The organism is Pseudarthrobacter sp. MDT1-56, from assembly GCF_059383555.1.
The window spans coordinates 1-54,487 of record NZ_JBWZCK010000011.1 but is presented as its reverse complement, the minus strand read 5'-3'; the positions used below and the strand labels follow the sequence as shown (position 1 = coordinate 54,487).

The window sequence follows — 54,487 nt, the reverse complement described above, 5'->3', positions numbered from 1 at the left end:
GGAATGCTCGGCTCCTACGGGGGCGAGGATTCCCCGTGCGATATCTCCCGTGGCCTGTTCAGCGGCGAGGTCGGCGGCCCCCGTCTTATCCGTCTCTTTGAGAAGTACGGCCTGCCCGCCACGTGGTTCGTGCCCGGCCACTCGATCGAGACTTTCCCGGACCTGACCCGGATGATCGTGGACGCGGGGCACGAAATCGGAGTGCACGGATACTCGCATGAAAACCCCATCGCCATGACCCGCGAGCAGGAGACGGCCATCCTGGACCGGTCGATCGAACTCATCGAAAAGGTTTCCGGCCGTCGCCCCACCGGCTATGTCGCTCCGTGGTGGGAATTTTCCCCGGTCACCAACGAGATCCTCCTCGAACGCGGGATCAAGTACGACCACTCCCTGATGCATCGCGATTTCGAGCCCTACTACGTGCGCGTCGGTGACAGCTGGAAGAAGATCGACTACACCAAGGCCGCCGAGACCTGGATGGAGCCGCTCGTCCGCGGCAAGGAAACCGACCTCGTCGAGATCCCCGCCAACTGGTACCTGGACGACCTTCCTCCCATGATGTTCATCAAGGCGGCCCCGAACTCCCACGGCTTCGTCAGCCCCCGGGACATCGAACAAATGTGGCGTGACCAGTTCGACTGGGTATACCGCGAAATGGACCAGGCCGTCTTCACCATGACGATCCACCCGGATGTCTCGGGCCGCCCCCAGGTCCTGCTCATGCTCGAACGCCTCATCGAACACATCAACTCCCACGAGGGCGTCAGTTGGCTCACATTCGACCAAATCGCGGACTCCTTCCTCGCCCGCAGCCCCCGAAAGGAAAACCAGTAATGACCATCCAGCAGCCCGCCATCGACCTTACGAAACCCGCCACCAACGAGAAACGCCGCTTCCCGGTATTCTCCAAGCGCCACACGACCACCGCCACCGTGCTGGCCCTGCTGGCCTGGACCGTAGCTGTGTTCGACTACGGACTTTTCGGAACCCTCCTGCCGGCCATGCAGGAAGAGTTTGGCTGGACCGAAACCGAAGCCTACGCAATCAACACCTGGATCGCCGTCGGCACCGCGATCGTCTGCTTCGGCGTCGGCCCCGTCATCGACCGGCTCGGCCGACGCAAAGGCATGATGGTCACCGTCGGCGGCACCGCGGTTGTCTCCGGTCTGACGGCCCTGATCCCGACCGGAATCCCGTTCCTCAGCAACGGCCTGGTCGTGCTGGTGCGTTCCTTCGGCGGGCTCGGATTCTCGGAGCAGGCCGTCAATGCGACCTACATGAACGAGGTCTACCAGGTCACCGAAGTCGCCGATAAGCGCAAGCGCCCCGGATTCCACTACTCCTTCATCCAGGGCGGCTGGCCGCTGGGCTTCCTGCTCGCCAGTGCCCTTGCCCTCGCCTTCCTCCCGTCCCTCGGATGGCGCGCCCTCTATCTCATGGCAACTATTCCGGCCGTGATCATCGTGTGGGCCATTGCCAAGAAGCTCAAGGAGACGCCGCAGTTCGAGTTGCACCACAAGCTGACCGAACTTGAGAAGAGCGGCAAGACCGAAGAAGCCCACGCACTGGCCCGCGCCTACGGCGTCGAACACTCTTCGGCGGCCCCGCTCAAGCGCATCTGGGAACCGCACCTGCGCCGGAACACGATCGTCTTCTCGCTGGCCTGGATCTTCAACTTCTTCGGCATCATGATCTTCAGCATCCTCGGCAGCTCCGTCCTGAAGAACGCCAAGGGCGTGGAACTCTCCGACGCCTTCTGGATGCTGATCGTCATCAACCTGCTGGCGTACTTCGGCTACGTCTTCCACGGATGGCTCGGTGACAAGATCGGCCGCAAACGAACCATCATCGGCGGCTGGATTCTCTCCGGCATTTCGTTCAGCATCATGCTCAGCCCCATCGCCACCAGCCCCTTCATGATCATCCTCACCTACGGAGCCGGACTGTTCTTCCTGGTCGGACCCTACGCCGCAATCCAGTACTTCATGGCCGAGTGCTACCCCGTCAGCTGCCGGGCCACGGGCACCGCCTTCATCGGCGCGATGAGCCAGCCCGGCATCATTCTCGGCGGTGCACTGTTCACAGCTGCCGCAGCCAGCGCAGGAACCGGCGCTGCAGCCCTGTGGGTCGGCGCCGCAGGGACGCTGTTCTCCGGCCTCCTGATGATCGCCGCTAAGCCCCCGGTCGAGGCCCTGCTCGAGGATCACCCGCACGAGGTGGAAGCATGACACCGGAAACCAGGGTGGCCGTGATCACCGGAGCGGCCAGTGGCATTGGACGGTCCGTCGCCGTCCATTACGCCCACCGGGGCGTGCATTCGGTGATCGGCACCTTTCCCGGTGACCCGCACGACCCGGAAGAAACCCTCCGCCTGGTGACGGACGCAGGCGGCCAGGGAGTCGTCCACGAAGTCGATGTCCGCAGCACACCGTCCGTTGATGCGTTCGCCGAACGCGCCCTGGCGGAGTACGGCCGGCTGGACTACGCGGTGGCCAACGCAGGAATTCTGCGCAACTCGCCCCTGGGCGAGATGACCGATGAGCGCTGGGACGACATGCTCGACGTCGACCTTACCGGCGTACTGCGGACCCTGCGGGCCGGGTCCGCGCGGATGACCGGTGGCGGAGCGATGGTTGCCGTGTCCTCCATTGCCGGAGGAGTCTACGGGTGGGAGGAGCATGCCCATTACGCGGCCGCCAAGGCCGGGGTACTGGGGCTGATCCGCAGCGTCGCCGCGGAACTGGGACCGCGCGGCATCCGCGCCAACGCCGTGATTCCCGGACTCATCGAGACGCCGCAGTCCCTGGACCCGGTGAACTCGCTCGGTCCTGAGGGGCTGCAACGCGCCGGGCGGGAAATCCCGTGGGGCCGGGTCGGACGGCCCGAGGAGGTCGCCAGCGTGATCGGCTTCCTGACCTCCGATGACGCCTCCTACGTCACCGGCCAGTCCCTGATAGTCGACGGCGGTCTCACCATCAAGATGCGTGCCTAAAAGCCGTGGAAGGACAAGAATGAACAACCCAGAAGCCGCGCGTCCCACAGAGGGCCGGGGCGTAGTGGTCACAGGCGGAGCCAGCGGCATCGGCAGGGCCATCGCCGAAGCCTTCACCGCCAACGGCGACAGGGTGGCTGTCCTCGACCGGTCGGGCGGGGCGGGAACCATCGCCGTCGACGTCTCAGACGAAGCGAGTGTGAGGGCAGCCTTCGCCGCCGCACGCGCCCAGCTTGGGGGCATCGATATTCTCGTGAACAGCGCGGGCCTGCTGACCGAATCGCGGCTGGAAGACATGACCCTGGCCATGTGGAACGAAACGATTGCCGTTGACCTGACAGGCGTTTTCCTCTGCTGCCGGGAGGTGGTGGGGGAAATGCGGCGGCAGAAGTGGGGCCGCATCATCAACATCGCCTCCCAGTTGGCCATCAAAGGCGGAACCGGACTCAGCCACTACAGCGCCGCCAAAGCCGGTGTCGTAGGACTGACGAAATCGCTGGCCCTGGAAACCGCCGCAGACAACGTGCTGGTCAACAGCATCGCCCCGGGCCCTATTGAGACGCCGCTGGTGGAGGGAATTTCCGAGGACTGGAAAACGGCGAAGCGTGCGGGACTTCCGCTGCTGCGCTTCGGCATCCCGGCTGAGGTCGCGCCGACGGCCCTGCTTCTCGCCAGTGACCCGGGAGGCAACCTGTACGTCGGCCAGACGCTGGGACCAAATTCCGGCGACGTCATGCCTTAGGACAGGAAACCTCGCATGTGTGGTGCGTGTGGACGAAGTGTTACGAGCGACCCCGTACTGGGGTCGATCCGAACGATGCGGCAGCACCTCATTGTCGCCCAAACGATCAACAGAGTGTGCCAATCCTGGCCCGGGGCCCCGAAAGTGGCCGCCACCAGCGACGGCTGGATGGTTGCGGGACCAACCGGAGCCACAGCAGCCGTTGCGACAGTGGAGGCGCTGTGGTCCGCTGTGCTCCCGAGCAGGCCGGGAGCGCGGTCCTGGCATCTGCATCATTTCGCGGCAGCGGACTTGAATACGGAGGACCTGTCTCTCCGGGTTCTGGCTCTCGGCTACCAGATGGCGCGCACTGCGGACACGGGCAGCTAGTAGACGACGGTACCGGTGGAATGCACCACGGTTCCGGTGCTTTGGGTTCGTCCGCTGATATCGATCTGCAGCCGGCTGCGCTGCAAGGGGGCCTCCAGGGCGTTGGAGAGCTCCGGCAGGGTGGATGTTTGGATGCGGTGGATGACGTCCCGGACGTCGGCCCTGTCGTTGACCGTCACCTTGAGGGTCAGGTCGGCGGCCCTGGCTGTTCCCCGCAGCAGGGCCGCGGAAGTGACGACACCGGGCAGGGTGTTGATCTGCTTTTCGACGGCGGCGGCGAGGACGGACGGGTCGCAGAGGGTGAAGCCCTGGCTGCCGTCGTCATGGAGGCGGTAGGCGCTGGCCGTGTTTCTCCGCGGGACCTGGGCGATGATCCACAGCAGGCCCAGCACCCCGATGATGACTCCGATGATCAGTATGAGGGCCGCGACCCACTGCGGCGCGAAGAACGCCTGCAGATCACCGGTGACGACGGACGTCCCTGAGGGGGCGGTGTTTAGGAGAGTAGGCAGGGTACCGCTCGCCTGCAGGAGCAGCGCGGTGCCCGCGGCCAGGACGAGGATGCCGAGAATAGTCAGCCAGATCCGGTTCAGAGTTCCTGCGGTCTGTCTCATCGGAAACCATCCTTCAAATAGTCGCGGTGTGTGCGGGTGCGCGAATGGCCTTAGTCTCTGGACCGTACCGTGGCGGTAACCTGCGGAACCGGCGAGAGCCCGGTTTCTTCCAGACGGGCCCGGACAGCGTCGGTGATCCTGTTGCGCAGGTCCCCTGGCTCGTGCAGGGAAGTCGTCACGCTCACGTGTACGCGCCGGGTGGTGGCTGTCGCTGAGGCCGAGCCGACGCCGTCGATCTGTACGCACCGGGCTTTGGCCAGGTGGGCGACGGCGCGGCGTGTCATCACTGTTTCCTGCTCCTGCACCGGTGGTGCCGAAGCTCCGGCGGCGGTGCCGGAATCATCGATTGTGAGGGCACTGAACGCTCCGGGAATGATCGCGCACAACAACAGGATCACCCCGGCCACGACGGCGGCTATCCCGATCTGCCATACGGCGGGGTCGTTCCAGGCGAGCGCGGCGAGCCAGTCGCGTGGTCCCTGCAGCACAGTGGGCCACGCGCCGTTGACCAGCCGGGTGATGCTCAGCCAGACCAAAGCGACGCCGGCAGCCAGGAGCATGATTCCGACGATGAGTGCCGGGACGGCGCGGCTGGGCCGGTGCCGCAGGCGCGTGGACCGTTGGTCGTGCCTGCTCATAGCAGCTTCCTTCGTCCGTTGGTGTCGGTGCCGGTGGTCAGCCACGAGATCCTGATGTCGACCTGCCGGACGTCAACTCCGGTCAACTCCGTCACCCGGGCCGCGATCCGGTGCCGCAGTTCCTCGGTGGCCTGGCGCAACGGCACCGGATAAAGCATCCCGACCTCGACTCTCAAAGTCGCGATGTTCCCGGTGAGTTCAACGGACGCCTTGGGCCGGGCGGAGAGATCAGCGCGGCTTCCGATGCCCAGAAATCCGCCGGAGGAACCGCCGGCGGAGGATTCGTCGCTGGCGACCTGGCCGACGATTTTCTCGATCACCCTGGCTGCCACGACGGTCTGCCCCCGCGTGCCCGTCTCGCCGAAGTAGTCACCGGCGTCACCGGCCCCGGGCAAGGGCAGCGCGTGGGCTCCTTGCGGGTTCATCGGCTCGATGCTCTACCGAACAGGGCCTGCACATCGAGTTTTCCTTCCGCGACCCGACCGACCAGCAGACCGATGAATCCGAGGATCACCGCGGCCAGCAGCGCCAGCCAGCCGCCGAAGCCCAAAACAATTCCCAGTACCAGACCTATCGTCAGGCACCAACGTGTAGTAGACATAGCCATCCCTTTTCCTCATCGGTCCGTTCCCCTTGGCGGAGGTTACTGTGACAAGCGGTTACTGAAGTTCGGTCTTCTGTTCCTGCTGGACGTCACGGTCGTCGTCGGGCAGGTGGACATCGGTGACATTGATGTTCACTTCCAGTACTTCCAGGCCGGTGGCGCGCTCCACGGACTGGATGATGTTGCGGCGGATACCCTGGCTGACCTCCACCACGGAGAACCCGTACTCGATGACGATGGAGACATCGATGGCTGCCTGCCGTTCGCCCTTTTCCACGCTGACGCCGCCGCTGACATTGGTCTGGGACCCGGGAATGCGTTCGGTCAGGGCGCTGAACGCGCGCCGGCCGGCACTGCCCATGGCGAACACCCCGGGAACTTCGCGGGTGGCCATGCCGGCCAGCTTCTGCACCACGGTTTCCTCGATCGTGGTGGCACCGCGATCGGTGTGCAGTGCGTCCCTAGCCTTCGATTGTTCCAGCGCGCTGCTGTGCTTCTTCTCCTCGGATGTGGTCATGACGCCGCTGGAAGCTCCGGGGGTTCTGGGTGTCTCTGTCATGGAAAACATCTCCTCGTGGGGCTGGTGATCGTGCTTACACCGATATAGACGAAGCCCGACAGGAATCGTCACGTGCTGGCGCAGATTTTTTTCTACCGGGCAGCAGGCCGAAGTCCTGTTCCGGGCGCTGCCCGGCTGTGGCATATTGGGGCCCGGGGGTCCGGTGCGTTTCAGGACGGGATGGACAAGCATGGATGATCACGGCCCCGGCTTAGAACCGGACCTGGACGAGGGGAGTATCGTCGCCCGGGCCCAGGACGGCGACCTGGCAGCATTCGAACACCTGGTGCTCACCTATCAGTACAGGCTGTTTCGGCTGGCGTATCGGATGCTCAATGACTGCGGCGAAGCCGAAGACATCGTGCAGGAGACTCTGACAACAAGCTGGCGCGGTCTGCCCATGCTCGCTGATGTCGATGCTTTCGGTGGTTGGATCTACCGGCTGGCGACGAACAAATGCCTGGACCTGCTGCGCAAGCGGGCTGCCCATGCCGAGAACATCATCGAGCCGGACGACATGGACACCATTCCGGAAGCCCGTACCCGCCCGGTGCCGGCTGGATGGGACCCGGCCCACGAGGCTGAATGGTCCGCCGAACAGGACGGCCTGACCGCAGTCCTGAACACGCTCCCCCCGACCCAACGGGCCTGCTGGCTGCTGCGGGAAATGCACGGACGCAGTTACTCCGAGATTGGTGTCACACTGAAGATCAGCCCGACAGCAGTTCGCGGCACACTCGCCCGGGCACGGCACCAGATAGCAGAAGGGATGAGCCAATGGCGTTAGATGACATCCCCCGGCTCGGTTGCGGCCGTAGCATCGACAGCATCTGGACCACCATCGACCGGCCTCCCGCCGCACACGAGGAAGAGTGCGAACAATGCCAAACTGCCAGAACCCAGCTACAAAGGCTCAGTGAAGCAACCCGTTCACTGCGCGAAAGCGACCTTCACAATCCCGCGCTGAAACCCCTTCCCGGGGTCAAGGACGCCATCATGGACGTGGCCCGCGCGGAAGTCCGTCGCGGCAGCAAAATCCTCCTGCGCAGCGCGGACAATGGCACCACGGAGATCAGCGAACAGGCCTTGGGCTCCCTCATCCGGTTCGCGGCAGCAGCCATCCCCGGAGTCCACTCACGACGCTGCCGCATCGAAATACGCTCAGCCGCCGCCAGCTTCGCCGGTGAAGAATATCCGTCCGGAACCACCGGTACCGCCACCACTGCAGGTCCGCGCCTCATTATCAATCTTCGGGTTGCCGCCGCCCCGGGCATCGTTATCCCCCTGGTGGCGGAGGCGCTGCGACACGAGATCAGCACCGCGATTCCGGCCGGCGTCGGTATTGGGGCCGGAACCGTCAACATCACCGTGGAGGACCTTTACGATGTCTGACCAACCCCTCCAAGGCTCCATCATCACCAGCCAGCTCATCGCCTCCATCGCCACCCGCACGGCACTGGAAACCCCCGGAGTCCTCAGGCTTGAACCCACCATCCAAGGCTTCCTGGCCCGGCTCGGTCCCGCCGCCTTGCGACACCTCCGCAATCCCGGCAGCCAAAACGACACCTACCGGCATGACGGCGTCTCCGCGACAATCAGCGACGGCACCGCACGCGTCCACCTCGATATCGCCACCGACATCGCCTACACCGCCCTCGACGTCGCCGAAAAAGTACAACAACGCGTTCGTGAAAGCATCAGCCACACCGGCCTTACCCCAGGCACAATTGACATCACCATCCTTGCCATAGAACACCACCGCGGCACAACAATCGTTTAGAGCGCTATGCCCGCGGTGCCCGTGGCGGTCTGGCCTGACCGTAAGCCGGGCCTGGCTGGTCGTACCGGGACCGACCGTTTCGCCCATTCTTCCCACGGGTATCAGGGCGGTCCGAGGGCGGCCCCGCGGGTCCGGACAGTCTGCGGGCATCCGCAGGCTCCTCCACGCTCCGCAGCTGGAGTTCCTGCGTGACGAGCCCCAGCAGGTCGAGGGCAGCCTCGGACCCGTCGAGCTCCACGCACTGCCTGAGCGTGGCCTGGAGCCGAAGAAGCTCGGCGGAGGGCAACAACGGCCAGCGCCGGAACGTGCCGAAGATCTGCGCGGACGGGACGCCTTGGGGAACCTGGCGGTAGATCGTCAAGCCGCCGAATCCCGCGAAAGAGCGGTCCTGCGGGGCACGGGGGCCCGTGCGCGGATAGGGGCGAGGGTGGGTTCTCCGAAAGGGGAGACGTCGATGGTGCCGGAATCCGTGTCCACGGCGACGGTGGCATCCAGGTTGCTTGTCATAGACACTATCTCTCTACGAGTCAGATATGGCCGCTGCCGGACCTCTTCCAGAATACTGGCCCTGTCAGGGGCGGCGTCACATTCCGGGTAACAGAAGGGCCGCCGCAGCACCCCCGGGCGTCGTTCCGAAGAACCCCCGGGGCAGCTGCCGCTCAGTCCCGATCAGCATCCCGTCGATCCGAATCCCGATCAGCATCCCGTCGATCCGAATCCCGATCAGCATCCCGTCGGCCAGCATCCCTTCGATCAGAATTCTTGTCATCGGACTTCTTGTCCTCGGGCTTCTTCGTCATCGAGTCGGGCGGCGCCGGGAACGCCTCGGCGGGATAGAGTCCCGCGACCTCGAGCATGTAGTTCGCCCACTGGGGGCCGGCGAGCATGTAGCCGTCGATGCCTTTGTAGAACTTGCCGTTGACGGTGATGTTCTGTCCGGGCCGTTTCTGGCCTTCCAGCGCGTCTCCGAAGAAGGACGCGGTGGCCAGGCCGCTGGTGTAGCCGACCACCCAGGTGGCGCCGTTGGTGTTGGACGTGCCGGTCTTGGCCGCAATCGGGAAGCGGCTGTGGACCTTGGGTTTGATATAGACGCCGGAACCCTTTTTCAGCACGTCCTGCAGCACGGAGTTCACGCCGCGGGCAACGCTGGGCTTGATGGCGTCACGGCAGGACTTGGTCTGGGCCGGGAGCTGCTGTCCCGCCGCGTCGGTCACTTCCACAATGGCGACCGGCTCGCAGTACTTCCCGTCATTGGCGAATGTGGCAAAGGCATTGGCCAGCACCAGCGGCGCCACCCCGATCGCCCCCAGCAGGTTGCCGAGTTGATGCATGTTGACCGGTGCGTTATCCAGGCCGCTGTGGATTCCGGCGGCATCCACCATCTTCTGGATACCGCAGAAATCCAGTTGGGCGGCCTCCGCGAAGGTAGCGGTGTTGATGGAGTTGTACAGGCCGTAGTCGACGCGCATTTTGCGGTAATAGCCGGCGTCGTTGTTCTGCAGGTCCTCCGCCGCCGCGCGGTTCTTCTCTTTTGTGTTGTAGGCGCCGAGCACCTTGCCGCAACTGGATTCCCACTTGAAATCAAGGGGATAGGTCCGCCGGGAGGCATCCACGGTTTCGGCCAGGGACTTGCCCTCCCTGAGCCATTCCGCCAAGGTGAACGGTTTCATGGTGGACCCGGGCTCGAACCCGCCGGCGCCGTTCAGGTCATTGCCCTTGGCGTCCTTGGAATCGACGTTGAAGTTCAGTTGGGTGTCGAATTTTCCGTCTTCGGGGAGGAACACGGTGTTTTGAGCCTTCGCCAGGACTTTTCCCGTCCCCGGCCCGATGGAAACCAGCGACGCGCCCCACTTGTCGGGGTTGGCCCCGGCCGTGGCATCGACCTGTGCCTGCGCGGACTGCTGCAGCCGGCTGTCCAGCGTAGTGGTGATGGTCAGGCCCCCGCGGAACAGCTTTCTCACCCGGGAAGCAAGGTCGACGCCGTAAGCCGGGTTGTTGAGGATGAGGTGCGAAACGTAGTCGCAGAAGTACGGTGCCATTTCCGCGCCGGCGCAGCCCTGTTTCCCCGGGTTGAGGGTGAGCTCCACCCCGGTGGCAGCGGCGGCGTCGTGCTCCGCTTGGGAGATCCGGCCGAGGTCCAGCATTGCGCCGAGCACGTGGTTGCGTCGCTCGATGGCGTTCTCGGGGTAGATGGCGGGATTGTAGAAACTGGGGCTTTTCACCAGGCCGGCGAGCAGTGCTGCCTGCGGCAGGGTCAGGTCCTTGGCTGTGGTGCTGAAGAAGTGGCGCGACGCGGCCTCAATGCCGTAGGCATCCCGGCTGAAGAACACGATGTTGAGGTAGCCCTCGAGGATCTGGTCCTTGGTGTACTTCTTCTCCAATTCGAGTGCGAGCCGCATCTCGCGCACCTTGTCGCCGACGCTCTTTTGCCCGTTGAGGACAATCCGGTCGCCCTTGTCAGCCGACACCAGGGACTCGTTGAGAACGTTGGTAACATACTGCTGGGTCAGGGTGGAGGCGCCCTGCCTGCCGCCGCTGGTCAGGTTGGATGCCAGAGCCCGAAGAATTCCCTGCGGGTCGATACCCGGATGCTCGTAGAAGCGGCGGTCCTCGATGGCGACAATCGCGTCCTTGATGTGCGCGGACATCTGGTCCAGGCTGACTTTCACCCGGTTCTCGGCGTAAAAGGTGGCGATCGTCTTCCCGTCAGCGGTCAGGACCTTGGGGATTCCGACGGCGGATCGACCGTCAGTTCCGCGGGGAGGCCGTTGAAGAACCCGACAGATCCTTTAAGGGCAACACTGGCTCCGGCGACCGCGGGGACCATGAAGCTGGCGACGAGAACACCGCAGATCACGCTCACGGTGAAGTAGCCGAGCACGCCTCGGAGGGCCTTGGCCAGTCGCGATCCGGGTCGAGCCATGCCCTGAACCTAGTGGCTTCTCTCCGGACGGCACCTCATCCGAAAAGGATGGTCCCGCCGGCCCGACTACCGGCTTCAGGCAGGAATGTCTTGAACGCCCCACCAGTGCGTAGTACCGTGACAGGAAGTGTCAATACGCATCACAAGCACTCGGGAGAGATCATGGCATATGTGACACGCCGGCTCGTTGCCGTCACGGCGGCTTTGGCCTTGAGCGTAACGGCCTGCACTGTCGCCAGCCCCGCCTTCGCCGATCCGAGGGAGACAGTCAAGACCCCGACCGCTACCGGATACGGCGGCGCCGTGAGCACCGTGGACCCGCAGGCGTCGGCCGCTGCCCTCGAGGTCCTCCGCAAGGGCGGGAACGCGGCCGACGCCGCCGTCGCCGCAGCCGCGACGCTCGGGGTGACCGAGCCCTACAGTGCCGGGATTGGAGGCGGAGGCTACTTCGTCTTCTACGACGCGGAGACCGGCGAGGTCGGCACTATCGACGGCCGCGAGACCGCACCGGCCGGGATTCCGCGGGACGCGTTCATCGACGAAAAGACCGGAAAGCCCTACCGCTTCACTCCCGAGCTCGTCACGAGTGGCGTCGCCGTCGGCGTTCCCGGCACGCCGGCCACCTGGGAACGTGCCCTCGACCGGTGGGGCTCCCTGAGCCTGGGTGAGGCCCTCAAGCCCGCCATCAAGGTGGCGACCCGCGGCTTCGTGGTCGACGAGACGTTCCGCCAGCAGACCCTCGACAACAAGATCCGCTTCGAGGCGTTCACCTCGACGAGCAGCCTCTTCCTCCCGGGCGGGGACGCCCCCGCCGTCGGAAGTGTCTTCCAGAACCATGACCTCGCCGAGACCTACCGGCTCCTCGCAAAGAAGGGCACAAGCGGCTTCTACAGCGGCCCGCTTGCGGCGGAGATCGCGGCGACCGTCCAGGCTCCGCCCAAGACTGCCGACACAATGCTGCCCGTCCCGGCAGGCCACCTGACGACGGCGGATCTCGCCGCCTACCGTGCCCTGGATCAGGAGCCCACGAAAGTGGAGTACCGCGACCTGGACGTCTACGGCATGGCGCCGTCCAGCAGCGGCGGCACCACAACGGGTGAGGCGCTGAACATCCTGGACACGTTCAACCTGTCCGGGATGTCCACCGCAGGCGCACTGCATCACTACCTGGAAGCGAGCGCACTTGCCTTCGCTGACCGGGGCAACTACGTGGGAGACCCGGCATTCGGTGACGTCCCCACCGCCGCGCTTACCGACCCGCTTTTCGGCAAGGAGCGCGCCTGCCAGATCGACCCGCTGGCCGCCGCTGTGAAGCCCGTACTGCCGGGTGACGTCTCCTCGTACGACGGCGTGTGCCCCGCTACCGCCGCGGCGCCCGTGGACGAGAAGGACACCGAAAACATCTCGACGACGAACCTGACAGTCGCGGACAAGTGGGGCAACGTGGTCGAGTACACGCTCACGATCGAGCAGACCGGAGGGTCCGGCATCGTGGTCCCCGGCCGCGGCTTTTTGCTCAACAACGAGCTGACCGATTTTTCGACCGTGTACAACGAGGCCGACCCGAACCGGATCTGGCCGGGGAAGCGCCCCCGCTCTTCCATGGCGCCCACCATCGTCCTCAAGGATGAAAAGCCGTTCCTCGCACTCGGCTCGCCCGGTGGCTCGACCATCATCACGACCGTCCTGCAGACGATCCTCAACCGGGTGGATCTGGGCATGAGCATCTCTGAGGCCATCGCGGCACCCCGGGCCTCGCAACGGAACACAGCCAAGGTCACGGCCGAGCCGGAATTCATCGCGATGCACGGCAAGGAGCTCAATCCTTACGGCCACCACTTCACACCGTCGGGTGACGCGTTCACCTCGGCAGCAGAAATCGGGGCCGCGACCGCCATTGAGTTCCTGCCCGACGGGCGCATGGTCGCAGCGGCCGAGCCTGTGAGGCGCGGTGGCGGATCCGCGATGGTACTTACACCGTCGCCGAAGCCGTGACACGAGGCGGTAGGGGTCAAGTGCCGGATCCACAAAGCCCGGGGGAGAGCCCTATCTCGTGGTGCTGCATCCATGCAAGCATGGGGGCTCACCGAAAATGCGCAGGAAGTGGACTCGATGAAATCCAACGAATTGCTGCTCGACGCCTTCGCCCGGATCCGCGAGACCGTGGCCGCAACTCTCGAAGGGGTCGACAACGAGGCGCTTGTCCGCCGGCCCTCAGGGAACGGTAACTCGGTGGCGTGGCTGATCTGGCACCTCAGCCGGGTCGAGGATGCACAGTTGGCCTCGGCCGCCGGCCTGGAGCAGGTCTGGACCTCGCAGAGGTTTGCCGGCCGATTCGACTTGCCGCTTTCCGGACGCGACACCGGGTACGGCCATACGAGCAGCCAGGTCGACGCTGTGAAGGCGCCGCCTGAGCTCCTGCTCGACTACTACGACGCCGTTCACCGGCAGACCGTCGAGTTCCTGACGGGCCTTGGCGATGAGGACCTCGACCGCGTCGTCGACACCCGTTGGGATCCGCCCGTCACGCTCGGGGTGCGGCTGGTCAGCACGATCGCCGACTGCCTCCAGCACGTGGGGCAGGCAGCGTATGCCAGGGGCTTGAATCCCGCGCGCCCAGTCTAGGAGACCGGGAGTCCAGAAACCCACAGACTAGGAAGCGTCAGTGCCTACGGTGCCGGCATGCCCGTCCGTTGCAGCGGCAACGAGGCGATCAAAACTGGCGGTCCCGTTCTCCGGGGGGACCACGGTGAAGACTGCGAACCATTTCTCCGGCGCATTTGTCTCCACCGCTGCAAGCCGTTCCACGTGCAGGTTCAGGCCGGGCACCCCGCCAACGAGGAGCGGCAGCGGTTCGCCGCTCCTGACCAGGCGACGGAGATCCCTGACCGACAGCAGGTCATCAGCGGTGCCCGTCACCTCGGCGATCGTATCGTTTACCCTCTTGGTCAGCCCCGTCATGAATCGCCTCTGGCTCGAGACCGTGGGACCCGTCAGGAGCGCCGCGACGACGACCGTGAACAGGGCAACGGCCCCGAAACTCCTGAGTCCATGAATGAAGATCATCAGGATGAGGCACAGGAACGAAGCAAAGACACTGGACATAACGAACCGGACCACGGGGTTTTCGCCGGGTTTCTTTGACCAACGGACAAGGGCGACAGTGCTCTGACGCGACTGATCGTGCCGTGAACTGTCCATGACTAGTACCCCTTCACTTCCATAAGCGCTTCAGCCAGAACGACTGCCTGGCGTGCGTCCTTGAGATCGCTCAGCAGACCCTGGTCCGGGAGGGCTGAGGTGGCCACGGTTGAACCGGCGAGGGCCGAAAGGACGGCGCTCAATTTTTCGCGGTCGTGTGACAGCAGCCGGGACGACGTCAGTTTGACCCTGCTCAACTCAAGCTCCAACAGTGATTTGTCGATTGCCCCGCGGCGCCCCTGCATCACCGATATCTTGTCCCTGATGCGCTGTTCACGGTCGCGGAACATCGATTCCATATTGACCGCCACGTCGTGGAGTTCACCCAGCGCGGTGTAGGACTGCGGCGACCCGGAGTGCCGGGCGAGCTGCCCGCTGACGTGGAGGCGCCGTCGTGCCCATTTCCGTACAACAGACTCGTAGGGTTCCAGGAGCAACGAGACGGCCGCCATGGCCTTGTCCAGCGACGCTGCCCGTGTGCTCAGGCTGGTGGTGGCAGCGTCCAGCCTCGTCAAAAATGCCTCGTAATTGTCCTGGTTCGGGGGCGGGTTGGCCTTCATGGGCCACCCGCACACTGCGGGGCCGCGCCACCCAGGCAAACCCGCCCGGGGCGGCCGGAATTCCGCCGCCGACATCCGCCCCCAACTCTCATGGCAAGAGACTAGAGGCTCCGGGCGTGTTGTCATAGGGTCCACCGTTCGGCTGCACCAGGAACCCAGGAGCGTCCACAGTGTTTGCGCGGACCTTGACACTGACTTTCACGGTCATCGAGACTGAAAGATCCAGGCTGCCCACCGAGGCTAGGGATGGAAAGACAATGACCAGTTCAGGCTCATTCGTGATTGTGGTTGGTTTTGACGGTTCCAAGAATTCGCAAAATGCGCTGAGGTGGGCCATGGACGAGGCCCAGCAGCGCAACGGCCAGCTCCGCCTGGTCACGGCCTGGAGCAAACCCCCGCTGTCCTGGTTTCCGGCAGTACTGGAAACGGCCGCCGGCGAAATCGCGGCGGAGGATTCCCCGCAACACGTCGCAGAGACGGTCCAGGCTGATGCCCTGAAAACCGCAGAGAGCGAGGGGGTGGCCGCCACCGGGCAGGTCGTTCACAATGATTCGGCGGCGTCGGCAATTATCGACGCCGCCAAGGACGCGGATCTCGTCGTCGTGGGCGCCCGCGGGCATGGCGGATTTACCGGCCTGCACCTGGGGTCGGCGGCCACCCAGATCATCACCCACGCACCGTGTTCCGTCCTGGTCGTCCGGTCAAAGTCTTCCTGACGTACGGGGCGCCGGCACAACCCCATTTGCCTGAATCCAGGGACCTTCCCGCAACCCGTTGTCAGGGCGCGGGGGACGGCCTACGATGTGGCCACAGCCCCACTCTGGGGACCAGCTCCGGGACCCGCCCGCAAAGAGTTCTGGACCCAATTTCGGATGCCCGAGTCCGGACATCACGGGACGGAATGATCATGGCAAAATATTTGTTTGAAGCGAACTACGTGGGCGAGGGCATCAAAGGCCTCATGCGCGAAGGGGGCACGAAGCGCCGTGATGCGCTCGTCGACGCCCTCAAATCCGTCGGAGGCTCGCTCGAATGTTTCTACTACGCATTCGGGGAGACCGACGTGCTGGGGGTCTTCGAGGTGCCGGAACCCTCCGACGCCGCCGCGCTGTCGCTCATGATCAATGCCACAGGAACCGTGAACGTGCGGCTGAAACCACTCATGACGCCGGAGGATATTGACGACGCGGCAAAGAAAACACCGAGCTACCGGGCTCCCGGGCAGTAGGACCCCGGGGCCAGCCAAAAGTGTCGAGCCCGGGCCAGGTTTAGGTAAGCATTCCGCAAGCTTTCCGGCAAGGGGACGCCCTGCGGCGTAACGCACGGACTGCCGCGCCTAAGATCTCTCTCATGCGACGCCACCCAGAGCCCTTTAAATGACCGCCGAACCCGTCCCCACACTGCTCGCGGCACGGGTCCCGGCCCACGCCGTCATGGAGGAGCTGCTGGCACTTCAAGCATTGGAGCGACAACGCTCCACCCTCCAGCGCATCTTTGGCGTCAGCCCGTTGAGCGAGGAAACCCGGCCCTGGTACCGGGGCGCTCTGGGGGAGATCGCGGTCGGCGGCATCCTTGCGGGGCTGGGTCCGGACTGGCTGGTACTGCATGCTGTGCCGGTCGGGACGGGGTCGACTGACATCGATCACGTGCTGGTGGGACCGGCCGGGGTCTTCACCGTCAACACGAAGAACCACTCGGGCCAGCCCGTCTGGGTGGCCGGGCGGACACTTATGGTGGCAGGCAAGAAGACGCGCCACCTTTACAACGCGGCACATGAAGCGGCGCGCGCGTCCAAGCTCCTCAGCGCAGCGGCGGGCGACGCCGTCGACGTCACCGCCGTCGTGGTGATCGTGGCGCCCAAGACGCTGACTATCAAGGCGGCCCCGGAACAGGTGAGAGTACTCACGGAGCGGCAGCTGGTGCGCTGGCTCAAGCGGCGCCCCAACGTTCTTGACCCCGACCAGATATCCCGTATTGCGGCCGCGGCCGTTGTGCCGGGGACATGGCACCGGAATCCTGCCGAACCCGGGGACGCGGTCACAATCCAGCGGAACTTCACTGGCCTGCGGTCCCTGGTGGATCAGGCCCGACGACGGCGGGCGGCCTGGGTGCTGGGCGCTCCTGCCGCCGGGTTCGTGATGCTGGTGACCGGAGGACCGCTGGGCACGATCATCCAGGCGCTGACGGGCCGCTGAGACTTCTTTCAGTCAGGCCGGCGGCGCTTCAGGTTGCTTCTTCAGGATGCGGGTGTTTGTTCAGGCCGCGAGTTGGCTTTGCTGCCGGGCGCGGTGGAGGTCGTTGGCTCGGCGGCGGCGTTGGCGGCGGTGGCTTGGGCTCTTTGCCATGGCCAGGTCCGGCGCCGGCTCCGGTTCCGCGTGGCGGAGAGGGGTTCCCGGGAGTGGCGGGGCGGTGGATTGGTAGGCGTGGCCGGTGGGGGTGGTGACATCGAGGGTGTGTCTGGGGCCGGGGCGTGGTCGAGTGGACCAGCCGGGGGTTTCTTTGGTGTGGTTGCAGGCTTCGCAGAGCCCGGCTCCGTTGTTGTGGGTCGTCGGTCCGCCGCGGTTCCAGGGGATGATGTGGTCGAAGTGGCGGATCGGGGCGTCGCAGTAGGGTGTGCGGCAGGTGTCGTCGCGGGCGGTGAGGAAGCGCCGGAGTCCGGGCGGGAAGAGCCGTGCCCGGGAGTCCAGCGCGGTGAGCTCGCCGGTGCCCGGGGCGGTGTAGAGCCGGCGCAGCCAGACGTTCATGTCCCGGTCCCCGGTGGTGTCCGCGGCTGAGCCCCCGGCGTTGGTGAGCATCTCCCGGGCCCAGCCGGCGGGGACGATGCCGTAGCCGGGGAGGCGGGCGGGTTCGCTGTCGCCCTGGAAGAGGGTGCGGTCGGTCATGACGAGCTGGATCTCGATGCCGCTGATCCCGTCTGGGGTGCCGGTGGTGCGTTCGACGAGGGCGTCGGCCATGATTTGCCCGCGGGTCCGGGGGTCCCCGGACCCGCGGAGGGTGTCGGCGTGCCGGGTGAGGCCTGCGTACACGGCGGCACCCTGGGCGACGGGGAGCAGTGCGGTGAGGTAGCACATCGTGTCCGGGGCCGGGCGGAGGCTGACGTGCCGTTCGGTCGCGGCGTGGCTGGCGCGCTGGGTGACAGTGCGCGGGTCCCGCCGGTACGCGGCGGCCCGCGCCGCTGCGATGATGCGACGGTCCCCGGTCCCGTCGAAGGTTCCGGTGTCGGGGGCGAGTTCGGCGTCGACGGCGGCCCGGTCCTCCGCGGACAGGCACGCGGTTTCCTTCACGAGGAGGGTGGCGCGCCATTCGTTGAGCTGCCCGGCCTCCAGGGCCGCGAGGGTGTGCGGCATTTCGGTGACGAGGGCTTTCGCCAGGCCCAGGAGCCGGCCGCCCTTGGCCGGGGATTCCCGCCGGGCCAGGGCGATCTGCGCGCCGACCCCGGCACCAAGTTCCGCCGCGGGCATCCCGGCGTCGGACTGTTCACGGCGCTGGAGCAAATCCAACATAACGGCGTAGCGGGCCTGCGACGCGGCCGCGGCGGACTTCAGATCCTCCAGGTCCCGGAGCTGGCCGATCAGTCCGGCACTGTCCCGGGCGGGCCGGACAGCCGCCAGCGCCCGGGCCACATCGGTGACTGTCACCTGTTCTGGCGGGGCCACCCCGGGCCCCTGAACGCCGTCCATGGAAACACACTATCGGGCACCTGCGACAAATTCCGGCGCTGCGGCATGCGGGAGAATGGCACCATGAGCGATGCCAGCGATTTCATAGATCTAGCGCTGCAGCGTGAGGCGTCGTGGAGCCGCGCGGAGGAGTCCGAGGGGCGTTACGGCGGCGGTCAGCGCTACTACGGCGCGTCTGTTGGAGCCGTGCGCGGAACGGTCCGCGATGCCCTCCGCCGTCACCCGGGACTGACGCACGATGACATCACCGCCCTTAGTTCCGAGTTATGGGAGGTGCCCGTCTTCGAACGCCGCCTCGCCGGCGTCGTGCTCCTGCAATCCAGCGTCCGGCTGCTGACCAATACGGACCTGACCCGGATCGAGGGGTTCGTGCGGAGCGCACGGCTGGGTGCGCTCGTCGATCCGCTCGCCGTCGACGTCGTTGGTCCCCTGATCGCGGGCCTCGATGTGGTCGGCAGGGTGCGCGCGGACAGTGTCCTGGACCGCTGGGTGCGGGATCCCGACGGCTGGCTGCGCCGGGCCGCCCTGCTGTCCCCGCTCCGTGAGCTTCGTGCCGGTGCGGGGGACTGGTCGCGGTTCGTGCGCCATGCCCGCCTGGTGCTGGAGTCCGCGCCCCAGCGCACTGAAGACAACGACGACGGCGCGGTCGCCGCGGGGGCGGTCTCCCTCGTGCTTGCCGAGACGGCCAGGCACCGCCCGGAGCTGGAATTCTGACCGGCGATTCCTGCCGGCCCTCCGAAACTGCTCCGCCCCATACGGCTCGGCGGCACATTGGCGGCGGCGGTTCCCTGTCACCGCCGCCGTGCTGCGTTTATGCGGCTGCTACTGTGCGGCGTTTGCCCGTTCGATCAGCCGCATAACGCTCGTGAGCGTGGCGGCGTAGCTGGGATCGGTGGCGTACCCGGCAGCAGCCACAGCGTTGGCGAAGGCGTAGGGGGCTTCCGTGTGGTCAAAGGCTTTGCGGTAGCGGGCGTTCCGGCGCAGGACGGCACCGTGATCGGCGAAGGACTCTTCAGCCGAGCCGTACGCCCGGAACCAGTCCATGACGATGTAAACGAACCGGCCGTTCGACGGCGTTACCGAGATGACCTTGGGAAACGTTCCGTTGGGGTGGCTGAGGACTTCCCGCGTCTGCAGGAGCTGCCGCTGCGACTCCGGGACCGAGGTCTTGGCCTTGATGCCGAAGAAGTTGAAATGCGGTGCCTTCTTGCCCCAGCCTGACTCCAAGGCAGCCTGCCCCAGGGTGACGAGCCAGGGGACGCTGTTGTTCGCCTGCGAGCGCTGGGCGTGCGGGGCGTAGCTTCGAACGAAGTCAGCCACGTGGGCGGGCACCGCCGAAGGCTTGCTCGCCGGACCCGGCGGCGGCTTGGACTGCGGCGGTGCATCTAACCCGCTGATCCCCGGGACGGCGCCGGAAAACAGGGGACTGGGGTTGCGGGCACCCTCCCAGCTGAGGTCAACGTGGATGTGGTCGATGTGTTTGTTGGCCCCGGGATAGGGCCGCCAGCCTTCGTTGCGCCGTGCCCAGCTCCACTGGTTGTGGTTCCAGATCAGGTAGGCCACCTGGAGTTCGACGGCGTTGCTCTTCAGCCAGGCCACATAGGCGTCCGCCTGGGCCCTTTCGATCGGGCGGTTCACCATCGCGTGCAGGTCCACGGATCGGCCCTCGCCGTGCAGCGACGGTGTGCCTGCCTCCGTTTTCCGGCAGTTGTAGGTGCCGGCATGGCGTCCGGTGAGCCGGCGCCATTGGTCCGCCATCGCCCGGGCCCCGGGCTGCTCGCCGGTGGAGCATTTGGTGAAACTGCCGCGCACCACGCGGCCGGCGGCCCGGTCGGATTTCAGCGGCGACGGCGTAGGGGCCGGAACCTTACTTTGGTTCCTCCGGTACTCGTTGATCTCAGCGACCGCGGCCTTGCCCGCAGCCCCGGGGAGGTAAGTCCAGGACGTCCAGGTTCCCCGCACGTCAATATGCGCGAAGCTGGCCCCGATGCCCACTCCGATGCCGTCCCCCAGGGCGTCGACGGCGGCTTTGGCGATCGCCATGCCTGTCATTCCCGCCACCGTGATATCCGCAGCCTGTCCGCTGCAGTGCCGGCTGAGTGTCGGCGTCTTCGGGGGGTTGCTGCGCCGGTAGACGGCGACGTTGCGGTCCCAGGACCGGTAGCCGGAGGTGATGCGTACCGGCCGGCCGACGCGGTCGCGGAGCTTCTGCAGGGCGGCGACCAGGAGCGGTGAGATCCGCGCCTTGTCAGCGTACTGGTTGCCGCTGAACACCAGCTCACCCACAGTGAAGTTGGGGGAGAGCTTGAGTCCCCGCAGACCGGGTCCCGTCTCGTAGAGCGGCAAACCCGTGTTGTTGGGATCCCAGTGTTCCTCGCCCTTGCCGGTCTTCCCCGAGGTCGGGCTCAATGCCTGTCCGGACGGGAACGCCTCATGCTCGCCGATGTCCTCAGCCTCGGCTTCCGCTGCCGCCAGCTCCCATTCGCCTGCCTCAGCCTCCGCCTCTCCGGCGACGCCTTCCTCGAACTCTGCCTCTGGCTCCCCGGCGAGGCCGGCGTGGTCCTCGAAGACGTCGACAGCCGCGGCCCCGGAAGCCCCGGCCGCCTCGGAGTCTTCGGATTCGTCCTGTTCTGATCCGGCGGTGTCCGCTTCGGAGAACGCGGAAGGCTCCTTGAAGCGGAACCCGCTCTCCCCGAAGTAAAGCTGGCCGGCATGGGCCTCGTTCGAGTGGTCGACGGCGGCCAAGCCTTCGGCAGACGCTCCTTCTGGTACCTCAGCTTCCCGCGCCGTGGCGTTGACCAGATCTGCCGCCGGGTCTGCCAGCAGACGCCAGCCGAAGCGGCGGGGGATGTCGTTGTGGGCTGTCCGGGTGGCTTCCACCCGGAAGGCCGGCGATGACCCCAGACCTTTCAGGGCGGTGGCCACGCGCTGGCTGTTCCGGGCTGTCGGTTCACCGTTGCGGTAGATGACGCGAAGCGCTCCCGAGTCCGCCTGGTGGCGCCGTCTGGCCCACTGGATCAGGGCGGACGGATCCGAGTAGAGGGCGTCGAAGGTGAAGACCTGGTCCGGGTCAGTGTGTTTCAGAATCGCCATCAGCGGCGCGCCGCCCCCGGAGTGGGCCGTAAGGATCAGTTTGCCCTGGCTGATGCTGGCGCCGGTGCGGGCGTTGAAGGCCTCCAGCGCGGACGCTATCAGCTTCTTGAGTCCGTTCGGCTTGACCAGCTCCGGAAAGGAGTAGCCCGCTCCGCCGTTCCCGCCGAAGTAGTGACCGCGCGGCAGCACGGCCAGCGTGGGGCGGATGCTGCCGGGCGTCGAGGGATTGGCGGGATCGGCCAAATCCAGTCCGCTGGCTTGCTCCTTGTCCCGGAGGAGGCTCATCTTGTCCCGGCGGCCGGAATAGCCGTGGAGGTGGACCACAATGTCCACCGGCCCGGTGCGTGGCATGCTGTTCCACTTCAGCACCAGGTCCGGGGCAGTTCCCCGATGGGGGCGCAGCAGGGGCAGCCGGTCCACAACGAGCCGGCCCGCGGCGACGTTCCCGCCCGCGGCCTCATCGCGGCTCTCGCGCTCGCCGGCGGCAGCCTCTTCGGCGGCGGGCGTTTCAAGCTCGGCCAGGTCTGCCTGCACCTGCCAGGTTAGGTTTTCCTGTTCCTCTTCCGATTCGTTCCATGTCAGGGCGTTGTAGGCGTCCTCCGCCACGTGGCCCGCCTGCCCGGTTTCGCGTGGCGCCGGTCCGTCGGCCAGGGCCTCGTCCACAGCCTCAGTGGCGGCCGGGCTGTCGGTGAAGGTGAAGACATCTTCCTTCACCGGCCAGTTGGGCTGTTCACGTTCGGTCTCCCCGTCACCGTTCAGGGAGAAGACCTGGGTAGCCGTGTAGTCCTCCATGACATCTTCCTTACCGTGTTGGACTCGGGGGTTAGACCCGGGTCGACTTGCCGTTGGGCGAGGGCGCCGAGAAGACCGGGGCTGCCGCCGTCGGAGTCGGTTCGGGGAGACGAAGCGGCTGGGTGGGCCGCTTGGAGTCAGGGCTGACCGAGACCACCGTTGGATCCTTGATCCGGGTGCCGGTGGCCGACTGCCACAGGTCGATAACCCGGATCATGGCGTCCGCAACGACGGGGTTCGGGACCAGATTGGAGTGGTAGAGCATTTCCGCCGCCGTTTCCGAACTGAACGCGCCGTTTTCGATGAACCACATGAGGGGGGACAGCAGCCCGGCGAGTTCAAACAGTTCCCGGGACTCCCGCGGCGGGGTGATCCCCACACGGGCCCCGATCGCGGCCAGGCGGTCCGCGGCATTGCCGCTGGCGCCGGCCTCAGCCTTGAGGTCCATGACCACGCTGGTGTCATATTCCACCGTGAGGTGGAACCAGCTGAGCATCGTGACGTAGGCGTACTCCTCCTGGGCCAGCATGCCGCCGCGGCGCCGCATCGTGAGCATTTCCGCGATCGACTGGCAGAGGTAGGCGATGTAGCTCCGATCCGTCGCGTTCGGCCCGCCCTGGTTCCGGTCATTCAGGATGCCCTGCCAGACCTGGCGGAGCAGCTCTTCAAAGAGGTCGAAGAAGCGGGTGTTCGAGCCGGCGCCGACGTCGCGTTTCCAGGGCTGGCCCTCCAGCGGTGCGCCCAGCGGCGGATGGGACAAGTCCCGCCCAAACATGCGCCAGTAAGCGTTCCGCCGGTTGACCCGGGCGTCCGGCCGAAGCTGGCTGGAGACTCCGAGGATGTGGAAGGCCGGGGGATCCCGGAAGAAGAGTTCCTCGGTGTGCCTGGCCCAGAGCAGCGTGGGAACGGTGGGGGGAGCCAGCGTTTCCCCTACCTTGTAGCGGCGCACGACCTCGCCGAGGATCTCGACGATTCCGGTGTTTTCCAGCAGGAAGGCGTAGATGAGGTGGTCCCACGGGAGCGGTGTTGTGGTGCCCAGCGGATTGGGCCCGTGGTAGGCCGGCGGGATGACGGTGCCGGTGCTGATGCCGGCGGGCAGTGAGGTCAGCAGCCCGGGTGGCATCTTCAGGCCATCCACCACAGCCTGGTTTCCGACGATGGTGCTCGGGAGAGTGGGCGGAGCGGGAAGATACCTGACCAGACCGTTGACGGCGAAGGCTTCTTCGAGCCACCGGCTCAGCTGGATGGGATTGTGGGCAAACACCACTTCCGGACTGGGAGTGGCGGCGGTTGTCAACGTGGGGTCAACGACCAGTCGGGCGAGCGTGCGGAACATTGTGGGGCCTCCAAAATTTTCTGGTATTCAGCGCCGAAATGGAATGCCCAGCGCGATCGGAGTTGCTTGGCCATCGAGTAGCTCGACGTATTGCACCTTGTCGGAATCGAGGCCGAGATAGCCATTGCTGACATCGTCAGCGGGCACCTGATCCCTGGGGCCGTCGAGGAACTTGACCACCACGGTTTCGGTGCCTTCAGGCAACGGCGCCACGAACTTGAGCAGGTACGGCGACGCGGACTTGGACTCCCCGGCCCCGAGGATCTCAGGCGAAGGGATAAGGGTGTTTTCACGCTGGGAGCCGATTCTTTTCCGGCTGCCCAGGACGCTGGAGAGTGCATTGAACTGCAACGCCAGCAGCAACTGCTCCGGTTCCGCATCGATCACGCGGGGTCCGCGGCGGTCCCGTTTCCTCGGCTCGGCCTTCCGTTCGATTTCTTGCCGCAGCACCTCGTCGGAGGCCTGCCGCGAGCTTCGCTCGGCGAGCAACTCCTGCACCAGGGCTATGTCCGTCTCCTTCAGACGCAGCTGCTGGGCCAGCAGCGCATTCTGCTCGTTGAGGACCTGCCTGATCGATCCCGCCATTTCCACACTGAAGTCGCGGGCGGCCTCCCGGATCGCCTGGGCTGTGGCCTCCTGGCCCGGTACGTTCCGGGCGGAGGCCTTTGCGGGGCCCCTGGCCGTGACTTTGGCCTCTGCCGGTTTCGCCTGCTCCGGTGAACCCGCCGCACCGGTGTCTTTCTGGTCCATTTCGATGTCACTTTCCTTCCGGTGTTGCACTCAGGGGTCTCAGGCGGCGACGGCGGCCGTGCCGCCTATGCGTCGGAGCCAAAGTTCGACGACGTCGTCGTCGGTTCGCTTGGCGTTGCCGTTCAGCACCGACAAGGCAAGGACGCGCATGGACTCCAGCCGGGCGAGGTAGCTGGATGTGTAGAGGGAGGCTCCGGCCCGTTCGGCAAGCCGGGCCAGTTCTGCCGGGGCCACGGTCATGGGATCGGCGAACGCCGTGATCGGCACACCGCCGAAGGCCCGCATCGGCGTCCGTGTGCAGACTTCCGCCAGGGCAGGCAGTTGGGCGAGGCTGGCCCGGCCGATTTCCTGTACCTCACGGGTGGCAGATTCAAGGGGATGGCGGTTGATCCAGGCCCGGGCCAGATCGTCCCAGGGGCCAGGGCCGAACCAGGACCGGCAGAGGCCGGCGTTGAAGAGCACCCGGACCCAGCCAAAGGGATGGGGGTCGCCAAACGGCATCCGGTACACCTTCCGGGTGGTGCCGTCCACAACTGTGGCCAGTGCCGGCAGCGGTGCGTAGCCGAGCAGGACAAACGCGTAGACGTCTGCGGCCACCTCGCTGGCCCAGCTCCGCCAGCTCTCGGCCGCGACGACGGATACTGGCGCGAGGCGGCGGTAGAGCACAGATCCCAGTTCCTCGGTCCAGCCGGTCAAATGGGCCACCTGGTGTCCCGTTTCGTGGACCAGCGAGGTGGGCCGCCACAGGTTGTGCCGGGTGATCTTGATCGCGGCAACGGGGGAAAGCGAGGAATCCCACAGCCGGGCGCCGGAGCGCAGGATGGAGGCGCCGATGCCCTTGTCCAAGTAGGTGAGGACCGGGGGAGTGGGGATCCCGAGGGGACGCAGGACCCGGTCCATGCTGTCCACCGCGATCGCGTCGAGGCCCCGCAGGACGGCTCCGATCCGGGCATTGGTGCGGGTATTGACCGCGTCACCGTAGAAGTCCAGCACCGTTTCCACCTGTTCGTACCGCCGGCGCAGTTTCAGCAGTCCGGTGCGGACCGCGCTGAGCTCGCCGGCTGTGCGGGCAGCAGCCAGGGCCGCGCTCAGGTGGTCAGCCTCCGCCACCACCGAGGTGGAAACGGACCGAAGACTTGAACGGACGCTGAGTCCCAGATAGCTCTCCAGCGACAGCCAGGCCGCGGGCGCGGCCAGCACCTCCAGGTCTGTCAGGGCGATGCTGGCCCGGCGCCAGTGGCGGACTTCTGTGCCGAGTGCCGCCTTCTCTGCCGCGAAATCATTGGCCACTGTACTTCCACCCCGAATGCACGCTGACCTCCGGCAGCTGGACTTCGCCGCCCAGTTTTTCCTTGGTGAGCTCGGAAAACGTGATCGAGATGGTCACCCCGCCCGGCGGCTCGGCCACCGCCGCCGCGAGCTGCGCGGCGCGCTGGGTAAGAAACTTGGACAACGACGACGCCACCGCCTTCATCAGGCGATCCACCGGAGCTGCTGCCTCGGCAACGTCCTTGACCAGCCCGTGCCGCACCATCCGTGCCGTCAGGACCGCGGGCAGCTTGGGTGCATAGACCCGGTGCAGGGCGCTGAGCACGGAGGGCAGGTCCCGGCGGGCAGCCGGTGACGACGGCTGGAGCATGGCCAGCATCTGCTGGGCCTGCCGTTCCGAAAGCCTCAGCTGGACCCGCAGCCGCCGTCGGGAGGGTTCCAGCAGCACCATGAGCCGTCGGGCCAACCGCTGCTTGGCCCTGCCACGCGCCATGGCGGCCGACCGGATCCGGAAGTAGCGCCGGCCAATCCTGGGCCGCTGCCTGCCGATGGCCGGAGCCGGCCCGGACCGCCGGCCGAGGGCCGGCTCGCCAAGGAGCAGTCCCGCGACCTCCGGGGTGAGCAGCTGGAACTCCGCGGCGTCCGCCGTTTCGGCCTCGTCCGGGGCTTCATCCTGGGTCAGGTGGCCGAACTGGGTTCCCGGGATGGCCTCATAGAGGTCCACCTCCGCTTCCAGCGGCCAGCGGCGGACACCCCGGTCGAGAAGATGGCCTTCGAGGGTGCCGCCGTCGGACCAGTTGATGGCCCTGGCGGCCTGGCGGCTGATCCGCACCGGGAAGACCCTGGTGTATTTGCGGTAACGGTACCGGGGACGTGCGGACCGTGGCATCAGCAGCCAGACCCCGCCTTCGCCGGCCGTTTCCCGCTCCGGGAGGTCGTGGTGCAGGATCTTGTCCGGCAGGTATGCGGCAGCCGATTCCACGAAGGCCTCCTGGATGGCTGCCGCGAGCTGCAGCTGGTCCTCGAAGACCTCCTCGGGCAGTTCCATCAGCCTCAGGACGGTGCCCTCCACCGTGGACGCCACCGCCTCACCGGAGAGCAGACGCTCCGACTCAGCCTCGGTCTCGAAGCCGAAAACCCTCAGGCCAAGGTCAGCGACCGGCGTCGCAATCAGCTTGGCAGGGCCGGCACCGATCAGCCCCTTGGTGAGGCCCGCAATAACGCCCGCCACGAACTTGACCACCCGTTGCCGGCCGATGATCGATATACCCAGCTTGATCAGGGGCTGCACGGCCATGACAGCGGGCAGGAACTGTTCGATTTCAGCTTCCGGGCTGCTGCCTTCGGGCAGTTCCGCGAGCCGCTCGGCGAACCTGGCGCGGGCCGCCTCCAGGGCGGCAACAGCATCCGCGGACTCGTACTCGCGCGGCTCGAAGAAACTCTCACCGAGTTCCTCCTCGGCTTCGGGAGCGTACAGCAGAGACGCGACTTCGAGCTCAAAAACCTCCGCGAGCCCTTCAGCGGAGGCGTGATCCTCGGCTTCGGCCTCGGCGACTCCCAGTTTGGCGGCCAGTTTGCGGGCCAACGGCCTGACACTGGCCGGCAGCCGGTTCATGGCGGAACTGATGACACGCTTGAGCAGGGGCCTGACCAGGCCTTTGAGCTTGTTCAGCAGAAGACCAATGGGAAGGACCTTGCCGACTGCCGCGATACCCTTCTTGACCAGCCCGACAGCGCCGCGCGCCAGCTTCTTTCCGGCCCGGATAAGGCCGCCGATGAAACCCTCATAGCCGGAGAGCCCGTACTGGGACTCGTTGCTGGCGGCCTCCAGGAGCTGTTCAAACTCCTGGGCCGGCAACCCGTAGACATCGGCCGTCACGAGACGTTCAGCGAACCCGTCCAGGGCGCGTTCGGCCTCCGCGGCGATCGGCTCCACCCAGTCCTCCAGCGAGGCGCGGGTATCCGCCTCGGCCGGCAGCGAGGACCAGTTCCGCTGATCCGCCAACTGGTGGGCCGCAGCGTCGTTGATGAGCTGGTCCAGGGCGTCCACAAAATCTTCGTCTTCGAGTTCCGTATAGAACGCCGCGGCCTCTTCGACCTCCGGGGCGAAGGCCTCCGTCATGAACCTGGCCGGGAAGGGCGTGTTCAAGACCGCCTCCGGGGCGGCGGCCTGGGCAAAAGCTGGGGTCGCGGGAGGCTCGGCCAATGACAGGCCAGAGAACAGAGTCTCGCCGGTGAAGCCGGACTGTGCGTCCATGACACCCTCCTTACGGGATATTGTTTTCAGCTTCGGGGACTTCTGTGTTTTCCACCGTCAATCTTCTGTCTCCATTCCCGTCACCGGCTCATTTTCAAGCTCGGCAATAAGTGCTTCGAGCAACATAACGAGTTCGACAGTCCCGGAAACCACCCATTCCCGCCGGCTGCCGTTTGCGGTCCGTACCCGAATAAACACCCCTTGTGGGTTCCGCCAGAGGCGCAGTAATATCACGGAACAATCGGCTTTCATGGCGGAAATGATCCGCCCAAGTTCCTTCCTAGACGTCAACGCTGCGTAGCAATGTTGCCGATCGCCGCGTATGCCGTGGCCGTTTCCTGAATCTTTCCGCGTCATATCTCCGTGGGGTAATAAAATGACGTCTGCAGTAAGTCAAAGTTCCGTCGCAGATTCGGAATCGGAAGGTCAACCGGGCCTGCTCCTCTTGAACGGTTTTTCCCTATTGCTCGCGCATAAAGAGCTTCAGCTGCCCATTCATGCCCAGCGCGTCCTGGCGTTTCTTGCAATTGCCCGCCAGGACGGTGTGAAATGTTCCCGGCAGGCGGTAATAGCTAAATTGTGGGCGGATTCCAGCGCGGATCATGGCCACGGAAGCCTCCGCACTGCGCTGTGGAGAATCCGTTCGGTGCACGGGTCCCTCATTTCTGCGGGCCGAAGCGAACTGGCGCTCGGCGACGGCGTGGTGACGGATCTCCAGTTGTGCCGGGCGCAGGCCGCCAGGCTGCTGGCACCCGGCGGGGACTTGTCGGTCGACGACACCAACAGCTCGCCGCTGACCGGGGACCTGTTGCCGGAGTGGGATGAAGACTGGCTTCTGATAGAGCGGGAACGCCTTCGCCAGGTGCAGTTGCACGCACTGGAGGCACTGGCGGTCCGGCTGCGAACCCTGGGCCGCTATCCGGAAGCAATCGATGCGGCGCTGCGGGCCAAGGCCATCGAGCCGCTCCGTGAATCCGTGCACGCCGTCCTTATCGATATCTGCCTCGATGAGGGGAACGTCGCTGCCGCCCATGAGTACCTTCGGCAATACAGTTCGTTGCTGTGGACCGAGCTGGGATTGCGGCCATCGCCGAGGCTGCTGGAGCGGGTCCGTGGCGTGTCCCGGGTTCCCCGCCAGTGAGGATCGGGCTCAGCGTCCCGGCCGGCGTTCCACCACGGCATAGGCCTTTTCGTCGAAGAATTCCCAATCCGTGATCACCATAAAGCCGAGGGCATCCACGCGGTCGTTCAGGACATGCACGTCAAAGCCGCCGTCACGGGGTTCGGCGTCCCAGGTGGACACGTGGACCTCCCCGTTTTCCAGCACCAGCAGCTCGGTGTTGACATTGAAGTCCGCCGGCGGCTGACTGCTCAGCTGGCAGATGGCGACACAGTGCCTGATGACGTCGGGACTGTCCATTTTGGGCCTCCGCTTCGGGGGAACGGTGATGGCATCATCCTATGCCCGCGGCGGGGTCCGGCGGGGCCGGCCGGACGCCGGTCACCACCGCCCGCCACTGTGCCGATGTGACACTCCGTAATCATTCCGTTACCGTTGTTAGGTGCCTGTTGTTTCCGAGACGGGCTCTCCCCAGCCGATTGCCTAACTCTGCCGCGGCTTGGGGATAACTCGCAGCAACGTCCGGCAGAGACGGGGAAACCAATTTTGACCCGCTGTTCTCCAGGGGTCTTGGGGTGAAGCCGCACGGCCCGTCATGATCGGGCCAGCGTGCGGCCGGGTGCCTCCCATCCGAATCCGACAGCTCACCTCGCAGGCATTGGGAGAGGCTTCTTCAATGACTTTTAGCAATACCCGTGCGCCCAAACGCGCCGATCTTCGCAGCAAACGCCGCGCCGCCGGTACCATCGGCCGCCAGGCCGCAGTTCTTGTAGCCGCTTCCGGAATGGTGCTCAGCGGCGCCATGGCCGCGAATGCAGCCGATGCACCGACCGAGCGGGATTCCGCACCGGCGTCGTCCGTTGACGTCCAAGGCCTGGTTTCCGCGCCGGTCATGGCGGACTCCGCCGTCCAGATCACGTTCGAGCGCCCGGCCGTTGAGACTGCTCCGGCTCCCGTGGTCGAGGCACCCAAGCCTGTCGCCGCTCCGAAGGCACCGGCAGCTAAGGCCCCGGCGGCACCCGCCCCGGCGCCTGCCCCCGCTGCCGCCGCCAAGGCGACGGTGAAGGTCCAGGCCGCACCCGCCCCCGCCGCTGCCGCCCCGGCGGCCGGTGGAGTCAACGCCACCCTGCTGGCCGTCGCGTACGGCCAGATCGGCATCACGCAGGACTGCACCGCCGTGGTGGAGAAGGCCCTGAACGCTGCCGGTATCGCGGTCGGTGACATCGGCCCGACGGCCTTCATGAAGTACGGCAAGGTCGTCGCTGATCCCCAGCCCGGCGACATCATCGTCCAGTCCGGCCACGTCGCCATCTACGCCGGCAACGGCCAGGCCATCAGCGGCGGCATGAACGGCGTCAACGCCACCATGACGCACCCGCTGTCCTGGCTGACCGCCACCGGTCCCGTGACGTTCGTCCGCGCCGGCTAGCAGCACCGCTCACAGCATGTCGAAGGCCGGTCGATCGGTTGCCTTGGGGGCAGCAGATCACCGGCCTTCAGCTTGCCCGGGGTCCGGCTCCGATGCATACCTCAGCAACACCACACCGTTGCCGAACGGACGGCTCTCCAGCAGCCTCAGTGGCGTCATCACGTCCGTCTCCTGGAAAAGGGGCGTGCCCCGTCCGACCAGGACCGGGTGCACATAGATCCGATACTCGTCGATCAGCCCGAGCCGTCTGAAAGACGCGGACAGATTGGCGCCGCCCAGCGCCAGATCACCGCCGGGCTCTTCCTTGAGCCTCGCAATGTCCTCGGCGACGACGTCGCGCACCACCTCGGTATGCCACCCGGCCGACGCCAGGGTCCTGGAGTAGACGATTTTCGGCATGTCCCGCCAGATCCCCGCGAAGTCGGCCTCCGTGGGGGTGCTTGAGGGGTCCTGGTCGGCCGTCGGCCAGTAGTCGGCCATCAGTTCATAGCTGACACGGCCGTCCAGGAAAGCGCCCATGGTCCGGAGTTCATCGTTGAAGTGGCGGTGCAGTTCATCATCCACCCGGTGCCAGCTCAGGTCCCGGTCCGGACCCTCTATGAATCCGTCCAGGGATACCTGCATCATCAGGATGACCTTGCGCATCACGGGCTCCTTTCCGAAACTGCCGGCCGGGGTTCCAGCGTACGCCGCGCCCCGCAGCTGCGGCAGGGGACGGGAAGGTCCGACGCCGGGCGGCAGCTTATTGCCGTTCCGGAGTTCACCCCGCCTGCGGCCGTGTCAAAGTGATCCTGACCGGCAGCATCTTGCCGAATGTGGCGGCTTCCGGCGCCGCAGCTGCCGGGATCCGGCTCGAGGACCTGCCTTTTACGGGCTCTCCGTTGCACGGGGCACAGCGGGAACTTCGTTTCCGTCGGCAGGAGCTAGCCGGCTGATCCAGGGTCCCGCGGGCGTGGCCCCTTGCGCTCAGGCCCTGCCGGTAGAAGAATGCAGGAAATTTGAAGCCGCGCCGCGGTTCTTTACTTTCGGAGGAAACGCATGCCCAAGAGCCTGCCTGTGGCGTCAGCCGACGTCACGCCCCCGATGATGTCCCGGGGCTGAAGCCTAGTGGAATCCTGGGGCCCCGGCCGGCACTACAGCAGCGGCCGACACACACATGAGGCGGCACAGGGATCCGGGCCGCGCCTGTTGAGCCGCTTGGGCGGGATCCGCCCGCAGTTCCTGATCGCGCTGGTTACCGTTCTTGGCCTGATCACGGCCGGGGCCGTTTACGGCACCATCCAGGGCCGGGGTCCGTCCGACGCCGGGGCCGCGCCGGCTACGTCCGCGTCAGCCCCAGCAGGTTCCGCCGGAGCAGCCGACCCGTTGTCCGCCGCCGGCTCGAGCGAGAGCGGCGGAACGCCCACGGCAGTACCCCCGACGCCGTCACCCGCCGCCGTCACGCCCGCCGCGCCCGCCATCGGGCCGGCGCTGGACGCGGAAATCAACGCCGTGATCGCGGCCTACAGCGGCTACCAGGTGGGCGTTGCCCTGATCGATGTGGCTGACGGGGCGGTGCACGAATACGGGGTCAAGACCAAGTTCGTGGCCGCGAGCACCGGGAAGATCCTCGCCGCCGCCGCCTACTACCATCTGGTGGAAACCGGCAAGGCCTCGCTGGGAACCCCGATGGGGGCATCCACCGCCGGCCAGCAGATCCGGCAAATGGTCCAGCAAAGCAACAACGAGTCGTGGGCGTTGATCCTCGCCGCCGTGGGCCACACGGGACTGACTAACTATGCCGCCTCGATCGGCATTCCCTATGACCGGACCGTGAACAGCCTGACTCCGGCGGAGATGGCACAGATTCTGTCCGAGCTGTACAGCGGCCGGCTGCTCAACGCGGTCAACACCGCCCAATTGCTGTCCTACATGCAGAAAACCAACTACGAATCACTGATCCCGGCCGCCGCACCCGCGGATGTCAGCGTCTTCCACAAGTACGGACTCCTTAACGGCTACCTGCACGACGCGAGCATCCTGGTGCAAGGGGACCGGGCGTACGTGTTCGTCGTCTACACGCTGGGCCGGGACGCGGAGGCTGCCCGCACCCGCGTCTTCCAGGAACTGACCGGCACAGTCGCCGCCGGACTCTTCTGACGACAGTGACCGTTCCCCGGTAGGACACACAACCGTACGCTGGAAAAGGAGGTGAACGACATGAAAGCAGCCCAGGGAGACCGCATCATCATCCGTGGCACCACGGTCGAGTCAGCGGACCGGCACGGGGAAATCCTGGAGGTCAAGGGGGCAGACGGGGCCCCGCCCTATCACGTCAGGTTTGACGACGGCCACGAGACCATCCTGTTCCCCGGCGGCGATTTCGTCGTCGAACGCAGCAGGGACGCCTGATCCCGCTAGAAGCTCGATGAACTGCCGGAGCCGGAGAAACTGCCGCCGCTGCTGCCGTAGCCGGTGGTGCTTCCGCCTCCGCCGCGGGCGCTGCTGACACTGCTGACTCCGCTGGTGAAGCCGGAGTTGAAAGTCGGCACGGAGAAGAAGTAATACGCGGGGTACACGGTGCCCAGGATGCTGGGTTCGTAGGTGCGCCCGTACTTGGCCTTGCTCCCGGCCTGTGCGCTCTCCATCTCCTTGCGCATGAGCCTGGCTTCCTTCTCGTCCTTGGTGTAGCCGGCAATCACGGTATCGGCGTGGTTCTTGAGCAGTTCGGAGAGGTGGGTTCGTGCGTCCCGCAGCCGGTCAAGGGCCGTCTCGGGTGTGATGGTTCCGTCCGAGAGTTCCGAGGTCCAGCGTTCAATCTCCCGGTGGCTTTCATCGCGGAAGGAGCGCAGTGCCGCGGCCGTCGCGGAGTCGCCCTCGGCGTTGCGCTTGCTGAGCATCTGTTCGATCGCGGCCAGGTCGGCGCGGAAGGGGGCCAGTTGCCGGTCCCAGGCGGGAGCCCAGGCGGAGCCCCGGTTGAGCAGTGCGTTGGTGTCGGCGATCACGTCGTCGAGGGCGTCAAGTTCGGCGGCGGCGTCGGCGTAGCTGCGGGCCAGCTTAAGGTTCGGCCGCCTGCTGAGGTCCTTGGGCGACAGCGCATGGACCTGGTTGGAGAGGCCGGTGGCGGTGTTGTATTTGGCCATGAAGGTCCGGTGCTTCTCAAGGACGGTGCTGCCGTAACGGGAGGCTTCCGGGATGGTGCCGGCGTTCAGCTCAGTGACCTGGAGATCCATGCTGACGTTGGCGTAGCTGACGTCACCGCGGGCCAGTTCCCTGCGGCTGCCGACCCGGGTCCGCCAGCGCACGATCAGCCAGGTCGCGGCGCCCGCGACGGCCGCCGCAACGCTGGTCCATGCAACGACGAGGAAGGCGGTGGACCGGTACCACGGCTGGTTGATCAGTTCCGCACCGCGCTGGATCCCGGCGATGGTGCCTTCCGTCCACTGGGCGTCGCGAAGAAGTTCCTTGGAGGCGTCCTGGATGTCCTCACGCTGTTCAAGCGAGACCTTCCGGTCCTCGCCCATGTACGTCCCCACTTGCCGGCCCACCGGGTCCACGGCGAAGATGAAGAGCCCGTCCGCCCACTTCTGACCGTCCCCGCTGATCCACTCCGGACGCTCGGACCGGGCAAAACGCAGGACCTCCTCGTTGAGGTTGTCCGACGCCGAGCCGTTATAGCTGTAAACGGCTACCTTCGTGGGCTGATAGAACTCGATCGCCTGCACCGCCGGCAGGAGGGTGTTCCGGTCCAGCACCCCCGCCCGGTCCTCCACGACAATGTCCACCGGCGTGACGGCCTGCGCCGCCGGCCCGGTCCCCACCAGCCCGATCATCACCAGAGCGAGGAGGCCCAGGACTTTCCGTACGATTCCCATTTCCCGAGCGTAGTACCTGCCGCGGGCGGCGTCGACGCACCCGCGCCGCCGGAGACCTGCCTTTCGATGGCTCAGCACCGGATCGTCGCCGGAGGCCGCCGCGCCGGCGAAACAGCAGGTCAGGGCGGAATGGGCCGAAAGACACCATGACGGTACACCCCGGGTGCTACATACTGACGGCATGAGTCCAGAGGAGAAAAAACCCGACCCGAACGCGCCCGGGCCGACGGTGCCCGAACGGGCAACACCGCCGGCAGCGGAACCCGCAGCGGAACCCGCAGCAGAACCGCGCCGGCCGGACCGCACCCTGCTTGCCATTCTGGCCGCGATCGCCGTGATCGTGGTTGTCGCACTGATTGTCGTGTTCACCCGTGGTGAGCCGGCGCCGGTGGACGAGGCCACCCCTGCAGGGGTGGTGCAGCGGTATTCCGCCGCCGTGATTGCCGGGGACGAGACGGCCGCGGCCGCCTACCTGACGGACGCCGCCAAGAACCGTTGCAGCACCGACATGGAGCGGATGTCGGGGGACAACCTCCGCGTCACCCTCGTCTCGACGACCGAGCGGCCGGCCTCGGCGGACGTCAGGGTGCTGATCACCGTCTCCCAGGGCGGCGGTCCGTTCGGAAGTAGCGAATACCAGATCGAGGACGACTTTGACCTGGAGAAGGCAGGAGACAAGTGGCTGATCGACAGGGCTCCCTGGCAACTCACAGTGTGCCAGAACGCCGCGGTGAAGTAATGAGCGCTGACTCCGCCGTGGGCGCGGCCCAGCGGACCGTCCGCCGCCTCATCACCTACCTGCTACTCTTCGCCCTCGTGGTGGTCGCCGCCGTCGGGCTCAGCGGCCTGCTGGGGCGGCTCCTCGTGGCGGACACCGTGCTGGCCACCGGGGACGTGGCGGGGCTGGCGCGTTCACTGGCCTTCGCCCTGATCGGCGGGCCGCTCGCCGCGCTCCTGTGGTGGGTTGTCTGGCGGCGGCTGGGCGACGAGACGGAGCGGGCATCCGTCGGCTGGGGCCTGTATGTGACCGGTGTCTACGTGCTCTCCCTGGTGCTGGCGACGAGCAACCTGCTGAGCGCAGTGACCACGCTGATCGGCGGCCAGTCGCTGCAGTGGCGCCCGTCCCTGGCCACCGGCCTGGTGTGGGCGGCCGTCTGGGTCTGGCACCGGTGGATGTGGCGGCACCCCCGTAAGCGGCCCGTGGACGTGGCTGACGCCCCCACCGTTCTCAGCAGCTACATCGGGCTGGTGATTGGGGTCAGCGGCGCCGTCTCCGCCCTGTCGATCCTGCTGGACGCGGCCCTCCGGGGGGCGCTGGCCGCCGGGATGGTGGGCAAGCCCTGGTGGGTGTCCGCGCTGCAGTCCCTCGTCTGGGCCGTGGGCGGCGGGCTGGTGTGGCGGTGGCACTGGACGCACGACGGCGTCCGGCGGCTGCGCGGCGATCTCGCCAGCGTCGGCCTCATCGCCGTGGGGATCCTTGGCGCCGGCGTCCTGACCCTCGGCGGTGCGGGGGTCACGTTGTTCGTCCTGCTGCGGCTCGCCTTCGACCGCACCGAACCGATGAACCTGCTGCTTGAGCCGCTGGCGCCGGCGATCGCTGCCGCGGCGATCGGGTCACTGGTCTGGGTGTACCACCGCGGGCTGGCGCGCGGAAGTTCCGAAGCCATCCGGCAGGGGAGCCGGCTGGTGACGTCCGGCGTCGCCCTGGTGGCCGCTGCCTCCGGGATCGGCGTGATCGTGAACGCTGCCCTCGCCATGGCGGCGACGCCGCTGGCGGGCTCCGGGGCACGCACCCTCCTGCTTGGTGGCATCAGTTCGCTCCTGGTCGGCGGCCTGGTCTGGTGGTTCACGTGGAAGCCCCTGGAGAGGACCTCCGCGGCGACGCCCGGTGCTGCCGGTGGTTCCGGGAACTGGCAAAACGCCCGCCGAATCTACCTGATTGTGGTGTTCGGCCTCAGCGCCGTGGTTGCCGTCATCACCCTGCTGGTCGTCGGCTACCGGATGTTCGAGTACTTCCTGGGCGACATCTCGGGCGGCAGCGTGGTGGACAGGATCCGGGCCCCGCTCGGTTTGTTGGTGGCCACCGGCCTCGTGGCCGGCTACCACTTCGCGGTGTGGCGCCATGAACGTGCCGTCCTCGCGGCGGCGGTGCCCGTCCGGAACCGGACCATCGGTCACGTCATCCTGGTGACAGGCACCGATCCGGCACTGCTTAACCGGGCCATCGAGGACGTCACCGGGGCCGGAGTGACCGTTTGGAGACGGGCCGACGTCGGGGCTGGTGCCGCTGCCGACGTCGGCGAGCTGGCCGGCAGGCTGGCCGGGGAACTTGAAGGTGTGACCGGAAAGCAGGTGCTCGTCACGGTCAGTCCTGATGGCAGGATCGAAGTGATTCCGCTGCTGGGCTGAGGGGCCGACGCCTGGCCCTATTCCAGCTCGGACGTCCGCTTGTAGCTCCGCACCGCATTGTTGACGGTGGGGAAGAAGTGGTCGGGGCCGAACCGGCTGCTCACCCCGAACCGGATCAGGCGGTCCTTGATGGGCCCCTTCATTTCGGCGAAGACCAGACTGATGCCCCGCTTCGCAAGCTCGTCGTCGAGCGCCACGAGGTCATCCAGTGCGGTGGTGTCCAGGCCGGTGATGGCCTCCGACGCCACGATGACCCACCGTACCGGGTCCGGGGCGTTGGCCACGAGCGCCCGGATGTGTTCGGTGAAGACGGCGCCGTTGGCGAAGAACAGCGGGGCGTCGAAGCGTGCGATCACGAGGCCGGGGACGCGCTGGCCCTCGGGGTGCCGGCTCAGGTCGTGATATCCGGGCACGTCCCCCACAATCCCCAGCTCGGTGCGGTACGGGTCCAGGGCCCGCAGCACGAAAGCGATCAGGGACAGCCCAATCGCGACCACAATGCCTTCCAGCACACCTACAAAAGCGACGCCCAGGAAGGTCGCGACCAGCAGGGCGGCCTCGGTCCGGCTCATCCTGAGCAGCCGGAGGAGCGTCTTCAGGTCCAGGATCGACGCCGCGGCGACCATCACGACCCCGGCCAGCACGCTGGAGGGCAGGAAGGTCGTCAGCCCGGGCGCCAGGATCATGAACAGCACCACAAGGGCGGCGGCAACGGCGCCGGTCAGGGGGCTCTTGGCGCCGGCCTCGACGGCGATCGGTGTGCGCGAGGTGCTGCCGGAGATCGGAAAACCGCCGAAGAGGCCGCTGGCCACGTTCGCCACGCCGAGGGCACCCATTTCCTGGTTGCCGTCAACTTGGACGCCGCTCCGGGCGGCGAAACTCTTGGAGAGGACCGAGGTGTCGGCAAAGGCAATCAGGGCGATGCCGGCCGCCGGCCCGAGCAGGGCGATGACGTCCTCCAGGCTGATTCCGTCGAGGGCGGGCGCCGGCAGGCCTTGGGGCAGGGCACCTACGGTGGGGAGTGCCGCCGTCAGGTCCAGGACGGACGTCAGCGCCGTGGCTGCCGCGACTGCGATCAACACGCCGGGGAGCTTCCAGGGCAGGGAGCGGCACCCAAGGATGACGGCGATGGTGCCGGCGCCGAACAGAAACGCGACAGGATTGATGGCGCCCTGGGCCACGGCCTGCGCCGTCCCCGTGGCGGTGTTCACCAGTGAGCCGCCGGTGCCGGAAATGCCGAGCAGCTTGGGCAGTTGGCTCAACATGATGACGATGGCGATTCCGTTGAGGTAGCCAACGCGGATGGGTTTGGACAGCAGCCCGGTGACGAACCCCAATTTGAAGACCTTGCCGGCCAGCAGCAGACCTCCGATCAGCAGCGCCAGAACGCCCGCGAGGGCCACCGCGTGGTCCGGATCCGTCCCGGCAAGCGGCAGGATGGCGGCGGCGATCATCGGCGCCAGGCTGGAATCCGGGCCGATGATCAGGACCCGGGAGGGGCCGAAGACGGCATAGGCGAGCAGGGGGATGATCGAGGCGTAGAGGCCCGTGACGGCCGGCAGCCCGGCGGCCTCCGCATACGCCATGCCGGCCGGAATGAGGAACGCGCTGAGGGCGGCGCCGGCGGCCAGGTCAGATTTCAGCCAGGGGCGTTCGTAGTCCCGCATCATTCTTAGGCCGGACGGGAGTTTCGGTGCCCTAGCGCCGCGCACGGTGGACCCTGGCTACGCGGCAGGGGACGCGGAGTCGCCGGCCGCCGGTGCGTCCTGGCCGTACTCCGCCGAAATGAGGATGGGGAGGTGGTCCGACGCCCCGCGCGGCAGGGTTTCGACACTCTCGATGTTGAGCCCCTGGGAGGTCGCGAAGTCGAAGTGGCCCTTGAAGACCTTGTACCGCGTGTACGTCCGCCGGTCACTAAGGGTCAGATCGTAGCCGGCATCCTTCATCTGGGCCGTGAGGTTCTTGGTGAAGAAGGGGTAGTTGAAGTCGCCCACCATCAGGGACATCAGCCCGCCGCCCATGCTGAGCAGTTCCGCGTGGGCCGCGTGGATCTGGTTCCGCCGCAGCGAGTTCGACGCCGTCAGGGGGGCCGCGTGGAACGACGCGATGACGAGGTCATGGTCCGTCTCATTGTCGATCACCCGGGTGCCGATGAGCCGCTCGTGCGCGGGGGACAGGACGCGGTCGTGCAGCGATTTCTTCAGGGCGAAGGTCTTCGTCTCGTACGCCGTGAACCGGTCCATGCGGTAGTAGATCGCCAGCCCCAGCCGGTTGCCCTTGGTGGCGTCGGCAAGGTGCAAATCACCAATTGTGTCCGGGAGGTCGTTGGTGTCGCACTCCTGGAGACACAAGGCATCAATCTCAAAATTGCGGGCCAGATCAACCAGCTCACCGCTGGCATGGTGCTTTCGCAGGTTGTAGCTGATGACTCGAATCAGGGGAGCACCTCTTCGGTGGATAGTCGCGGAAAGTCTGCCTCCGAGTCTACCCAGTCCAGGGCAAAGGCACTGTGGAACGGCGCGGTCATCGCGGAGAGCGACAACACGGTCATGGTGGAGGGAAACCGCGTCGAGGCCCGGCACACCAGGCGCCGCCAGGCGCCGCCGGGCGCAACCCGAAAGCGCCCAGAGGCGGCGATCCCCGGTCCCGCAATGAGACCCAGGGCCAGGGCCGAGAAGTAGTATGCGACCTCATGCTGGGCCAGCTCGGTGTAGCGGAGCCGGATGATGGACAGGACACCGAAGAGGCCCGGGCCCAGGCTGATGCCGGCAGCCGAGCCGGAGAGCGCGGGCTGGAATATGAGTCATATTCATTGCGCCAGCAGTGCCCGCCGTGCCCACTGGAGGGGTGGTTGCCGGTTTCGGGCTGCGGCCGGTGGGGCTGCCGCCGGCGGGGAAGCGATAGTGTGTTCTGGGATTACCAGCCACGCGAAAGGGCAGACGTTGATGACTGCTGAACTACCGGAGCTTGCCGAGGGCGATTTCTACTACGAGGTATTGGGTGGCGGGCGTTTCCGCTCCACCATCCACGCCCAGGGCGCCTGGAATGAACACGAGCAGCACATGGCGCCGGCCTCCGGCATCATGGCCGACTGCCTGGACCGGCACGAGCCCCGCGACGACATGCGGATGGCGCGGCTGAGCTATGAGATTCTTGGCCTGATTCCCGGCGGTGAGTTCGAGGTCGTCACCACCACCCTCCGCCCCGGCCGGACGATCGAACTGGTGCAGGCGGAGCTGACCGCCGGCGGCCGCACCGCGATCCGCGCCACGGCCTGGCGGATGGTTACCTCCGATACCAGCGTCATCGCGGCCTTTGAGGATCCGCGGATTCCCGCGCCGGAGGACTGCGAACCCTACGACGCCGCCAGCATCTGGCCCGGCGGCTATATCGCGTCGCTGGAAATGCGGATCGCCGACGGGCACCGCGCCGGGTCCGGCACGGTCTGGCTGCACACCGAACATCCGCTGACGGACCGGAAGGACAGCAGCGACCTCGCCCGGCTGGTCGGCCTGGTGGACACCGCCAACGGGATCGCCGCCCGCGTTCCCCCGGGCAAGGGCAGCTACGCCTTCCCCAACCTGGACCTCCAGATCCACATGTACCGGCGCCCCGAAGGCGAATGGCTGGGGTTGGACAACGAAGTCTCGTTCGGTACGGACGGGATCGGCCTGACCTCGACCGTGCTGCACGACCTCAACGGCCCGTTCGGCCGGGCCGAGCAGATCCTGACGCTCCGGAAGTCCTAAGGCCCAGCGGGTCCGCCCGCTGTAGACGTGCGGCCCGGCGGCCGCCTAGTGGAAGACGAGCCAGCCGACCACGGTGGCCAGGCCCGTCAGCACGGCGCCCCAGGCGATGTCCGCCACCACGATGATGAGCGGCCAGTTCTTCAGGGTGGCGGCGTTGGTGAGGTCATAGGTGGCGTAGGCGAAGGTGCCCAGCGCGGCGCCGTAGCCAAGCGCCGTAAGCCAGCTGCCGCCCTCGAGCGCCGGCTGGAGGGCAAAGAAGACGATCCCCGCGATGTACAGGACGTAGAAGACGACGGCGTACCCTAGATGGGGCTTGTCCGCCATGAGGTGGCCCAGATGGTTCCGGTAGAACTTGCTCATCGATTTGAGCCAGACGGAATCGATGACGGCGAACGCTGCGGCCACGACGAGGAACTGCAAGATGAGCATAAGGGAGCATAACAAGATGCCGGAGGCCCCAGGCGCACCGCGGACGCTGACGATTTTCCGGCAGGAGGAATCCTTGGGCGCCGCCGCGGACCTGGACCTCGCCCTGGAGCTGCTGCGGAAGGTCAAAACCGGCGGCGTGGGCCCCATGATCCGGCTCTACCGGCCGGCGCCCACCGTGGCCTTCGGGCAGCGGGACACCCACCTGCCGGGTTTTGATGCCGCCGCGCAGGCCTGCCGCGAACTGGGGTTTGAACCGCTGGTCCGCAAGGCCGGGGGACGCGCCGCCGCGTATCACGAGGGGACCCTCGTGATCGACCACCTGGAACCGGACACGGACGCGATCGCGGGTGCCAAGCGGCGCTTCTCCTTCTTCGGCGAACTGCTGGCCAGCGCCCTCCGGAGCGCCGGCGTCGACGCCGCGGTGGGGGAGATCCCCGGCGAGTACTGTCCCGGAGAATTCAGCGTCCACGGCCAGGACCCGGAGTTTCCGCAACACCAGCTCAAGCTGATCGGCACGGCACAGCGGGTGGTTGCCGGCGGCTGGCTGTTCAGCTCCGTCATCGTGGTGGAGAACTCGGCCCCGATCCGCGCGGTGCTGGAGGCCAGCTATGCCGCCCTGGGCCTGGTCTGGGACCCGGCAACGGCAGGGGCCGTCACCGACCTGGTCCCGCACCTGGACGTGGACGCCGTCGAGGCGGCCGTGATCGACACCTACGCCCGCTACGCCACCCTGGACTACGGCGACTTCGGCAGCCTGCTCGGCTGAGACCGCGCAGGCCATGACGAGGGCCGGGCACCAGCGGTGCACGGCCCTCGTCATGGCTTAGTTGGAACGGCTGGTGCCTAGTGGCCCCGGGCGATCCATTCCTGAAGCTGCGGCGCCTCGGCGCCGACCGTCGTCGGATCGCCGTGACCGGTCCGCACCACGGTGTCCGCCGGCAGCGTCAGCAGCCGGGCCTTGATGGACCCGATGATGGTGGGGAAATCGCTGTAGGACCGGCCCGTGGCGCCGGGGCCGCCCTGGAACAGGGTGTCGCCGCTGAACACGGTGCCCTCGCTCTCGAGGGTGAAGCACATGGAGCCGGGGGAATGTCCGGGCGTGTGCAGCGCCACGAGCCGGGCACCGGCGACCTCGAAGGTGTCCCCGTCCTCGATCGCATGGTCCGGTTCGGTTCCCGGGAACACGTGCTCCCAAAGTATCCAGTCCTCGCGGTTGAGGTAGACCGGGGCGTTGACGCGCCGGCGGACATCGCCCACGGCGGCGATGTGGTCATCGTGGCCGTGCGTGAGCAGGATCGCGGTGACCTTGCGCCCGGCGACGGCCGCTTCGACGGCGTCGGCGTCGTGCGCCGGGTCGATCACGATGCATTCCGCATCGTTTCCCACGATCCAGACGTTGTTGTCGACGTCCCAGGTGCCGCCGTCGAGCGAGAAGGTGCCCGAGGTGACCAACCGGTCGATCCGGAGCCCGTTCACGGGGCCGCCGCTCACAGTTCCACGACCGAGCGCAGCACTGAGCCGGAGTGCATCTTGTCGAAGGCTTCCTCGATCTGGTCGATCGTGATCCGCTCCGTCACGAAGGCGTCCAGGTCCAGCTTGCCCTGCCGGTAGAGGTCGATCAGCATGGGGAAGTCGCGCGACGGGAGGCAGTCGCCGTACCAGGAGGACTTGAGTGAGCCGCCCCGGCCGAACACGTCCAGCAGCGGCAGTTCCAGGGTCATTTCGGGGCTGGGAACCCCGACCAGGACCACGGTGCCGGCGAGGTCACGGGCGTAGAACGCCTGCTTGTAGGTCTCGGGACGTCCGACGGCGTCGATCACCACATCGGCGCCGAAGCCGCCGGTCAGTTCGCGGATCGCCTCGACCGGGTCGACGGCGGAGGAGTCCACGGTGTGCGTGGCGCCGAGGTCCTTGGCGCGGTCGAGCTTCTTCGGGTCGATGTCTACGGCGATCACGGTGGTGGCGCCGGCGAGCGCGGCGCCGGCGACGGCTGCCACGCCCACGCCGCCGCAACCGATGACGGCGACGGTATCGCCGCGCTTGACGTTTCCGGTGTTGATGGCCGCGCCGATGCCTGCCATCACGCCGCAGCCGAGCAGACCGATGGCGGCCGGGTCCGCCTCGGGGTCAACCTTGGTGCACTGACCGGCGGCGACGAGGGTCTTCTCGGCGAAGGCGCCGATGCCGAGCGCGGCGGTGAGTTCAGTGCCGTCCTCGAGCGTCATCTTCTGGGTGGCGTTGTGGGTGTTGAAGCAGTACTGCGGCTGGCCCTTGGCGCAGGCGCGGCATTCGCCGCAGACGGCGCGCCAGTTCAGCACCACGCGGTCGCCGGGGGCCACCTCGGTGACGTCCGGACCCACGGCGCTGACGACGCCGGTGGCCTCGTGGCCGAGCAGGAACGGGAAGTCGTCGTTGATGGCGCCCTGCTTGTAGTGCAGGTCGGTGTGGCAGACGCCGCAGGTGAGGATGTCCACAAGGGCCTCGCCGGGTCCGGGATCCGGGACCAGGACGGTCTCCAGGGTGACGGGGGCTCCCTTGGAGCGGACTACTGCGCCTTTGACTTTATGGACCATGGAAATAGCTCCTCTGCTCTGGTCGCGGTTCTCGCCGCAAAATTCTTAGTCGCAAGACTTCCGTCACTCGGGACGTCTGTCACGCAAAATTCTGTCGTACAACGCGGTACGGCGCGGCCCCCGGGGTGGCCGCGCCGTCGTCGTCATTGGTTCAGGGTGGCCTTAGGCCGCGAGACGGCTCTTGACCTCAGCCGCGGAGGGGTTGGTGGCCGCGGTGCCATCCGGGAACAGCACGGTCGGGACGGTGCGGTTGCCTCCATTGAGCTTCTCCACGAGATCTGCGGTGCCATCCACTTCTTCGATGTTGATCTCGGTGTACCCGATGCCCTGGGCGTCCAGCTGCTTCTTCAGGCGGTTGCAGTACCCGCACCAGGTGGTCGAAAACATGGTGATGGTGCCGGATTCGGGGGTGAAGTCCACGAAGTTCTCCTTCAAGTTAGTTGATGGCGCGCGGTGGCAGCGCCGGTTGCCGACGAAAGTCGTACGTCACTCCCAATAACCGTAACCCGGGGGCTGGTATTCCCGCAGGGCCGGGCGCTGCCCGCAACTCCGTCGGGCGCGAATTCGCGGGAGAGCTGCGAAGTCGCTGGAAGTTCCGGCGACTTCGCAGCTTTCCGGCGACCTCGGCGGGCTCAACCGGGATTCCCTCGCCGGATGACAGGGATTGGGCGCGGTGGCATGCTGGTGCCATGTGTGGACGTTACGTGATGGCCCGGGCCGTAGGGGACCTGCTGGCCGAGTTCGACGCCGAGCTCGAGGACGAGATCGCGATTCCGCCGTCGTGGAATGTGGCCCCGACGGCGGACGTGCCGATCCTGCTCGAACGCCCGATGGACGGGGAACCGGTCCGGCAGCTCCACCTGGCGCGCTGGGGGCTGGTGCCGTCCTGGGCCAAGGACCCGGGAATCGGCTCGAAGATGATCAACGCCCGCAGTGAGAGTGTGCTGGAGAAGCCGGCGTTCCGGAAGGCCACCCGGGCCCGGCGCTGTGCGGTGCCCGCCGACGGCTATTACGAGTGGAAGGGCGAGGGCCGTGGCAAACAGCCCTACTACGTTCACCCGAGGGACGGCCACCTCATCGTCTTCGCCGGACTCTACGAATGGTGGAAGGACCCCTCCAAGGCCGAGGACGACCCGGAGCGGTGGCTGCTCTCGACATCGATCATGACCACTGACTCGCCGCCGGAGGGCTATGCCGGCGGGATGCTGGCCGAACTCACGGCCCTGCACGACCGCGTGCCGTTGCCGATGGACCGGGGGACGATGCAGGCGTGGCTGGACCCGCAGGCCGATGATGCCGCCGGACTGGTGGATCTGGTCCGGGCCGGGGCGCACGACGTCGCGGAGGGCTGGACGATCGACGCCGTCGGCACCGCCGTCGGGAACGTGAAGAACGACTCCCCGGAACTCATCCAGCCGGTGGGGAGCCTGTTTTAGCGGGGTGCCGGAGGCAGCGCCGCCCTGGCGACGGTGATTGGCAAGGGCGCCGATGGGAGGAAGTACTCGAGCGGATGCTGCGTGGTGCCGCCGACATACGCCGGCACCACCGCTGCTTCCTCGGTCACCGCACACCGGCTCGAATAAGCGTGCCGCCGTGTACTCCAGTCACGGTAGCGGCGCAGTTGAGCGGCTCAATAGGGCCGTTGTGCCCTAGGTCACAACGAGCATCCGGCTCCTTAACCCGTCAGTGCCCGGAGTCAGCGGCGGACTTTTCCAGCTGACGGCGACGGCCGCGCCATCTCTTCGCCAGTAGCGCTAGAGCGTCACTTTGCCGCCGCCGTCGACCGCCCAGCTGGGATTGAACGCGACTTCCCAGCGGTAGCCGTCCGGGTCGGCGAAGTACCCGGTGTAGCCGCCCCAGGGCTGGGTCTTTGGCTCAGCGATGATTTCCGCCCCCGCTGCTTCCGCCTCCGCCATCACCCAGTCGACTTCCGCCGTGCTGGCCAGGTTGTGGCTCAGGGTGATGCAGGGACGGCTGGTAGGGGGATCGGTGGCGGCTTCGGCCTGCATCTGCCCGGCGTCCCAAAGCGAGAGGATGAGGCCGTGGTTGGCCTGGATGAAGAGGACCTCGCCGCGGACTTCCCGGTGCACAGGCCAGCCCAGGCCATCTACATAGAAACTGCGGGAGGCGTCAACACTGCGGACACCCAGTGAAATTAAATCGACTCGTGGCTGCATCTTTCGATACTGTCATGGACATGTCCACAAATCACCAAGACGATAAAGCTGCCAAGGCCGACCGGGAACAGCTCGCCGCCGTGCGCGTGGCTGTGGACGAGGTGGACGAGCAGATCGTTGCGCTGATCGGACGCCGCGAGCGCCTGATCCGGATCGCCGGAACCCTCAAGGCCGACAGCGCCGAGGTTCGTGCCCCCGGGCGCGTGGAGCGGGTTATCGAACACGTCCGTGCCACGGCGGAACAGAAAGATATCGACGTCGACCTTGTCGATAAGACCTACCGGGCCATGATCGACGCCTTCATCACGCTGGAACTGGAAGTCTACAAAGCCAGCTCCTAGCGCGGGAGCCTAGAGGGATTCCTCCACCGGGACATTCGCCTGGTATTCGCGGCCGTCGCAATCGCTGAACGCCGTCATAAGGTGTCCCTTGGACAGTCCCATGATCGTGCTGAGCGGAAAGTTCCCGGTAATGGTGTTGCCGGAATGCTCCACACCCTTGAGGTCAAAGTTCTCTTCCGTGCCGTCGTGGCTGAAGCAGTAGAAGGAGACAGCCTCCCCGTTCATGAACTCAATCCCCATTCGTCGTTGGTGGGAATGATCCGGAGTTGCTGCCAAAAGCCCCACCACGTAGGCGCCCTGACCGGGGATATTTCCGTCTATATCGAACTTCGCCACCAGGGACGTGTCCTCGGCGGCGATGCTTACGTGCTTCAGAAGTGCGTTATGGGAGCTCATGGCTCAATCCTGCTACCTGTGCCTGCGTGCGTCCACCCCTGATCTAGGTTTTGCCCCGGAGCCGTCGTAGACTTGAGTTGTTCGAAGATATGTTCGAATAGCTACCGGCTGTTTGGGACAGACGGTTTTTACAGTTGGTGTGGTCCGGGAGGCGCGATGGGCATGTTCAGCGAGTCAGTGGACGTCGTCTGCACACCCTCCGGCCAGCCCCTGAAACTCGACTGGGCCGGCCGCCGCTACACCGTCTGCGCGGAACCGGTCCGCTGGTACGAGCGGCGCCAATGGTGGGCCGAAGAACAGCGGGCCCCCTTGGGCAGCGGCCCTGGCCTGGTGGATCATGAGATCTGGCGCGTCCAGGCGCGCCGGGCAGAATCCCCTGAGACTGAAAGCCTCACCTTTGACCTGACCCGGCATGTGGGCAGCGGGCGCTGGCGGCTGCTGCGGATCCATGACGCCCTGCTTCCAATCCGGAAGCCCGAATCAGCATGAGCTTCACCCATCTCCATGTCTCCACCGCTTTCAGTGCCCACTACGGGGTCTCCTGGCCGGAGGAGCTGGCGGCAGCTGCGGCCGCGGACGGGGCGACGGCGCTCGCCTGCACGGACCGCGACGGCCTGTACGGGACGGTCAAGCACCTGAAGGCCTGCATGGCGGCGGGGCTGGACCCGATTGTTGGAGTGGACCTTGCGGTCTTTGACGACGACGGCGACCTCCGCACCCAAGTGGGCGGGCGCGTCGTCGTGCTGGCCCACGGGCACAACAACGGCGCCGGCTACCGTGCGCTGTGCCGGCTGATCTCCGATGCCCATGCCCGCACCACGGGCAAGGCCGGGGGAGCGGTGCCCGTCGCCGTGACCCGCGCCGAGCTGGCTTCCCGCACCCTGCACCCGGAAACCCTCAAACCGGTGCTGACCGTACTGATCGGTCCAAACTCCGACGTCGGCCGTGCCATGGGCGGCCGGCGCTACCTTCGCCCCCGCACCCTGTTCAAACGCTGGCTCGATGCCATGCCGCCCGGAACGGTCGCGGCCGAGGTGGTCAGCCAGCTCAGCCCGCCCGGGGAACCGCTCAGCACCGCCCACGCGGTGCGGATGCTCAAGCTCGCCGCCGAACACAGGGTTCCGGCGGTGTTGAGCAACGCCGTGCGGTATGTCGCCGAGGACGGAGCGGCCACCGCGGACGTGCTGGATTCCGCACGCACCCTGAAATCGCTGCCCGAACTCTCCGCCGCCCCCCTGCTCCAGCCCAACGGGCAGGGCTGGCTCAAATCCGCGGCGCAGATGCTCCAACTGGGCAAGGAGATCATGCATGCCGCCGGGTACGGCGCCGCAGACCTCAAGAACCTGATGGCGCAGACCGAGGCGCTCGCGGACCGTTGCCGGTTCGATCCGGTGACGGACATGGGATGGAAACAGCCCGTGGTGCCGGAAGCCTCGGTCATTGGAATCTCCGGGGACGCCCTGGTGGAGCTCACCCTGCGCTGTGAGGCAGGCATCAGCAGGGGGTTCCCGGGGATCGCCGGCAAGCCCGCCGAGGAACTGCGCTCGCGGCTGGAGCACGAGCTGCGGATCATCGACAGCCTGGGCTTCGCGGCCTATTTCCTGACCGTGGCCGAGGTGTCCCGGATGATCCTGGACATGGGAGTCCGGGCGGCGGCCCGCGGCTCGGGGGCATCCAGCCTGGTCAACTACCTGATCGACGTCAGCCAGGTGAACCCGCTGCAGCACGACCTCATCTTCGAACGCTTCCTCTCCCGGGACCGCGCCACCCTGCCGGACATCGACATCGACGTCGAAAGCGCCGAACGGCACAACGTGTACCGGAAGATCTTTGAGCGCTTCGGCTCAGAGCGCGTCACGCTGATGAGCATGCAAAACGGCTACCGCGCTCGCGGTGCCGTGCGCGACGCCGGCCTGGCACTGGGCATGGAGGAGGGCGAGATCGGGGACATCGCCAAGCAGCTGTGGCGTTTCTCAGCCCGAAACTTCCGCGAAGCCCTCGTGGAGAAGCCCGAGCTGAAGGAATTCGCCGGCCGGGTAGGGCAGCGTGATTTCAGTGAGAACCAGCAGCTGGACCTGCTGGTGGACCTCACCGAACGGCTGGACCGGCTGCCACGCCACATCTCCATGCACCCGTGCGGGGTGATCCTAGGGGACGCCACCCTGCTGGACCGGACGCCCGTGCAGCCCAGCGGACTGGGCCTGCCGATGAGCCAGTTCGACAAGCACGACATGGACCCGATGGGCATGCTCAAACTCGACGTGCTCGGTGTCCGGATGCAAAGTGCCATGGCCTTCGCCGTCCGCGAAGTGATCCGCCTGCATCCCTCCAAGGCCGAGGTGGTGGCAGCAGGAGCCCACCCCGCGGGGCGGGACGGTACAGGCCCGGATTACATCGCAGAAGACGGCAGCATCGACCTCAACGCCGTGCCGCTCGACGACGAACCCACGTATGAGCTGATCCGCAGCACCCACACCCTGGGCTGCTTTCAGATCGAATCGCCCGGGCAGCGGGAGCTCATCGGCAAACTCGCCCCCAGGGAGTTCAATGACCTCATCATCGACATCTCCCTGTTCCGGCCGGGCCCGATGAAATCGGACATGGTCCGGCCCTTCCTGGAGCACCGGCACGGCTTCGCACCCGAGATCTATCCGCACCCGGACCTCAAGCCCGTCCTCAAGGAGACGCACGGCGTCACGGTTTTCCATGAGCAGATCCTGAAGACCTTTGACGTTATGACCGGATGCGGGCTGGCGCGGGCCGACGAATTCCGCCGCGCCCTCGGCAACGAGATCCTGGAAGGCCGGGTGGAGGAGTTCTTCCGGAAGGAGGCCCGGTCGCGGGAGTACAGCCCCGAAGTGGTGGACAAGGTGTGGGGCACGCTCAAGGCCTTCGGCAGCTTCGGGTTCTGCAAAGCCCACGGCGCCGCTTTTGCCGTGCCCACCTACCAGTCGGCCTGGCTGAAGACCCACCACCCGGAGGCCTTCCTCGCCGGGCTGTGGGAACACGATCCGGGGATGTATCCCAAGCGGCTCCTGGTGGCCGAGGCCCGGCGGCTGGGGATCCCCATCCTGCCCCTGGACATCAACCGCAGCCAGGCCGAGTACCGGGTGGAACGCGTGGCCTCGGGCCCGGACCGCGGGAAGCTGGGCATCCGGCTGAGCCTGAACGGCATCTACGGTCTCTCCGGAACAGAGCTGAAACGGATCGTGGCGGGACAGCCTTACGACTCCCTCGCGGACCTGCGGGCCAGGTCACGGCTAAGCAAACCCAGCATCCAGCGGCTGGCCCAGCTGGGGGCCTTCGATTCCCTGCACCGGGCCTCCGGCGGGAAAGCCAACCGCGCGGACCTGGTGCAGCATCTGCAGACCCTGCAAAGCAGGCCGCAAAGGAAAGGCATCGACGTGATCGAGGGGCAGCTGTCGCTGCCGCTGGGAGACGTCGAGCTGAAAAACCTTAAGGCGGCCCTGCCCGCGCCCACCCTGGTTGAAACCGTCCGGGCCGAGCTGGACCTGATGGCGGTGGATGTCAGCGACCACCTGATGGCCAGCCACCGGCCGCTGCTGGACCGGCTGGGTGTCACCACCGCCGACAAGCTGCTGGGACTGCGCAACGGCACCGAGGTGCTGGTCGCCGGGGTCCGCGTTGCCACCCAGACCCCTCCGATGCGCGGAGGGCGCCGCGTGGTGTTCATCAGCATCGACGACGGTACGGGCTGCGTGGACTCGGTCTTCTTCCATGAGGCCCAGGAGCTGGCCGGGCAGCTGCTGTTCGGCACCCGGCTGCTGCTGATCCGGGGTACCACCCGGCGGACCGGACCGAGGGGGATCAGCATCAGCGCCAGCATGGCCTGGGACCTGAGCCGCACCGAGACCCTGCCCTACCCGGTACCGGCTTCCGGGATCCCGGAGCAGCGGGAACCTGAGCCTCCCGGTGCGCTGGAAGGGATCAGCCGAAACCTCGCCATCACCGGGATGGGAGGCTGAGCGGCGCGTTGGTTGGCCTCCTCAGAAACCGATAGCATGGACGAGGCTGGCTGTGGTCCCCGTACGCCACAAGCTACGAAGCCTAAACTTTGAATAGGAGACACCCGTGTCAGATGCCCAGCAGATCACCCTTCTCGTCGATGGCGAAGAGACCAAGGTGACTACCGGGACCACCGGCGCGGAACTCTTTTTTGAGCGCCGCGACGTCGTTGTGGCCCGCGTCAATGGCGAGCTGAAGGACCTGGACCAGCCGCTGCCCGAGGATGCCACGATCGAGGGCGTCACCATTGATTCCCCGGACGGCCTCAACGTCCTGCGCCACTCCGCCGCCCACGTTATGGCCCAGGCCGTGCAGCAGCTGCGTCCCGATGCCAAGCTGGGCATCGGCCCCTACATCACCGACGGCTTCTACTTCGACTTCGACGTCGAGGAACCGTTTACGCCGGAAGACCTGAAGACCCTGGAAAAGATGATGCAGAAAATCATCAACCAGAACCAGAAGTTTGTCCGCCGTGTGGTCACCGAGGATGAGGCCCGCGAGGCAATGAAGGACGAGCCGTACAAGCTCGAACTGATCGGCCTCAAGGGCGCCGGCTCCGACGCCGACGGCTCCAGCGTTGAGGTGGGCGGCGGCGAGCTGAGCATCTACGACAACGTGGAACGCAAGGAGGGCACGGCCCTTTGGTGCGACCTGTGCCGCGGCCCGCACCTGCCCAACACCAAGCTGATCTCCAACGCCTTCGCGCTCACCCGCTCCTCGGCCGCCTACTGGCGCGGCAGCGAAAAGAACAAGCAGCTGCAGCGCATCTACGGCACCGCCTGGCCCACCAAGGAAGCCCTCAAGGCCTACCAGGAACGGGTCGCCGAGGCCGAGCGCCGCGACCACCGCAAGCTTGGCGCGGAACTGGACCTGTTCTCCTTCCCGGACGAGCTGGGCTCCGGCCTGCCGGTGTTCCACCCCAAGGGCGGCATCATCCGCAAGGCCATGGAGGATTACTCCCGCCAGCGCCACGTCGACGCCGGTTACGAGTTCGTCTACACCCCGCACATCACCAAGGGCCACCTTTACGAGGTCTCCGGCCACTTGGACTGGTACCGGGACGGTATGTTCCCCCCGATGCACATCGATGCGGAACTCAACGAGGACGGCACCGTCCGCAAGCCCGGCCAGGACTACTACCTGAAGCCGATGAACTGCCCGATGCACAACCTGATCTTCCGCTCCCGCGGCCGGTCCTACCGCGAACTGCCGCTGCGGCTCTTCGAGTTCGGCTCCGTCTACCGCTATGAGAAGTCCGGCGTGGTGCACGGCCTCACCCGGGTGCGCGGCATGACCCAGGACGATGCCCACATCTACTGCACCCGCGAGCAGATGAAGGACGAGCTCACCAAGACGCTCAACTTCGTGCTCGCGCTGCTCAAGGATTACGGCCTGGACGACTTCTACCTGGAGCTCTCCACCAAGGACCCCGAAAAGTCCGTGGGCTCGGACGAGCTCTGGGAGGAAGCCACCCAGACCCTCGCCGAGGTCGCCGAGGAATCCGGCCTCGACCTGGTCCCGGATCCGGGCGGAGCCGCGTTCTACGGGCCCAAGATCTCCGTGCAGGCCCGCGACGCGATCGGCCGGACGTGGCAGATGTCCACCATCCAGCTGGACTTCAACCTGCCCGAGCGCTTCGAACTCGAGTTCCAGGCCGCCGATGGCACCCGCCAGCGCCCGGTCATGATCCACCGCGCCCTCTTCGGATCGATCGAACGCTTCATGGGCGTTCTCACCGAGCACTACGCCGGCGCCTTCCCGGCCTGGCTCGCTCCCGTCCAAGTGGTAGGCATCCCCGTCGCCGAGGCCTTCAACGACTACATGTTCGACGTCGTGGACCAGCTCAAGGCCGCGGGCATCCGCGCCGAGGTGGACATGTCCTCGGACCGTTTCCCGAAGAAGATCCGCACCGCCAGCAAGGACAAGATCCCGTTTGTGCTGATCGCCGGCGGCGACGACGCCGAAGCCGGCGCCGTGTCCTTCCGCTTCCGTGACGGCAGCCAGGACAACGGCGTGCCGGTGGCCGACGCCGTGCAGCGGATCGTCGACGCCGTCCGCAACCGGACCAGCTAGCGGACAGGGAAGAACCAGGCATGCAGGAAACCACAGGGGCCGCTCCGGAGTATCCGGGGGACGACGGCGTGACCGACGACTTTGGCCTGGCCGGGGTGCCGGACGCGTTCCAGCGCCTGTGGACGCCGCACCGGATGGCTTACATCAAGGGCGGGCAGCACCAGTTCAAGAACGTGGACGACTGCCCGTTCTGTGTGGCGCCGGAACGCGAGGACGATGATTCCTTGATCGTCTACCGGGGCCGGACCAGCTACGTCGTGCTGAACCTCTTCCCGTACAACCCGGGCCACCTGCTGGTCTGCCCGTACCGGCACATTCCTGATTACACCGACCTGACCGTGGAGGAAACCGCCGAATTCGCCGAGCTGACGCAGACGGCCATGCGCGTGCTGCGCAAGGTGGCCAACCCCACCGGCTTCAACCTCGGGATGAACCAGGGCGTTACCGGCGGCGCCGGGATCGCCGGGCACCTGCACCAGCACGTGGTGCCGCGCTGGGGCGGGGACGGGAACTTCTTCCCGATCATCGCCCAGACCAAGGCCATCACCCAGACCCTGGGCGAGGTCCGCCAGCAGGTGGCGGAGGCCTGGCCCCAGGCCAGCGACGCGGGGCAGGCGACTGCCGGGGCGACGGATGCTGAATAGGCACGCGCGCGGTTTCTTCACCGCGCTGTTCTCCCCCCTTGCCCGCTGGCTGCTGCGGATCGGTGTTTCCCCGGACGCCGTGACCATCGTCGGAACGCTCGGCGTTGTTGTCGGTGCTCTGGTGTTCTACCCGCTGGGCCAGCTCTGGTGGGGCACACTCTTCATCACCGCGTTCATCTTCTCCGACGTTATCGACGGCATCATGGCACGGATGCAAAAGGGTGGAGGACGCTGGGGAAATTTCCTGGATTCCACCCTGGACCGCATAGCAGACGGCGCGCTGTTCGCCGGCGTCGCGGTCTGGTTCTTCACCGGCGGGGAGAATACCCCCATCGCGATCGCCGCCATCGTCTGCCTGGTCCTGGGCATGGTGGTCTCCTATGCCCGCGCCAAGGCCGAGGCGCTGGGCTTCCAGGCCAATGTGGGCATTGCCGAGCGCGCCGAGCGGCTGGTGTCCGTCCTGGTGGTCACCGGTTTCACGGGTCTGGGGCTGCCCACCGTGGTTCTTTTCGGAACGTTGTGCCTCCTCGCCGCCGCGAGCCTAGTAACAGTCATTCAGCGGATTATCACAGTGCGCCGCCAGTCGCTGGAAGAGACCGAGGGCACCGCGACCGGACAGGCCGCCTGAGCGCGCAGCTTCGGCGGGTCCCGCGGGTGTAACCGGAATTCAACCGGGCGCGGCGGGGGACTAGTATTAGCACTACCGGCCAATGGATCCGGTAATCCGGTGTGTGTGAAGCGGCATTTGCGTGCCGTCCGCGCTCCGGCGAGGTCATCTATCTACCCATAGGGGTTTTTGTGTCTACACCTGATGTAAGCAGCGAAGCCGGCGCGTCCGCGAAGAGCGTTACGGGCAGCAACAGCGTCAAGCGCGGCATGGCGGAGATGCTCAAGGGCGGCGTCATCATGGACGTCGTCAACGTCGAGCAGGCCCGCATCGCTGAGGATGCCGGAGCCGTGGCAGTCATGGCGCTGGAACGCGTTCCCGCCGACATCCGCGCCCAGGGCGGCGTGTCCCGCATGTCCGATCCGGACATGATCGAGGCGATTATCGCCGCCGTGTCCATCCCGGTCATGGCCAAGGTCCGCATCGGCCACTTCGTCG

Annotated in this window: 55 protein-coding genes, 3 pseudogenes and 1 riboswitch (1 of these 59 cut by a window edge); of the genes and pseudogenes, 29 read left to right on the top strand and 29 right to left on the bottom strand. The window is 66.4% G+C overall.

Annotated elements, in window-relative coordinates; translation table 11 throughout:
- The 4 genes in view from AC50YC_RS15520 to AC50YC_RS15505 are tightly spaced (at most 19 nt apart) and all read left to right on the top strand, a layout consistent with a single transcriptional unit that may run on beyond the window.
- Nucleotides 1–837: the 3' portion of a polysaccharide deacetylase family protein gene (locus AC50YC_RS15520; protein WP_144671353.1), read on the top strand. 51 nt of this gene lie to the left of the window's left edge; the window shows 837 of its 888 coding nt (coding positions 52–888); its start codon lies beyond the left edge, outside the window; the stop codon is at nucleotides 835–837.
- Nucleotides 837–2,231 carry an MFS transporter gene (locus AC50YC_RS15515; protein ID WP_494954206.1) on the top strand — a complete coding sequence of 465 codons (1,395 nt, stop codon included), beginning with the start codon at nucleotides 837–839 and terminating at the stop codon, nucleotides 2,229–2,231. Before AC50YC_RS15520 ends, AC50YC_RS15515 begins: the two co-directional genes overlap by 1 nt.
- A complete protein-coding gene (locus AC50YC_RS15510; RefSeq protein WP_494954205.1) occupies nucleotides 2,228–2,995 on the top strand; it encodes an SDR family NAD(P)-dependent oxidoreductase in 768 nt (255 codons plus the stop codon). The genes AC50YC_RS15515 and AC50YC_RS15510 overlap by 4 nt, the downstream gene beginning before the upstream one ends.
- A gap of 19 nt (nucleotides 2,996–3,014) precedes the next feature.
- Nucleotides 3,015–3,737 carry an SDR family NAD(P)-dependent oxidoreductase gene (locus tag AC50YC_RS15505; protein WP_494954204.1) on the top strand — a complete coding sequence of 241 codons (723 nt, stop codon included), beginning with the start codon at nucleotides 3,015–3,017 and terminating at the stop codon, nucleotides 3,735–3,737.
- 365 nt (nucleotides 3,738–4,102) lie between these two features.
- Here AC50YC_RS15505 and AC50YC_RS15500 read toward each other — a convergent pair whose 3' ends face one another.
- Genes AC50YC_RS15500 through AC50YC_RS15480 form a run of 5 tightly spaced genes read right to left on the bottom strand, consistent with a single transcriptional unit; the run spans nucleotide 4,103 to nucleotide 6,521 of the window.
- A complete protein-coding gene (locus tag AC50YC_RS15500; RefSeq protein WP_494954203.1) occupies nucleotides 4,103–4,720 on the bottom strand; it encodes an Asp23/Gls24 family envelope stress response protein in 618 nt (205 codons plus the stop codon).
- 50 nt (nucleotides 4,721–4,770) lie between these two features.
- Nucleotides 4,771–5,358, bottom strand: a complete 588-nt coding sequence (locus tag AC50YC_RS15495) for a DUF6286 domain-containing protein (RefSeq protein WP_494954202.1) — start codon at nucleotides 5,356–5,358, stop codon at nucleotides 4,771–4,773.
- Nucleotides 5,355–5,783, bottom strand: a complete 429-nt coding sequence (locus tag AC50YC_RS15490; RefSeq protein ID WP_494954201.1) for an Asp23/Gls24 family envelope stress response protein — start codon at nucleotides 5,781–5,783, stop codon at nucleotides 5,355–5,357. The genes AC50YC_RS15495 and AC50YC_RS15490 overlap by 4 nt, the downstream gene beginning before the upstream one ends.
- Nucleotides 5,780–5,959, bottom strand: a complete 180-nt coding sequence (locus AC50YC_RS15485) for a hypothetical protein (RefSeq protein WP_144670638.1) — start codon at nucleotides 5,957–5,959, stop codon at nucleotides 5,780–5,782. Before AC50YC_RS15485 ends, AC50YC_RS15490 begins: the two co-directional genes overlap by 4 nt.
- Before the next feature lie 58 nt (nucleotides 5,960–6,017).
- Nucleotides 6,018–6,521 carry an Asp23/Gls24 family envelope stress response protein gene (locus AC50YC_RS15480; RefSeq protein WP_494954200.1) on the bottom strand — a complete coding sequence of 168 codons (504 nt, stop codon included), beginning with the start codon at nucleotides 6,519–6,521 and terminating at the stop codon, nucleotides 6,018–6,020.
- Nucleotides 6,522–6,711: 190 nt separating this feature from the next.
- Here AC50YC_RS15480 and AC50YC_RS15475 point away from each other — a divergent pair, with 190 nt between their 5' ends.
- The 3 genes from AC50YC_RS15475 to AC50YC_RS15465 are packed head-to-tail and all read left to right on the top strand — an operon-like array spanning nucleotide 6,712 to nucleotide 8,301.
- Entirely contained in the window at nucleotides 6,712–7,308 is a 597-nt protein-coding gene (locus AC50YC_RS15475) for an RNA polymerase sigma factor (RefSeq protein ID WP_494954199.1), read from the top strand.
- On the top strand, nucleotides 7,299–7,913 hold the full coding sequence (locus AC50YC_RS15470; RefSeq protein ID WP_494954198.1) for an Asp23/Gls24 family envelope stress response protein: 615 nt from the start codon (nucleotides 7,299–7,301) through the stop codon (nucleotides 7,911–7,913). The genes AC50YC_RS15475 and AC50YC_RS15470 overlap by 10 nt, the downstream gene beginning before the upstream one ends.
- Nucleotides 7,906–8,301, top strand: coding sequence for an Asp23/Gls24 family envelope stress response protein (locus AC50YC_RS15465; protein WP_494954197.1), 396 nt, complete (start codon nucleotides 7,906–7,908; stop codon nucleotides 8,299–8,301). The genes AC50YC_RS15470 and AC50YC_RS15465 overlap by 8 nt, the downstream gene beginning before the upstream one ends.
- A gap of 357 nt (nucleotides 8,302–8,658) precedes the next feature.
- On the opposite strand, the gene AC50YC_RS15460 is transcribed toward AC50YC_RS15465, so the two are convergent.
- A complete protein-coding gene (locus AC50YC_RS15460) occupies nucleotides 8,659–8,808 on the bottom strand; it encodes a hypothetical protein (protein ID WP_494954196.1) in 150 nt (49 codons plus the stop codon).
- Between the two features lie 152 nt (nucleotides 8,809–8,960).
- Nucleotides 8,961–11,224 (bottom strand): annotated as a pseudogene (locus AC50YC_RS15455) (transglycosylase domain-containing protein).
- A 162-nt stretch (nucleotides 11,225–11,386) separates the two neighbouring features.
- Between AC50YC_RS15455 and ggt the strand changes: the two are divergent.
- The gene (ggt, locus tag AC50YC_RS15450; RefSeq protein WP_494954195.1) at nucleotides 11,387–13,219 is read left to right on the top strand and encodes a gamma-glutamyltransferase; all 1,833 of its coding nucleotides are present in this window, start codon (nucleotides 11,387–11,389) and stop codon (nucleotides 13,217–13,219) included.
- Nucleotides 13,220–13,336: 117 nt separating this feature from the next.
- Complete coding sequence (locus AC50YC_RS15445; protein WP_494954313.1) at nucleotides 13,337–13,849, top strand: mycothiol transferase; 513 nt, start codon at nucleotides 13,337–13,339, stop codon at nucleotides 13,847–13,849.
- A gap of 27 nt (nucleotides 13,850–13,876) precedes the next feature.
- Here AC50YC_RS15445 and AC50YC_RS15440 read toward each other — a convergent pair whose 3' ends face one another.
- Together AC50YC_RS15440 and AC50YC_RS15435 are read right to left on the bottom strand one after the other, a co-directional pair.
- The gene (locus AC50YC_RS15440; RefSeq protein ID WP_494954194.1) at nucleotides 13,877–14,425 is read right to left on the bottom strand and encodes a hypothetical protein; all 549 of its coding nucleotides are present in this window, start codon (nucleotides 14,423–14,425) and stop codon (nucleotides 13,877–13,879) included.
- Between the two features lie 2 nt (nucleotides 14,426–14,427).
- A complete protein-coding gene (locus AC50YC_RS15435; RefSeq protein WP_494954193.1) occupies nucleotides 14,428–14,985 on the bottom strand; it encodes a hypothetical protein in 558 nt (185 codons plus the stop codon).
- A gap of 257 nt (nucleotides 14,986–15,242) precedes the next feature.
- Between AC50YC_RS15435 and AC50YC_RS15430 the strand changes: the two genes are divergently transcribed.
- From AC50YC_RS15430 to AC50YC_RS15420, 3 genes are all read left to right on the top strand, one after another.
- Nucleotides 15,243–15,701, top strand: a complete 459-nt coding sequence (locus AC50YC_RS15430; protein WP_494954192.1) for a universal stress protein — start codon at nucleotides 15,243–15,245, stop codon at nucleotides 15,699–15,701.
- 191 nt (nucleotides 15,702–15,892) lie between these two features.
- A complete protein-coding gene (locus tag AC50YC_RS15425) occupies nucleotides 15,893–16,213 on the top strand; it encodes a GYD domain-containing protein (RefSeq protein ID WP_494954191.1) in 321 nt (106 codons plus the stop codon).
- A 148-nt stretch (nucleotides 16,214–16,361) separates the two neighbouring features.
- Entirely contained in the window at nucleotides 16,362–17,180 is an 819-nt protein-coding gene (locus AC50YC_RS15420) for a nuclease-related domain-containing protein (protein ID WP_494954190.1), read from the top strand.
- Between the two features lie 60 nt (nucleotides 17,181–17,240).
- Here AC50YC_RS15420 and AC50YC_RS15415 read toward each other — a convergent pair whose 3' ends face one another.
- Complete coding sequence (locus tag AC50YC_RS15415; protein ID WP_494954189.1) at nucleotides 17,241–18,665, bottom strand: HNH endonuclease; 1,425 nt, start codon at nucleotides 18,663–18,665, stop codon at nucleotides 17,241–17,243.
- A gap of 63 nt (nucleotides 18,666–18,728) precedes the next feature.
- Here AC50YC_RS15415 and AC50YC_RS15410 point away from each other — a divergent pair, with 63 nt between their 5' ends.
- Nucleotides 18,729–19,379 (top strand): DNA alkylation repair protein, encoded by a 651-nt coding sequence (locus AC50YC_RS15410; RefSeq protein WP_494954188.1) that lies wholly within the window; start codon nucleotides 18,729–18,731, stop codon nucleotides 19,377–19,379.
- A gap of 108 nt (nucleotides 19,380–19,487) precedes the next feature.
- On the opposite strand, the gene AC50YC_RS15405 is transcribed toward AC50YC_RS15410, so the two are convergent.
- The 7 genes from AC50YC_RS15405 to AC50YC_RS15375 form a co-directional block, all read right to left on the bottom strand.
- Nucleotides 19,488–22,550 carry a glucosaminidase domain-containing protein gene (locus AC50YC_RS15405; RefSeq protein WP_494954187.1) on the bottom strand — a complete coding sequence of 1,021 codons (3,063 nt, stop codon included), beginning with the start codon at nucleotides 22,548–22,550 and terminating at the stop codon, nucleotides 19,488–19,490.
- Nucleotides 22,551–22,581: 31 nt separating this feature from the next.
- Nucleotides 22,582–23,886 (bottom strand): hypothetical protein, encoded by a 1,305-nt coding sequence (locus AC50YC_RS15400; RefSeq protein ID WP_494954186.1) that lies wholly within the window; start codon nucleotides 23,884–23,886, stop codon nucleotides 22,582–22,584.
- Nucleotides 23,887–23,913: 27 nt separating this feature from the next.
- A complete protein-coding gene (locus AC50YC_RS15395; RefSeq protein WP_494954185.1) occupies nucleotides 23,914–24,636 on the bottom strand; it encodes a hypothetical protein in 723 nt (240 codons plus the stop codon).
- 39 nt (nucleotides 24,637–24,675) lie between these two features.
- A complete protein-coding gene (locus tag AC50YC_RS15390; RefSeq protein ID WP_494954184.1) occupies nucleotides 24,676–25,926 on the bottom strand; it encodes a hypothetical protein in 1,251 nt (416 codons plus the stop codon).
- Nucleotides 25,916–28,162 (bottom strand): hypothetical protein, encoded by a 2,247-nt coding sequence (locus tag AC50YC_RS15385; RefSeq protein WP_494954183.1) that lies wholly within the window; start codon nucleotides 28,160–28,162, stop codon nucleotides 25,916–25,918. The genes AC50YC_RS15390 and AC50YC_RS15385 overlap by 11 nt, the downstream gene beginning before the upstream one ends.
- A 57-nt stretch (nucleotides 28,163–28,219) precedes the next feature.
- Nucleotides 28,220–28,519, bottom strand: coding sequence for a hypothetical protein (locus tag AC50YC_RS15380; protein ID WP_494954182.1), 300 nt, complete (start codon nucleotides 28,517–28,519; stop codon nucleotides 28,220–28,222).
- A 103-nt stretch (nucleotides 28,520–28,622) separates the two neighbouring features.
- Entirely contained in the window at nucleotides 28,623–28,772 is a 150-nt protein-coding gene (locus AC50YC_RS15375; RefSeq protein ID WP_494954181.1) for a hypothetical protein, read from the bottom strand.
- A gap of 36 nt (nucleotides 28,773–28,808) precedes the next feature.
- Between AC50YC_RS15375 and AC50YC_RS15370 the strand changes: the two genes are divergently transcribed.
- Nucleotides 28,809–29,303, top strand: a complete 495-nt coding sequence (locus AC50YC_RS15370; protein ID WP_494954180.1) for an AfsR/SARP family transcriptional regulator — start codon at nucleotides 28,809–28,811, stop codon at nucleotides 29,301–29,303.
- Between the two features lie 9 nt (nucleotides 29,304–29,312).
- Here AC50YC_RS15370 and AC50YC_RS15365 read toward each other — a convergent pair whose 3' ends face one another.
- Nucleotides 29,313–29,582 (bottom strand): hypothetical protein, encoded by a 270-nt coding sequence (locus AC50YC_RS15365; RefSeq protein ID WP_494954179.1) that lies wholly within the window; start codon nucleotides 29,580–29,582, stop codon nucleotides 29,313–29,315.
- A gap of 201 nt (nucleotides 29,583–29,783) precedes the next feature.
- Nucleotides 29,784–29,954, top strand: a riboswitch (cyclic di-AMP (ydaO/yuaA leader).
- A 4-nt stretch (nucleotides 29,955–29,958) separates the two neighbouring features.
- Here AC50YC_RS15365 and AC50YC_RS15360 point away from each other — a divergent pair.
- Nucleotides 29,959–30,711, top strand: a complete 753-nt coding sequence (locus AC50YC_RS15360; protein WP_494954178.1) for an NlpC/P60 family protein — start codon at nucleotides 29,959–29,961, stop codon at nucleotides 30,709–30,711.
- 57 nt (nucleotides 30,712–30,768) lie between these two features.
- Here AC50YC_RS15360 and AC50YC_RS15355 read toward each other — a convergent pair whose 3' ends face one another.
- A complete protein-coding gene (locus AC50YC_RS15355) occupies nucleotides 30,769–31,356 on the bottom strand; it encodes a dihydrofolate reductase family protein (protein WP_494954177.1) in 588 nt (195 codons plus the stop codon).
- A 543-nt stretch (nucleotides 31,357–31,899) separates the two neighbouring features.
- Here AC50YC_RS15355 and AC50YC_RS15350 point away from each other — a divergent pair.
- Together AC50YC_RS15350 and AC50YC_RS15345 are read left to right on the top strand one after the other, a co-directional pair.
- Nucleotides 31,900–32,850, top strand: coding sequence for a serine hydrolase (locus AC50YC_RS15350; RefSeq protein WP_494954176.1), 951 nt, complete (start codon nucleotides 31,900–31,902; stop codon nucleotides 32,848–32,850).
- Between the two features lie 60 nt (nucleotides 32,851–32,910).
- A complete protein-coding gene (locus tag AC50YC_RS15345; protein WP_494954175.1) occupies nucleotides 32,911–33,102 on the top strand; it encodes a DUF1918 domain-containing protein in 192 nt (63 codons plus the stop codon).
- A 5-nt stretch (nucleotides 33,103–33,107) separates the two neighbouring features.
- On the opposite strand, the gene AC50YC_RS15340 is transcribed toward AC50YC_RS15345, so the two are convergent.
- Nucleotides 33,108–34,565: a DUF5129 domain-containing protein gene (locus AC50YC_RS15340; protein WP_494954174.1), complete on the bottom strand. Its 1,458-nt coding sequence runs from the start codon at nucleotides 34,563–34,565 to the stop codon at nucleotides 33,108–33,110.
- Nucleotides 34,566–34,746: 181 nt separating this feature from the next.
- Here AC50YC_RS15340 and AC50YC_RS15335 point away from each other — a divergent pair, with 181 nt between their 5' ends.
- Nucleotides 34,747–35,304 (top strand): LpqB family beta-propeller domain-containing protein, encoded by a 558-nt coding sequence (locus tag AC50YC_RS15335; protein ID WP_494954173.1) that lies wholly within the window; start codon nucleotides 34,747–34,749, stop codon nucleotides 35,302–35,304.
- Nucleotides 35,304–36,974, top strand: coding sequence for a DUF5671 domain-containing protein (locus tag AC50YC_RS15330; RefSeq protein WP_494954172.1), 1,671 nt, complete (start codon nucleotides 35,304–35,306; stop codon nucleotides 36,972–36,974). The genes AC50YC_RS15335 and AC50YC_RS15330 overlap by 1 nt, the downstream gene beginning before the upstream one ends.
- Nucleotides 36,975–36,991: 17 nt before the next feature.
- Here AC50YC_RS15330 and AC50YC_RS15325 read toward each other — a convergent pair whose 3' ends face one another.
- The 3 genes and pseudogenes from AC50YC_RS15325 to AC50YC_RS15315 all read right to left on the bottom strand — a co-directional run.
- Nucleotides 36,992–38,644: a SulP family inorganic anion transporter gene (locus AC50YC_RS15325; RefSeq protein ID WP_494954171.1), complete on the bottom strand. Its 1,653-nt coding sequence runs from the start codon at nucleotides 38,642–38,644 to the stop codon at nucleotides 36,992–36,994.
- Nucleotides 38,645–38,698: 54 nt separating this feature from the next.
- On the bottom strand, nucleotides 38,699–39,409 hold the full coding sequence (locus tag AC50YC_RS15320) for an endonuclease/exonuclease/phosphatase family protein (RefSeq protein ID WP_354171104.1): 711 nt from the start codon (nucleotides 39,407–39,409) through the stop codon (nucleotides 38,699–38,701).
- Between the two features lie 200 nt (nucleotides 39,410–39,609).
- Nucleotides 39,610–39,762, bottom strand: a pseudogene (locus AC50YC_RS15315) (DUF4956 domain-containing protein); the annotation flags it as partial.
- Between the two features lie 157 nt (nucleotides 39,763–39,919).
- On the opposite strand from AC50YC_RS15315, the gene AC50YC_RS15310 reads away from it, so the two are divergent.
- Nucleotides 39,920–40,723 carry a thioesterase family protein gene (locus tag AC50YC_RS15310; RefSeq protein WP_494954170.1) on the top strand — a complete coding sequence of 268 codons (804 nt, stop codon included), beginning with the start codon at nucleotides 39,920–39,922 and terminating at the stop codon, nucleotides 40,721–40,723.
- A gap of 45 nt (nucleotides 40,724–40,768) precedes the next feature.
- Here the strand turns inward: AC50YC_RS15310 and AC50YC_RS15305 are convergent, their stop codons facing one another.
- Nucleotides 40,769–41,152, bottom strand: coding sequence for a DUF2177 family protein (locus AC50YC_RS15305; protein WP_494954169.1), 384 nt, complete (start codon nucleotides 41,150–41,152; stop codon nucleotides 40,769–40,771).
- 16 nt (nucleotides 41,153–41,168) lie between these two features.
- Between AC50YC_RS15305 and AC50YC_RS15300 the strand changes: the two genes are divergently transcribed.
- Entirely contained in the window at nucleotides 41,169–41,918 is a 750-nt protein-coding gene (locus AC50YC_RS15300; RefSeq protein WP_494954168.1) for a lipoate--protein ligase family protein, read from the top strand.
- A 77-nt stretch (nucleotides 41,919–41,995) separates the two neighbouring features.
- On the opposite strand, the gene AC50YC_RS15295 is transcribed toward AC50YC_RS15300, so the two are convergent.
- The 3 genes from AC50YC_RS15295 to AC50YC_RS15285 all read right to left on the bottom strand — a co-directional run bounded on the left by AC50YC_RS15295 (nucleotide 41,996) and on the right by AC50YC_RS15285 (nucleotide 44,145).
- The gene (locus AC50YC_RS15295) at nucleotides 41,996–42,643 is read right to left on the bottom strand and encodes an MBL fold metallo-hydrolase (RefSeq protein ID WP_494954167.1); all 648 of its coding nucleotides are present in this window, start codon (nucleotides 42,641–42,643) and stop codon (nucleotides 41,996–41,998) included.
- Nucleotides 42,640–43,725: an S-(hydroxymethyl)mycothiol dehydrogenase gene (locus AC50YC_RS15290; protein WP_494954166.1), complete on the bottom strand. Its 1,086-nt coding sequence runs from the start codon at nucleotides 43,723–43,725 to the stop codon at nucleotides 42,640–42,642. The genes AC50YC_RS15295 and AC50YC_RS15290 overlap by 4 nt, the downstream gene beginning before the upstream one ends.
- 162 nt (nucleotides 43,726–43,887) lie before the next feature.
- Nucleotides 43,888–44,145, bottom strand: coding sequence for a mycoredoxin (locus tag AC50YC_RS15285; protein ID WP_056429693.1), 258 nt, complete (start codon nucleotides 44,143–44,145; stop codon nucleotides 43,888–43,890).
- 269 nt (nucleotides 44,146–44,414) lie between these two features.
- Here AC50YC_RS15285 and AC50YC_RS15280 point away from each other — a divergent pair, with 269 nt between their 5' ends.
- A complete protein-coding gene (locus AC50YC_RS15280; RefSeq protein WP_494954165.1) occupies nucleotides 44,415–45,161 on the top strand; it encodes an SOS response-associated peptidase in 747 nt (248 codons plus the stop codon).
- 318 nt (nucleotides 45,162–45,479) lie between these two features.
- Here the strand turns inward: AC50YC_RS15280 and AC50YC_RS15275 are convergent, their stop codons facing one another.
- Nucleotides 45,480–45,902, bottom strand: coding sequence for a VOC family protein (locus tag AC50YC_RS15275; RefSeq protein ID WP_494954164.1), 423 nt, complete (start codon nucleotides 45,900–45,902; stop codon nucleotides 45,480–45,482).
- 14 nt (nucleotides 45,903–45,916) lie between these two features.
- On the opposite strand from AC50YC_RS15275, the gene AC50YC_RS15270 reads away from it, so the two are divergent.
- Nucleotides 45,917–46,243 carry a chorismate mutase gene (locus tag AC50YC_RS15270; RefSeq protein WP_494954312.1) on the top strand — a complete coding sequence of 109 codons (327 nt, stop codon included), beginning with the start codon at nucleotides 45,917–45,919 and terminating at the stop codon, nucleotides 46,241–46,243.
- Nucleotides 46,244–46,252: 9 nt separating this feature from the next.
- Here AC50YC_RS15270 and AC50YC_RS15265 read toward each other — a convergent pair whose 3' ends face one another.
- The gene (locus AC50YC_RS15265; RefSeq protein ID WP_494954163.1) at nucleotides 46,253–46,639 is read right to left on the bottom strand and encodes a hypothetical protein; all 387 of its coding nucleotides are present in this window, start codon (nucleotides 46,637–46,639) and stop codon (nucleotides 46,253–46,255) included.
- Nucleotides 46,640–46,795: 156 nt separating this feature from the next.
- Here AC50YC_RS15265 and AC50YC_RS15260 point away from each other — a divergent pair, with 156 nt between their 5' ends.
- The 6 genes and pseudogenes from AC50YC_RS15260 to AC50YC_RS15235 form a co-directional block, all read left to right on the top strand.
- Nucleotides 46,796–47,128 carry a DUF6504 family protein gene (locus tag AC50YC_RS15260; RefSeq protein ID WP_494954162.1) on the top strand — a complete coding sequence of 111 codons (333 nt, stop codon included), beginning with the start codon at nucleotides 46,796–46,798 and terminating at the stop codon, nucleotides 47,126–47,128.
- Nucleotides 47,125–50,625, top strand: a complete 3,501-nt coding sequence (locus AC50YC_RS15255) for a DNA polymerase III subunit alpha (RefSeq protein ID WP_494954161.1) — start codon at nucleotides 47,125–47,127, stop codon at nucleotides 50,623–50,625. The genes AC50YC_RS15260 and AC50YC_RS15255 overlap by 4 nt, the downstream gene beginning before the upstream one ends.
- Before the next feature lie 106 nt (nucleotides 50,626–50,731).
- Nucleotides 50,732–52,738, top strand: coding sequence for a threonine--tRNA ligase (thrS, locus tag AC50YC_RS15250; RefSeq protein WP_494954160.1), 2,007 nt, complete (start codon nucleotides 50,732–50,734; stop codon nucleotides 52,736–52,738).
- 20 nt (nucleotides 52,739–52,758) lie between these two features.
- Nucleotides 52,759–53,382 carry an HIT family protein gene (locus AC50YC_RS15245; RefSeq protein WP_494954159.1) on the top strand — a complete coding sequence of 208 codons (624 nt, stop codon included), beginning with the start codon at nucleotides 52,759–52,761 and terminating at the stop codon, nucleotides 53,380–53,382.
- A complete protein-coding gene (gene pgsA / locus AC50YC_RS15240; protein ID WP_494954158.1) occupies nucleotides 53,372–54,010 on the top strand; it encodes a phosphatidylinositol phosphate synthase in 639 nt (212 codons plus the stop codon). The genes AC50YC_RS15245 and pgsA overlap by 11 nt, the downstream gene beginning before the upstream one ends.
- A 170-nt stretch (nucleotides 54,011–54,180) precedes the next feature.
- Nucleotides 54,181–54,487: pseudogene (locus AC50YC_RS15235) on the top strand (pyridoxal 5'-phosphate synthase lyase subunit PdxS); the annotation flags it as partial.

Coding starts and splice junctions, on each gene's coding strand:
- AC50YC_RS15430 (WP_494954192.1), top strand. CDS start 15,243: ATGACCAGTTCAGGCTCATTCGTGATTGTGGTTGGTTTTGACGGTTCC.
- AC50YC_RS15500 (WP_494954203.1), bottom strand. CDS start 4,720: ATGAGACAGACCGCAGGAACTCTGAACCGGATCTGGCTGACTATTCTC.
- AC50YC_RS15510 (WP_494954205.1), top strand. CDS start 2,228: ATGACACCGGAAACCAGGGTGGCCGTGATCACCGGAGCGGCCAGTGGC.
- AC50YC_RS15395 (WP_494954185.1), bottom strand. CDS start 24,636: ATGGACCAGAAAGACACCGGTGCGGCGGGTTCACCGGAGCAGGCGAAA.
- AC50YC_RS15415 (WP_494954189.1), bottom strand. CDS start 18,665: ATGGACGGCGTTCAGGGGCCCGGGGTGGCCCCGCCAGAACAGGTGACA.
- AC50YC_RS15255 (WP_494954161.1), top strand. CDS start 47,125: ATGAGCTTCACCCATCTCCATGTCTCCACCGCTTTCAGTGCCCACTAC.
- AC50YC_RS15445 (WP_494954313.1), top strand. CDS start 13,337: ATGAAATCCAACGAATTGCTGCTCGACGCCTTCGCCCGGATCCGCGAG.
- AC50YC_RS15490 (WP_494954201.1), bottom strand. CDS start 5,783: ATGAACCCGCAAGGAGCCCACGCGCTGCCCTTGCCCGGGGCCGGTGAC.
- AC50YC_RS15305 (WP_494954169.1), bottom strand. CDS start 41,152: ATGCTCATCTTGCAGTTCCTCGTCGTGGCCGCAGCGTTCGCCGTCATC.
- AC50YC_RS15470 (WP_494954198.1), top strand. CDS start 7,299: ATGGCGTTAGATGACATCCCCCGGCTCGGTTGCGGCCGTAGCATCGAC.
- AC50YC_RS15385 (WP_494954183.1), bottom strand. CDS start 28,162: ATGGACGCACAGTCCGGCTTCACCGGCGAGACTCTGTTCTCTGGCCTG.
- AC50YC_RS15260 (WP_494954162.1), top strand. CDS start 46,796: ATGGGCATGTTCAGCGAGTCAGTGGACGTCGTCTGCACACCCTCCGGC.
- AC50YC_RS15280 (WP_494954165.1), top strand. CDS start 44,415: ATGTGTGGACGTTACGTGATGGCCCGGGCCGTAGGGGACCTGCTGGCC.
- pgsA (WP_494954158.1), top strand. CDS start 53,372: ATGCTGAATAGGCACGCGCGCGGTTTCTTCACCGCGCTGTTCTCCCCC.
- AC50YC_RS15325 (WP_494954171.1), bottom strand. CDS start 38,644: ATGATGCGGGACTACGAACGCCCCTGGCTGAAATCTGACCTGGCCGCC.
- AC50YC_RS15365 (WP_494954179.1), bottom strand. CDS start 29,582: ATGGACAGTCCCGACGTCATCAGGCACTGTGTCGCCATCTGCCAGCTG.
- AC50YC_RS15245 (WP_494954159.1), top strand. CDS start 52,759: ATGCAGGAAACCACAGGGGCCGCTCCGGAGTATCCGGGGGACGACGGC.
- AC50YC_RS15300 (WP_494954168.1), top strand. CDS start 41,169: ATGCCGGAGGCCCCAGGCGCACCGCGGACGCTGACGATTTTCCGGCAG.
- AC50YC_RS15485 (WP_144670638.1), bottom strand. CDS start 5,959: ATGTCTACTACACGTTGGTGCCTGACGATAGGTCTGGTACTGGGAATT.
- AC50YC_RS15425 (WP_494954191.1), top strand. CDS start 15,893: ATGGCAAAATATTTGTTTGAAGCGAACTACGTGGGCGAGGGCATCAAA.
- AC50YC_RS15355 (WP_494954177.1), bottom strand. CDS start 31,356: ATGCGCAAGGTCATCCTGATGATGCAGGTATCCCTGGACGGATTCATA.
- AC50YC_RS15405 (WP_494954187.1), bottom strand. CDS start 22,550: ATGGAGGACTACACGGCTACCCAGGTCTTCTCCCTGAACGGTGACGGG.
- AC50YC_RS15440 (WP_494954194.1), bottom strand. CDS start 14,425: ATGGACAGTTCACGGCACGATCAGTCGCGTCAGAGCACTGTCGCCCTT.
- AC50YC_RS15270 (WP_494954312.1), top strand. CDS start 45,917: ATGGACATGTCCACAAATCACCAAGACGATAAAGCTGCCAAGGCCGAC.
- AC50YC_RS15360 (WP_494954178.1), top strand. CDS start 29,959: ATGACTTTTAGCAATACCCGTGCGCCCAAACGCGCCGATCTTCGCAGC.
- AC50YC_RS15505 (WP_494954204.1), top strand. CDS start 3,015: ATGAACAACCCAGAAGCCGCGCGTCCCACAGAGGGCCGGGGCGTAGTG.
- AC50YC_RS15465 (WP_494954197.1), top strand. CDS start 7,906: ATGTCTGACCAACCCCTCCAAGGCTCCATCATCACCAGCCAGCTCATC.
- AC50YC_RS15380 (WP_494954182.1), bottom strand. CDS start 28,519: ATGACGCGGAAAGATTCAGGAAACGGCCACGGCATACGCGGCGATCGG.
- AC50YC_RS15265 (WP_494954163.1), bottom strand. CDS start 46,639: ATGAGCTCCCATAACGCACTTCTGAAGCACGTAAGCATCGCCGCCGAG.
- AC50YC_RS15435 (WP_494954193.1), bottom strand. CDS start 14,985: ATGAAGGCCAACCCGCCCCCGAACCAGGACAATTACGAGGCATTTTTG.
- AC50YC_RS15330 (WP_494954172.1), top strand. CDS start 35,304: ATGAGCGCTGACTCCGCCGTGGGCGCGGCCCAGCGGACCGTCCGCCGC.
- AC50YC_RS15345 (WP_494954175.1), top strand. CDS start 32,911: ATGAAAGCAGCCCAGGGAGACCGCATCATCATCCGTGGCACCACGGTC.
- AC50YC_RS15515 (WP_494954206.1), top strand. CDS start 837: ATGACCATCCAGCAGCCCGCCATCGACCTTACGAAACCCGCCACCAAC.
- AC50YC_RS15495 (WP_494954202.1), bottom strand. CDS start 5,358: ATGAGCAGGCACGACCAACGGTCCACGCGCCTGCGGCACCGGCCCAGC.
- AC50YC_RS15335 (WP_494954173.1), top strand. CDS start 34,747: ATGAGTCCAGAGGAGAAAAAACCCGACCCGAACGCGCCCGGGCCGACG.
- ggt (WP_494954195.1), top strand. CDS start 11,387: ATGGCATATGTGACACGCCGGCTCGTTGCCGTCACGGCGGCTTTGGCC.
- AC50YC_RS15480 (WP_494954200.1), bottom strand. CDS start 6,521: ATGACAGAGACACCCAGAACCCCCGGAGCTTCCAGCGGCGTCATGACC.
- AC50YC_RS15400 (WP_494954186.1), bottom strand. CDS start 23,886: ATGTTCCGCACGCTCGCCCGACTGGTCGTTGACCCCACGTTGACAACC.
- AC50YC_RS15460 (WP_494954196.1), bottom strand. CDS start 8,808: ATGACAAGCAACCTGGATGCCACCGTCGCCGTGGACACGGATTCCGGC.
- AC50YC_RS15410 (WP_494954188.1), top strand. CDS start 18,729: ATGAGCGATGCCAGCGATTTCATAGATCTAGCGCTGCAGCGTGAGGCG.
- AC50YC_RS15340 (WP_494954174.1), bottom strand. CDS start 34,565: ATGGGAATCGTACGGAAAGTCCTGGGCCTCCTCGCTCTGGTGATGATC.
- AC50YC_RS15275 (WP_494954164.1), bottom strand. CDS start 45,902: ATGCAGCCACGAGTCGATTTAATTTCACTGGGTGTCCGCAGTGTTGAC.
- AC50YC_RS15310 (WP_494954170.1), top strand. CDS start 39,920: ATGACTGCTGAACTACCGGAGCTTGCCGAGGGCGATTTCTACTACGAG.
- AC50YC_RS15420 (WP_494954190.1), top strand. CDS start 16,362: ATGACCGCCGAACCCGTCCCCACACTGCTCGCGGCACGGGTCCCGGCC.
- AC50YC_RS15475 (WP_494954199.1), top strand. CDS start 6,712: ATGGATGATCACGGCCCCGGCTTAGAACCGGACCTGGACGAGGGGAGT.
- AC50YC_RS15290 (WP_494954166.1), bottom strand. CDS start 43,725: ATGGTCCATAAAGTCAAAGGCGCAGTAGTCCGCTCCAAGGGAGCCCCC.